The organism is Gammaproteobacteria bacterium, from assembly GCA_037388465.1.
Classification (GTDB): Bacteria; Pseudomonadota; Gammaproteobacteria; order SpSt-1174; family SpSt-1174; genus JARRKE01.
In genome coordinates this window covers 1-42,738 of sequence record JARRKE010000023.1, presented here as the reverse complement: position 1 = coordinate 42,738, position 42,738 = coordinate 1, and the positions used below count along the sequence as shown (strand labels likewise).

Genomic DNA, 42,738 nt, shown 5'->3' with positions numbered 1-42,738 from the left:
CCAGCGCCACCCGGGTGATGCTTCTCGGGGCCGGTGAACTCGGCAAAGAGGTCATCATCGCCCTGCAGCGGCTGGGCGCCGAGGTCGTCGCCGTCGACCGCTACGCCGACGCCCCGGGCCATCAGGTGGCCCACCGGGCCCACGTCATCGACATGGCCGATCCCGCCGCGCTGCGCGCCCTCATCGAGCAGGAGCGCCCGCAACTGATCGTGCCCGAGATCGAGGCCATCGCCACCGACGAGCTTGCCCGCATCGAGGCCGACGGACTGGCCGAGGTGATCCCCACCGCCAAGGCCACCCAGCTCACCATGAACCGCGAAGGCATCCGCCGTCTGGCGGCCGAGGAACTCGGCCTGCCGACCTCGCGATACGCCTTCGCCGACAGTCTCGAGCAGCTGCGCGCCGCCATCGACGACGGCATCGGCTACCCCTGCATCGTCAAGCCGGTGATGTCCTCCTCCGGCAAGGGCCAGTCCACCCTCCGGGGCCCGGATGACGTCGATACCGCCTGGGAGTACGCCAAAAGCGGTTCGCGGGTCGATCGCGGCCGCGTCATCGTCGAGGAGATGATCCGCTTCGATTTCGAGATCACCCTGCTCACCGTCCGCGCCCTGACCGCACGCGGCGAGGTGGACACCTGTTTCTGCGCCCCCATCGGCCACCGCCAGGAGCGCGGCGACTACGTGGAAAGCTGGCAACCCCAGCCGATGAGCGAAACCGCCCTGGAACGCGCCCGGGACATCGCCGCCGGCGTCACCGGCGCCCTGGGCGGCCGCGGCCTGTTCGGGGTGGAGCTGTTCGTGAAGGGTGATCAGGTGTGGTTCAGCGAGGTCAGCCCGCGTCCGCACGATACCGGCATGGTCACCATGGCCACCCAGTGGCAGAACGAATTCGAGCTGCACGCACGCGCCATTCTGGGCCTGCCGGTCTCGCCGGTACTGCGCAATGCCGGTGCGAGCGCGGTGATCTACGGCGGCCTGGAACAGGCCGGTATCGCCTACGAGAATCTCGAGCAGGCCCTGTCCGTACCCCAGACCGACCTGCGCCTGTTCGGCAAGCCGCAATCCTTCCAGCGGCGCCGCATGGGGGTGGCCCTCGCCTACGGCGGCGACATCGGGGACTGCCGCGAACGCGCCGCCAAGACCGCCGGGCTGGTCCGGCCGGTGTCCGGGGAATAACCCCTCAGGCGCCGGAAGAAACCCCGCCGGTCAATACCTCGTGCCGCTGCCAGGCGCTGGTATCCAGCGTTTCCTGGTAGGCGTGCCAGGTTGCGTGGCCGATCAGCGGCAACAGGACCGCCAGGCCGAGAAACGCCGTCGCGAAGCCCAGCAGTACCGCCCCCAGGATGATGACGGCCCACTCCAGCATCACCCACTTGTTGCGCAGCACGGCGTTCACGCTGCTCACCACCGCGGTCACCACGTCGGCCTTGCGGTCCATGATCATGGGCAGCGAGAGGGCGCTGGCGCAGAAGACGACGGCGGAAAAGATCGCCCCCACCAGGGTGCCGACGCCCAGAAATGGCACCAGGTCGGCCAGTTCCGGCCGCGCCTCCATGGGAAAAAACACGTGCACCATCGAGGCCGCCCGCGCCCATACCAGGAACACCACCAGCAGAATGACGGCGAACACCAGCTCGTTGCCCAGGTGCCGCCAGCCCTCGCGCAGGCAGTAGCCCAGCTCGGGCTCGCGACCCAGCTGAAGCTGTCGGCTGATTGAATACAACCCGATGGCCAGCACCGGGCCGAGGAAAATAAAGCCGGAGATCAGGCTCAACAAAAAGGCCAGGTCACCGAACCATACGGCCAGCAGGCTGATCGCGTAGCTCAGCGCGACCATCACCGCACCATAGGTGAGGCTTTGCCGCGGCGCGCGCCGCAGGTCCTGCCATCCCAGCCGCAGCCAGCGCCAGGGGGCCTCCCAAGTCAGGATCCGGCAGGGCGCGGCAAAAGGCAGCGCCGCGGGATCGACCGGACCTGTACGATGTTTCTCGTTCACCACGCCCTCCCTCACCCGCACCGGCCCATCTCGGCGCAGAGGTTTGAGTCGCAACTGATGAATTTAGCCCAGTGGCGCCGGTCTGCAAGCCGGCATCCTTCCTGCATATATTTTGCGGTAAAAAAATTTCGCCCAGGGTCTGGACAAGTGGCAATCGCTGACTAATATTTCGGCGCCTATGGGCACCTGAATATCAGGCGCTCCAGGCGCGGCATTCAACGTCAACATCCTCGGTGTCAGGCAACCCATGAGCAAAAGCAAAACCTGGTTCGGCCACCTCGATGCGGGCACAAAAAGCAGCCCCGTCGCGCTCGATGAGCGGCTTGCGACCGGCGACCCCAAAACCGTTTATCTCTTCAACTTGGCACGCCGGGAATTCGTGGAATACAACCGCGAGATCGTCGAATCCAAACTGCGGGAACTCGAGGACGGCGAATCCGCCGTGACCCCCGAACTCAAAGCCGCCTTCGAGCGCGCGCGCCGCCAGTTCACCCCGCGCGGCGGCAAGGCGGCGGGCATCCCCGAACGCACCACCGGCGGCAAGCCTGCACCCGACCCCGACGAGGAAAAGGACGAACTTGCCGAACTTATCGGGGGCGACGAGGACATCAGCGAGGACGATGACGAAGAGAACACCTGGTCCGACGAGGACGACGAAATCGACGAGGACTGAGGCGATTCGCCACGGCGGATCCGCAGGGCTTGCGCAGCATGATCTGCGTCAATGAACGGGCACGGACCCCGAGGGAGAATCATTCAGGTTCGACGACGAGGATCATCATGAGCGGTTGGGGCTGTCCACACGAACTGAACGGCCGCTGCCAGCGGGTGGCCAACCGGGCCTGCGAGCCCGGCATGAAGGGTTGCGTGCTGGCCGGCCGGTTCCTGTTCAGCGATCCGGCAAAGAATACCGCCCGCACACTGCGCACCAAGGCGCACTATCGCAAACCGCCCCGCCAACGCTGAGGACACCGCCAGCCACGTACGGATCGCATCGGCGCCGCCGTGCATCGCTTGGCATTCCCTCCGACCCCGACTATGATCAACTGCGTTGCAGTCGTTCTTGTCACCGATTTGGATACAGCCTGCCCGTTCCGTTCCCGCCCACATCCTGCGTCTCACAGGAGCCGCTGCACACCACCCGTCCCATATCGAGATCCGAGGTAATTGCCGTGCTGACAGGAACTGTGAAATGGTTTAACGAAACCAAAGGCTTCGGTTTCATCACCCCTGACGACGGTGGCAAGGATGTCTTCGTACATTTCTCGGCCATCTCAGCCAGTGGTTTCAAGACCCTGACGGAAGGACAAAAGGTTTCCTACGAAATCCAGGAGACACCCAAGGGGCTTGCGGCGGCGAACGTGATTCCGATCTGAGCGTTCCCCCTGAATGCAGAACCCCGCCGGTGGCGGGGTTCTTTATGGGTGGCATGCCGCGGTAACTCAGCGCCTGCCGCGCCGGCGTCCCTTACTGTCTTTGGGCTGTTCTTCGTTCACCCGCAGGGGGCGACCCTTGAAGTCCGAGCCGTCCAGGCCCGATATCGCCGCCCTGGCCTCATGGCCTTCCATGTCGACGAAACCGAAGCCACGGCACTGGCCGCTGAACACGTCCACGACCAGCTTCACCCCGCGCACGGTACCGTGCTGGGAAAACAGTTCCCGGATTTCGGCTTCTTTGGTATCGGGCGCTAGATTGCCCACGAACATTCTCTTCATACTACTCTCCTCCAAATTGGGACGCCCCACCACAACCACAGCAGCGCACGCGGAAAGACGGCGGCGCAGCTCACGCTCCCGAAGGGGGAACGGTGAAACCGACATGGGCAGGCCGGCGCTGGATTCTGGTCGATCTGTCCGAGACCTGACGCCGACGGGATACCGGGGGATGCCTGGGCTTAAGGACACGCCGCGATGGCTGTGGGGAATGGCCGCACCGGGCCGGATATTCAGGCGAAGCGTCAGGCACCTGTTTGGTGCACAAGGGGCGAATTGTAACACACACCCTCGCGGCATCCACCCGCAATGCTTGAAAACCGCTGCTGGCACCGACGATCGGGCCAGAACTTTTTTGCTCGCCGGGTAACCTAGTGAGTACACAGGAGGAGCACATGAAACAGATCGGATTCATCGGCCTGGGCGCCATGGGCGCACCTATGGCCTGGAACATCCACAAGGCCGGTTATGGCCTGACGGTCTACAACCGCAGCCCGGACGCCAGCCGGCCTTTCGCCGACGCAGGCATTACGGTGCAGACCAGCCCGGCCGCCGTGGCCCGGGACTCGGACACCGTCATCATCATGGTGAGCGACCCGGCAGCGCTGGACGCTGTGCTGCACGGTCCGGAGGGCGTGCTCGCCGGTCTGGGACAGAACAGCCTGGCGATCAACATGAGCACCGTCGATCACGCCGCCACCCTGCAGGCCGCCGAGGCGGTGACCGGCGCCGGGGGACGGTTCATCGACGCACCCGTGTCCGGCACCGTCAAACCCGCCGAGGACGGCACCCTGGTGGTGCTGGCGGGAGGCGAGGCCGCGGACATCGACGAGGCCACCCCCCTGTTGGAGGCGATGGGCAAGGCCGTGGTGCGCTGCGGCGCGGCCGGCCAGGGCACGCATATGAAGCTGGTGCTCAACCTGATGCTGGGCGGCATGATGGAGCTGCTGGCCGAAGGACTGATGCTGAGCCGGCGCTTCGGCCTGGATGCCGAACAGGTTCTTGGCGCGATTGCCGCCGGCCCGCTTGGTGCCCCGCTCTACCAGATGAAAGGCGAGATGATGGTGAAAGGCCGCTTTCCCAAGCAGTTTCCGATCGACCTGCTGTTCAAGGATATGAACCTCGTGCTGGGCGAGGCCGGCCGCAACGGCGTGCCGCTGCCGGCAATCGCGGCCGTGCGCGAACAGCTCAGTGCGGCGCGCGCACTCGGTCATGGCGACGAGGACATGGCCGCCATCATCCGGGTGCTGGAACACGCCAGCGGCGCGGCGGGCTAATCGGCGCTCGCCACCGGTCGGGGAACGGCCTTCTTGCGGGAGGCGGAACGTTTGGCGCGCTGGCCGGCACGCTTGGCGCGCGGCAGGTCGCTCATCACGAAATAGGTTTCCGTGATCTGCGCATGCAGCCTGCCCAAAGCCAGCTGCAGCCGGTCGACGTAACGATGCAGACCGGCATTGTCCAGGCGCGTCACCCGGCTCTTTTCCACCCGTGACACCAGCGCGGTGACGGATTCGAGCGGGACGGCATTGCGCGGCAGATTGCGGATCGAACCGGCGACCTCGCCGACGCTGTGCAAAAAAGCGCGCGGGAACTGCGGGTCCTTGAACAGGAACTCGAGCACCTCACGCCGGCGCACGGGCACCTGCATCTGCTGCCGGTAGGCCTGATAGGCGGACAGCGACTGCAGCAGGCTCATCCACTGGATGTTTTCGAACGGCGCGAATTCGGCGGCCGGCTCCTCGTTGAGCAGGTTGCCGGTGCGCACGTCAACGATGCGCGTGGTCATGTCCGCGCGTTCCAGGTTGCGCCCGATGCGCAGGAACTCATAGCCGAAATCGTGCAGCATGGTCCCGGCCAGCAGCCCGGTAATCTGCTGGGTGGATGAAATCACGCCCACGAGATTGTCGTAGCGCCGGCTGCGCGCCAGCCCCGAGGACAGCTCCGCCTTGGCGCTCAGACACAGGGCGTTGATCCGCTCCCAGCCCTCGCGCGGAATGACGTCGCGGATGGTGCGGGCGTTTTCGCGGGCATGTTGCAGCGAACTGAGCAGGGAAGCCGGATTTTTCGGCTCCGCCACCAGAAACCGCACCACGTTGCGTTCGGTGGGTTCGCTGTAGGTTTCCTGGAACTCCTCATCCGAGCCGGTGATCTCGATCAGCGGATACCAGCCCAGCGGAACGCGGCGCGGCAGGTCCAGCATCAAATGGGTATTCACGTTGACCAGGCGTGCGGTGTTTTCGGCACGCTCCAGATAGCGTCCCAGCCAGTAGATCCGTTCGGCGACGCGCGACAGCATGTCTACAACCCCGCCTCGTCCACGATCCAGGTGTCCTTGCTACCGCCGCCCTGGGAGGAATTCACCACCGTCGAGCCCTTGCGCAGCGCCACGCGCGTCAATCCGCCGGTGGTGACGTAGGTGGACTTGCCGGACAGGATGAAAGGGCGGAGGTCGAGATGGCGCGGCTCCGCATGATCGTCGACCAGGGTCGGTGCGGTGGACAGGGTCAGCATGGGCTGCGCCATGTAATTGCGCGGGTTCTTCTTGATCAGCTTGGCGAATTCCTCGCGCTCGGCGCGCGTCGACTGCGGACCGACCAGCATGCCGTAACCGCCGGACTCGTTGGCCGGCTTCACCACCAGTTTGTCGAGATGCGCCAGCACATGGTCGCGGTCCTGTTTATTCACGCACAGGTACGACGGCACGTTGGGCAGGATGGGATCCTGATCCAGATAGTAGCGGATGATCTCGGGAACGTAGGTGTAGATCACCTTGTCGTCCGCCACGCCGGAGCCCGGCGCATTGGCGAGCGCCACCTTGCCCTTTTTCCAGGCCCGCAGCAGGCCGGGCACCCCCAGCATGGAATCGGGGCGGAACGCCTCCGGGTCCATGAACAAATCGTCGATGCGCCGGTAGATCACATCCACCCGCACCAGGCCTTCGACGCTGCGCATGTAGACGCAGTGGTCGTCGCCCACCAGCAGGTCCGAACCCTCCACCAGTTCCGCGCCCATCTGCTGGGCCAGGTAGGCATGCTCGAAATAGGCGGAGTTGTAGATGCCGGGGGTCAGCACCACCACCTCGGGCCGGTCGCCCTTGCGCGGCGACAGCGAGGCCAGCATCTCGTACAGCTGGGAAGGATAGTCGTCGACCGGCTCGATGCTGTAGTCCTCAAACAGCTCGGGAAACACGCGCTTCATCACCTGGCGGTTTTCGAGCATGTAGGACACCCCGGACGGCACCCGCAGGTTGTCTTCCAGCACATACACCGTGCCGTCCTTGTCGCGCACCAGGTCACTGCCGCAGATATGCGCCCACACGCCGAACGGCGGGCTGACGCCCACGCATTGCGGCCGGAAATCACGCGAGTTGTTGATCAGTTCGGCGGGGACGATGCCGTCCTTGATAATGCGCTGATCGTGGTAGAGATCATCGATGAACAGGTTCAACGCCTGCACACGCTGCTTCAGACCCTGTTCGACCCGGTCCCATTCCTGTTTGGCGATGATGCGCGGGATGATATCGAAGGGCCAGGCACGGTCGATGGAGCCGCCCTCCTCCTCGGAATACACTGTAAAGGTGATCCCCATGGTGCGGATCGCGAGTTCGGCGGCGGCCTTGTGGTCGATGAGCTCCTGGTCGCTGAGACCGCGCAGGTAGGTGCACAGGGACGCAGCGGCATCGCGCGGCTTGCCGGCTGCGCGAATGAGCTCGTCATGCAAGCCTTTGACCGAATAGTTGCGCCAGTTGATCGTCATAACAATGCCCGTACACACTTAACCATACTTGCAATCGCTTGTCTTGCGTGCAAAATTCAGGCGCACTGTCTCCTAATGGCCATTAATTTCAAAAACCACGCACCAGATTCGCTGCCGGCGCACCGCATTGGTGCGCAAAACGGCCTCTCTATAATTCAACGCCCAAGCAACTTTTGCCTCCATGACCTACTGTCTCGCCATCAAGGTTGAATCCGGCCTGGTCTTCGCCTCCGACAGCCGCACCAATGCGGGCGTCGACCATTTCAGCACCTATAGCAAGACATATGCATTCGACATGCCAGGCGAACGCAGCTTCGTCCTGCTCAGCGCCGGCAACCTCGCCACCACCCAGGCTGTGGCCAACCGTATTCAAAGCGATCTGGAAAATCCCGAGGCGGCCGTCAGTCTTAAAACGGTGCGATATCTGTTCGACGCGGCGGAATACGTCGGCCGGCTGAACTGCGAGGCACAGGAGCAGCACTGCGCGCACCCGCCGAAGACGCACGTCAACCACGAGGCCACGTTCATCCTGGGCGGGCAGATCGGCAATCAGCCGCACGAGATGTTTTTGATCTATCCGGAAGGCAATTACATCGCGGCCTCGCCGGCCAAGCCGTACCTGCAGATCGGGGAAATCAAATATGGCAAGCCGATACTCGATCGTGTCGTGCGGCCGGATACCACCCTGGAAGACGCCGCGCGCTGCGCGCTGGTTTCGCTCGACTCGACCATGCGCAGCAACCTGTCGGTCGGCGCGCCCTTCGAAATCACGATCTACGACCGCGACAGTCTCAACACCGGGCGGCGCCTGTCGTTCGACGTGGACGATCCGTTTTTTATGGATTTGCAGGAAAGCTGGAACGAAGCGCTCAAGAACAGCTTCACGACGCTGCCCCGCTTCAACTGGGAAACGGATTAAACCGGCACCGCTTACCGGCCGGTGTCCCGGATGAGCCGGTGGACGAAGCCGACCTTCCTGGCCGCGACGCCGGTCAGCGAGAAGGGATAGGCATCCGGCAGGCCCATGCTGCGATTGAGATCGTTGAGCGCCGTCGTCAGATGACGCCAGTCATCGAGCAGCGCCTCCAGATCCGGCATCGGTTCGTTCCCGGCGATGCCGTTGGTCAGCGAGCGCAGGCTTTGGCCGTTCAACGCCAGTTGGTGATCGTGCGCCGTCTCCAGCGTATCGACCAGATGCAGGTAGTGCGCCCAGGTCTCCGCCCAGTCCTCCCAAGGGTGGGCGGCGGCATACGCGCTCACATAAGCGGCAGGCCAGTCTGCCGGCGCCCCGCCGCCGTAGTAGCGTGACAAGGCCTCATCGTAATCCTGCCGTTCATCGCCGAACAGGTCGCGAAACTCTGCCAACCGGTCGCTGTCGGATTCGACCAGTTTGTACCAGTAGTAATGCCCGCTCTCGTGCCGGAAATGTCCGAGCAGTGTCCGGTACAGCTCATTCATACGTTCACGAATATGCTCGCGTGCGCTCGGATCGGCCTCCGCCAGATTGATGGTGATGGTCCCGGCCCGATGCCCCGTCATCACCTGGCTGGACTCGCTGAAGGCATCCGTGAACTCGGAACTGGTATCAACGCTCTCCAGGAACTGGAAGGAAAGGCCGTGCTGGGGATCGACCTCCTTGCCTTCGATCGGCAACCCCAGGCCGTCCAGGGTGTACAACAGCCGGCGCTTGGCCGTCTCGATGTGATGCCACAAACGAAGGTTCCCGGGCTGGGACAGGTTGGGAATGATGTGACTCAGGCGGCAGGAACAACACAGCGGGTTGGGGTCGTCCTCCGGCACCATCCAGTTGCATACCTGCTGGGTGGTGTAGTTCGCGCACTTGCGGTAGCGCCTGTCCTCGAGCCCCTGCAGGGCGGATGTCCACAACTCGTCCCCCGCCGGCACCAGCGGGCTGTGCACACGCTGGTCGGGCAGGTAACCGAGCGTCTTGCCGCACACCAGACAGCGGGTATTCTCGAAGAACAGCTGGTTACCGCAGGTGCATCGAAAGGTCTTCATGTCGGGCGTTCAGCGGGGTCGGGTGTGGCGACGACAGCGAATTGGCGGCGCAGATACTCGGTTATCGGAACCGACATTGTACACACCCCCGTGACGACAACGCATGACTTGACCGGGCGGATATCGTGGTGTGACGTCGATATAAAAAAGGCGCCGACCGCGGATGCGATCGACGCCTTGCATGGCTGAACGGGCCGGCGTTCGCGCGGGCCCGCTCAATCCTGCCGCTTCGCTTACCGTGCCGCCGAAGCGGTGGAGCGGCGATTCCGCCATTTCTGCCCGCCGGGTTTGCCGCCGTTTCCGCCGCGACCACGGCCGCCGGCCGGCTTCCCGAAACGCGGACGGCCCTTGTTCGACGCCTTGCGCGGGGGCCGGCTGATGTCCCAGGCCTGCGCGGGTTCGAAACCGTCCATCACCGTGGCGGGAATATCCGACTTGAGCAGCTTCTGGATGGCATGAAACGGTTCATGCTCGTCGTGACAGACGAGCGAGATCGCCGTGCCCGTTTCGCCGCCGCGCCCGGTACGGCCAATGCGGTGCACATAGTCCTCCGGATTCTGCGGCAACTCGAAATTCACCACGTGCGGCAGGCTGTCGATATCCAGCCCACGCGCCGCGACGTCAGTGGCCACCAGGGCGCGCACCGACTGGCGCTTGAAGGATTTGAGCGCACGGGTGCGCGCACCCTGGCTCTTGTCGCCGTGGATCGCCGTGGCCTCGATACCGTCGGTCTGCAACTGCTTGGCCAGGCGGTCGGCACCGCGCTTGGTGCGGGTGAAGACGAGCACCTGGCGCAGGTTCTGCGAACCGATCAGATAGGACAACAGCTCGCGCTTGCGCCCGTGATCGACCATATAGGCCTGCTGGGTCACCGCATCGGAGGCGGCGTTGGTGCGCGCCACGTTGATGACCTGCGGATTGTGCAGCAGCGACTGCGCCAGCTTGCCGATCGGACCCGCGAAGGTGGCGGAGAACAGCAGGGTCTGGCGCTGCTTGGGCAGCAGGCCCAGGATCTTCTGGATCGCCGGCATGAAGCCCATGTCGAGCATGCGGTCGGCCTCGTCCAGCACCAGCATCTGTACGTTGGACAGGTCCACGCTCCGGCGCGTGACGTGATCCAGCAGACGCCCCGGGGTCGCGACCAGGATGTCCACGCCCTTTTCCAGGGCGCGGATCTGGGGATTGATGTTCATCCCGCCGTAGACCACCGTGCTGCGCAGGGCGAGGTACTTGCCGTAGGTGCGCACGCTTTCGGCCACCTGGTCAGCGAGTTCACGGGTGGGCGCCAATACCAGGGCACGCACGCGCCGGCGTCCGGGCTCACTGGTACGGCTCAGGTTCTGGAGCATGGGCAGGGTAAAGGCGGCGGTCTTGCCGGTGCCGGTCTGGGCGCCGGCCATCAGATCATGACCTTCCAGCGCAACCGGAATGGTCTGGGCCTGCACGGGCGTGGGATTGCTGTAGCCCTGTTCTTTGACGGCACGCAGCAGTTCGGCATCGAGGCCGAGAGAGGAAAATGACATATGGAAACAACTCCGTTAACAACTGCCAAGGCGGCACCGACCCCAAGGGGCCAGAGGATGATTTCGAGAATTGAGGAATGGCCTTGGCAGAAGGCAGACCACAACCGGTTTGCGTGTACCGGCGTAGTCACATAGACGGGTGTCTGGCTGGTACTTTCAACGCCCGCGAAAACAGGGCGGAATTAACAAACGCGCGAAGCATAACACACCACCACAGCGCGGCCTATCATTTTTTTCTGTCAGATCAGGTATCACCGGCCATATGCAGCCGGTTCTTGCCCTGGTCCTTGGCCTCGTACAACGCCTCGTCGGCATGCTTGAGCGCCAGATCCAGATCGCCTTCGAAGGGTGCCAGACCGATGCTCAGCGTCAGCGACAAGACCCCGGACGGGGTACGCACACGCAATGCGGTCACATGCCTGAGCAAGTCCTCGGCCAGGCAGCGGGCGCCCTGCATATCGGTATCCGGCGCCAGGATGCAAAACTCTTCGCCCCCCAGACGGGCGATCAAATCGTATTTGCGCAGACGGTCCCGACAGCACTCGCTCACCGCGCGCAGGGCGGCATCACCCGCCGCATGACCGTGCGTATCGTTGATGACTTTGAAGTCGTCGATATCCAGCATCAGCAGGGCGAAGCGGGCGCCGCTGCGTTGCGCACGCGACGCCTCCTTTTCCGCCTGAGCGATAAAGGCGCGCCGGTTCAAAAGGCCGGTCAGCTCGTCCGTATTGGCCTGTTCCTGCAGCTTTTCGTTCAGATCGTGCAGCGCCTGGGTGCGCTCCTGGATGAGGTCCTCCAGGGAATGATTGATTTCCCGCAGCTCGCGCTGCTGCGCCACCAGAACCAGCGCGGCGAAACCGATGCTGAATATGAACAGCATGGTCTGCGTCATGGAACCCCATTCCCCCTCGATGGCGAAAGGCCCCAGCCCGCGCAACGCCGCGATGGACAGTACCAGCGACATCACCAGCATGAACAACGAAGTGCCACGCAACCCCGTGCGCAGCGTAATCCAGACTGCCAGCGGCACGAGCAGGAACACCGACTCCTTGGCCTGAAACAAGGCGAGCACGAAAATGACGACTATGGCGATCGATATCCCGAGTATCTCGGAACGCGCCACACCCGTCGCGTCGGGGTGTCGCGGCACGGCCCAGGCCAGGGCCAGTGGCACCACGATGAATATGCCGTGCATATCCGCCAGTGAGATCGAGGCCCAGTCGACCAGGAACCCGTGCGACTCGCCAGCCGGCGATGCGGGCAGGAAGCCGCCGATCGCGTACAGCGTCACCAGCGCGAAGGCGCCGACCATCCCGGGCAGGGTGACGACAAACAGCATGAAGCGCACCACCGACTCGACGCTCGCCAACCCGCGGGAACCGATGAAATGCCGGTGTAGACGGTATGCGATCAACGCCTCCATGGTGTCGATCGTGGCCGCACCCAGCCCGAAAAACAGCGCCTTGAGCCACGCCAGGTGTCCGTGTTCGGGCAGCAGAAAGGGGGTGTTGGCAATCAGCGAACCCAGCAATACCGCCGGCCACAGCCGTTCGCCGAACAGAATCAGGGCCGCCACGGCCACGCCGGCCGGCAGCCACAGCAATGCCAGCGGCGTACCCTGAAATCCGGCCAGCGCGATGCCGAACCAGGCCAGCCCGACGTACAGACACAACACGCATGCGAAGATCAGCGGCTGCGGCATCGCCCGGCCGCGGGGCGGCAGAAGGGACGTATGCGGTTCCATGCTCACAGACATGGGTTAAATATATAGGAACCCTACGGTCTGTGGGAGTTCTGACCATTGTCCCCGAATCTTGCGTGTGATTTGATGCAGCCATGAGCGACAACGACCCTCTCGACCCGAACGCCATACCGCGCCCCGCACATCCGGAAAAACGCCAGGAACCCCTGCCCTGGCATGAACCCAAACCGGCGGCGGAGGACCCCGACGCGCCCTACCGCATCAAGGCCATCCTGGAAAGCCCCAGCTATCGTCAGGCGGATCAGGACGTCGATTTCCTTAACCGGGACGATACCCGCGGCCTGCGGCTGCAGGTGGACTACCTGAAGCCGGAGTTCCTGCTCGAACAGCACGGCATCGATCACACCATCGTGGTCTTCGGCAGCACCCGCATACCTGAACCGGCCTCGGCGCAACGCCGGCTGGCACGCGTGCGCAAGGCCCTGGACGCCGCCCCGGACGATGCGCATCTGCAACGCCAGCTACGCGTCGCACAACGCCTGGAGGCCAAGAGCCACTATTACGACACGGCGCGCGAATTCGGCCGGCTGGTCGGCAGCTCCGGACACGGCCCCGCGGACAGCCGCGTGGTGGTCATGACCGGCGGCGGCCCCGGCATGATGGAGGCTGCCAACCGCGGCGCCTTCGACGTCGGCGCGAAATCCGTCGGCCTGAACATCAACCTCCCGCATGAACAGTATCCCAACCCCTATATCACGCCCGACCTCTGCTTTCGCTTCCATTACTTCGCTCTGCGCAAGCTGCATTTCCTGCTGCGCGCCAAGGCGCTGGTCGCCTTTCCCGGCGGCTACGGCACCTTCGACGAACTGTTCGAAACCCTGACCCTGATCCAGACCCGCAAGATCAGACCGGTACCGGTCATTCTGGTCGGAAAAGACTACTGGCGCCGGGCCATCGACGTGGAGTTCCTGGTCGAGGAAGGCGTGATCGACTCCGAGGACCGGGAACTGTTCTGGTTCGCGGAGACCGCCGAGGACATCTGGGAGGGCATTCAGCGCTGGCACGAAGCCAATGGAGAACCGCTGTTCGAATAAACCGGGCACCACCGTGCCCGCGACAAAAACAAAAGGAGAATGACTTGAAGCTATCCTTCCATGGCGCCGACCGCGGCGTGACCGGTTCCTGCCATCTCGTCGAATGCGCGGGCAAACGCATACTCATCGACTGCGGCATGTATCAGGGCGGCCGCGAACTGGATCAGGAGAATGCCGAGCCCTTCGGGTTCGACGCCCGCGACATCGATTACGTCCTGCTTACCCACGCCCACCTCGATCACTGCGGGCGGCTGCCCCTGCTGGCAAGAAGGGGGTTCCATGGCGAGATCATTACCACCGCCGCCTCGCGCGAACTGGCGCGTCTGGTGATGATGGATTCCGCCAACCTGGCGGAGGAAGAGGCGCGCTACCAGGCCCGCAAGGCGGCACGCCACGGACGCAAACGCAGCGCACGCGCCAAGCCGCTGTACAACGTGCTGGACGCCTTGAACACCCTGGACTTCTTCGGCCGCACCGCACGCTACAACAAGCCGCTCGACATCGCTCCCGGCATCCGCGCCACCTTCCTCGACGCCGGCCACATCCTCGGCTCGGCCAACGTCCTGCTGGAACTGGACGAACTCGGCGACCGCCGCCGCATCCTGTTCTCGGGTGACCTGGGCAACAACGGCCGTGCCCTGCTGCGCGATCCCGCCACGCCGCCGCACGCGGACATCGTGGTCATGGAAACCACCTACGGCGACCGCCTGCACCGCGCCCTCGAACCTTCCGTTGACGAGCTGTATGACGCCATCAACAGCACCTTTCAGCGCGGCGGCAATGTCATCATTCCCACCTTCGCCCTGGAACGCGCGCAGGAAGTGCTCTACTACCTGCGCGAAGGGGTCGAACAGCACAAGCTGCCGCGCGCCATGCAGGTGTTTCTCGACTCGCCGATGGCCATCTCCGCCACCGAAATCTTCCGGCGCCATCCCGAGTGCTTCGACGAGGAAGCATTGGAACTGCTCCAGAATGGCGACGATCCCTTCGAGGTGCCGGGCCTGCATTTCACCCGCGAGACCGCCGAATCCATTGCGCTCAATCAGGTCGAGGCCGGCGCGGTCATCATGGCGGGCTCGGGCATGTGCACCGGCGGCCGCGTGCGCCACCACCTCAAGCACAACCTGTGGCGCAACGACTGCAGCGTCATCTTCGTCGGTTTCGCCGCGCGCGGCACGCTGGCCCGCCGGATCATCGACGGCGCCAAGACCGTGCGCATATTCGGCGAGGAGATCCCCGTACGGGCGAGCATTCACACCATCAACGGATTTTCGGCGCATGCCGACCAGGCCGAACTGCTTGCATGGCATGCCAAAACCAAAGCACCGCGCACCATCCTGGTCCATGGCGAGGAAGACACCATGGAAAAGTTCGCCGCACTGCTCAAGGACACCGAAGTCCTGATGCCGGATCTGAACGATGAACTGGAACTGTAACGCCCGCGGAACGCGGGTGAAGCGCCCGCTCAGGAACGCATGCCGATCGGCAGGCGCATGGTGATACACAAACCGCCTTCGGGGCGATTGGCGGCACTGATCGTTCCGCCTAGCGCCTCGATGGCCTTCTTGGCGATGGCCAGCCCCAGTCCGTAGCCCTGCAGGGCACCGGTCGCCTCGCCCCCCACCCGCACAAAGGGTTTGAACATCTCTTCGAGCTGGTCCGGCGCCACGCCGGTCCCGCCGTCGCAGACCGAAACCACACATTCGTCCGCCGCCGTGTCGGTGCGCATCACCACCTCAACCGGGCGGGCGTCGACAGTGTATTTCAAGGCATTGCGAATCACGTTCTCGAATGCCCCGCGCAGCCACTCGCTGCGCGCGGTCAGGGTGACGTCCGCGCCGATGGACAGTGTCACGCGCCGGCCGAGCGATTCGGCCTCGAAACGCGCATCGGCCACCACGTCTTCCAGCACTTCACCGACATCGACCGCCTCCATGGGCCAGCTTTGCATCCCGGATTCCAGGCGCGACAGGGTCAGCACGTGGCTGACCAGTTCGTCCAGACGCTGGCTTTCGCGCTCGATGCGCTCCAACGCCAGCTCCACCTTGTCCGGCTGTTGCCGGGCCAGCGCCACGGCCACCTGCAGCCGGGCCAACGGCGAACGCAGTTCATGCGAGACGGCGTGCAACAGGCGCTTTTGCGCTTCCAGCAGCAATTGCAGGCGCCCGGCCATATGGTCGAAATCGCGCCCCAGGTCGGCGATCTCGTCGCGCCGCCGGCCGATCGACGGCATCACGCGCGTATCGAGCGCACCCTCGGCCAGTTGTCCGGTGGCGCGCTGCAGGTGCCGCACCGGCTGGGTCAGATACCAGGCCATGCCGGCACTGAACAGCAGACTCGCCACCGAGATGACTATCAGCCCCAGCGGCATGGGGTCACGCCGCGGCGGGTGACGCCTGGGCTCGGCGGCCACCTCCGCCGGAATGAACAGCACATAACGGCTGCCGTCAGGGGCCTGGACCGACTGCACGCCCGGCACGTCGTGCCGCTCGTCCTGCAACTGGCGCACACGAGCCAGCGCCCCCTGCGGCACCAGACGCCCGAGCAGGTCCTGGCCCTGCGCATCCACGATCAGCACCGGCCGCGCCCGCATATGGGGAGGCTCTTCGTGGATCAGCGCCTTGATGGCCGGCTCGCCCCCGTATTGCAGGGCAATGGCGGCGGTCGAGACGCGGTAACCGGCGCGGGGCCCGACGGCGACTTCCTGCAGAGACGAGACCTCGCGCTGGAAGTGATAGTGGACCAGCCAGCCCACGCCCCCCGCCACCAGCATCAGGGTCAGCCAGAAGCCGAGAAAGATTTTCCAGAACAAACGTCCCATGCAGCGACTCCGACCGTCAGACCTCGATGTACTGATAACCGACGCCACGCACCGTTTGAATCGGCGAACGGCCGTCATCGAGCAGTCCCAGCTTGCGCCGCAGGTTGCTCACATGCATGTCGAGGCTGCGGTCGTAACGGGCCAGCGAACGCCCCAAAGCGCGCTCGGAAAGCTCCTGCTTGCTGACCACCTCACCCGCCTTGTGCATCATCACGCTCAGGACGTTGAATTCGGTGCTGGTCAGTTCGAGTGCTTGCCCGTCCCATTCGGCCACACGCTTGCCCGGATACAACACGGCCTTGCCGATTTTCAGCTCCCGATGGGCGTGATGTTCGCCCTCGTCCGAGTTGCCGGCGCGGCGCAGGATCGCGCGCAGCCGCGCCACCAGCTCGCGCGGATTGCAGGGTTTGGGCAGGTAGTCGTCGGCGCCCAGTTCCAGGCCGACGATGCGATCCACGTCGTCGCCTTTGGCGGTCAGCATCAGCACGGGAACGGACGCCTCCTGGCGAATCCTGCGCAACGCGTCCAGGCCGCTGAGTCGCGGCAGCATCACGTCCAGCACGACGACGTCGTAGCCGCCTTCCACGGCGCGCTGGGCACCGGTTTCGCCATCGTGTACCGCATCGACCTCGAAGTCCTCGGCCTCCAGGTACTCCGCCAGCATGGCGCACAGCTCCACATCGTCATCCACCAGCAATACACGACTCATCAATGAACGGACCTCAGAATGATTACGACGCGCGGCCTTATTCGTAACGCAGCGCTTCGATCGGATCGAGCCGCGCCGCTTTTTGTGCCGGGAAGTAACCGAACACGATACCGACGGCGGCGGAGAACAGGAAGGCGACCACCACGATCCCGGCATTGAAGATGAACGGGATATTCAACACTGAGGCAGCTCCCACGGAAGCCGCCAGCGCCAGGATGATGCCGAGCAGTCCGCCGAAGGAGGACAGCACCGCCGCCTCGACCAGAAACTGCAACAACACCTCCCGCTCCTGCGCCCCGATCGCCAGCCGGATTCCGATCTCGCGCGTCCGCTCGGTCACCGACACCAGCATGATGTTCATAATGCCGATGCCGCCGACCAGCAGGCTCACCGCCGCCACGGCGCCCAGCAAGGCGGTCAGCACCCGCGTGGTGCCGGCCAGGGTCTGCGCGATCTCGCGCATGTCCATGACAGAGAAATCATCGCTCTCCGAACCCTTGATGTGACGCCGTTCGCGCAGCAGATACTCGATATCCCGCTTCACCTTCTCGGTATCCGCGCCCTCCCTGGCCGACACCTGGATCAGGTTGACGTCGAGGTTGCCGGCGATCCGGCGCGCAAAGGTCCGAAACGGCATCACGATCAAGTCGTCCTGGTCCTGGCCCATGGCCGACTGTCCCTTGGCCTCCAGCAGCCCGATCACATCACAGGACATCTTGCCGATGCGGATCTTGCTGCCGATCGGATCCAGCGTGCCGTACAGTTCGCTGCGCACCGTCTCGCCGATGATGCAGACCGCGCGTCCCGTGCGCATTTCGCCCGCAGTGAACAGGCGGCCCTCGGCCAGGGTCCAGTTGCGTATCTTGAAGAACTGATCGTCGGTGCCGGTTACTCCCGTGGACCAGTTCTCGTTGCCGAGCACGGCCACCGCCGCCTGCGAGGAAGTCGGCGCCACGGCCGATACGGAACCGACCTCCCTACCGATCGCCTGCACGTCGGCCAGATCGAACGCCGGCGCCGCCGAGCGGATACCCGGCCCCAGGCGCTGTCCCGGGCGGGCGATGAGCAGATTGCTGCCGAGGCTGGAAATCTGCTCGGTGACCTGCGCGGTCGCGCCACCACCGATGGTCACCATGGTGATCACCGCGGCCACGCCGATGACGATGCCGAGGATGGTCAGAAACGAGCGCATCAGATTCCGGCGCATTTCACGCAGCGCGAGGATCAGGGTATTCCACAACATCAGCGCATCCCCTCCGTCGGGACGTCCTCGATGGCCCCGTCCCTGAAATGAATGACACGTCCGGCATACTCGGCCATCTCCGGTTCGTGGGTGACCATCGCGATGGTGATGCCGCGTTCCTTGTTGAAACTGGTGAGGAGCTCCATCACCTCGATACCGCGCGCGGTATCGAGATTGCCGGTCGGTTCGTCGGCGAGCAGGACGGACGGCTCGGTCACAATGGCGCGCGCGATCGCCACCCGCTGTTGCTGCCCGCCGGAAAGTTCGCCGGGCGTGTGCCGCTCCCACCCCCCCAGGCCGACCGCCGCCAGGGCCTGTCGCGCACGCGCATGACGATCCGCGGCGGATACCCCGCGATAGACCAATGGCAGCTCGACGTTTTCCAGCGCCGAGGTACGCGCCAGCAGATTGAATCCCTGAAAGACAAAACCGAGATAATTCCGCCGCAACAGGGCGCGCTGGCCGCGCGTCAGGGCGCCCACGTCCACGCCGCGAAAGCGGTAGTGACCCTCGGTCGGCACATCCAGACACCCCAGGATGTTCATGCAGGTGGACTTGCCCGAGCCGCTCGGTCCCATCAGGGCAACGAACTCGCCTTCACGGATACTGAGGTCGATGCCCCGCAGGGCCCGCATGGCGGCCTGCCCCTTGCCATAGACCTTGGTAACGCCGCTGAACTGAAGCAGCGATTCATCCACGGGTGCGTAATCGGCCATGGCGTGCATTACTGCTTGACGTTCGTGTAGTCCACCAGCAGGGGCATGTCCGGACTGATGTCGCCCTTTACGACCGCGGTCATCTTGCCGTCCGACGCGCCTACCGTCACCGGAATCGCCACCGGTTTGCCGTTCTTCAATGTCCAGACCCGTTTCTTGCCTTCACCCAGCGGTTGTTCCGGCTTCGCCGTATGCGACGCGGGGCGCGGGAAAAGCCGGCTGAAAATACTCCGCGACCCGCCGCTCGCCGTCTTGGTAACGGGCGGCGTAAAGCGCAATGCAGCATTGGGAATCAGCAGGGCGTTCTTCAACGACTCGACCGTGATGTCCACCGTGGCCGTCATGCCCGGCCGCAGGGAAAGATCGGCGTTGTTCACAGACAATATCGTGTCGTAAGTCACCACGCCGTCCACCGTCTGCGGCGCATATCGCACCTGGGTGACGAGCGCCGAATAGATTCGATCGGGGTAGGCGTCCACCGTAAAGGTCGCGTGCTGCCCTTCCTTGACCTGCCCCACATCCGCCTCGTCCACGGCCACGTCGAGCTCCATCTGCTTGAGATTCTCCGCCAGCGTGAACAGCACCGGCGTCTGCAGGGAAGCGGCCACGGTCTGGCCCGGTTCCACGCTGCGTTCGAGCACGATGCCGTTGATCGGCGACACGATCACGGCCTTGGAAAGCGTCGTGCGATCGGAATCCACCTGGGCCTGGGCCTGCTTGACCTGGGCACGCGTCACCTCGAGACCGGCCTGTGCCCGGCTATAGGCGGCCTGTGCGGTGTCCACATCGTCCTGCGAGGCCATCTCCCGCTTCACCAGGGTCTTCAGGCGATTGAGGCGGTTGCGGGTTTCCAGCAAGGTCGCCTGCGCCTCGAGCACCTTGGCCTTGGCGACGGTCAACTCGGCCTCGGACTGGCGCAGCTTCGCGCTGAGCTGATCGGTATTCAGCTTGGCCAGCAGCTGACCGACCTTCACGTGGTCGTTGTAATCCACCTCCACCGACTCCACCGTACCCGAAACCTCGGTGCCGACATCCACCTGGTTGACGGGCTCGATCGTCCCGGTCGCGGTCACCGTCACCGTCAGATCGCTGCGCTTGGCGAGGGATGTCTCGTAGCGGATACCGTTATCCTTGCCACCGCTGAAAACCATTACCAGCAGCAGTACGACCAGCAACAACCCGATACCGGCCAGCCAGCGCCAGATATGCCAGTGGTGCCGCGCATGCTGTTCCAGCCCGAGTACCCGGCTGACGTCCGTATCGCGGTTGGGATTCTGCTCAGACATGGACTTACACCTCGGATAAACGATCTCGCCTGACTGCAATATTGGCACAATGGCCGGGCCCCGCTGTATCGCTTGACCCTCCTTTACCTAGTTTTACCTCTACCTGCCCCAAGCTTGCACGTCCGCTGCGCATACTTCACTCCAAGGTCAGACCGAATAAGCGGCTGACCGTGCCACTATCCAGGAGTGAATCATGAAGCACGGAAAATTCATTCGAAACGGTATCTTCGCCGTCGCATTGACAACCCTCGCCGCAGGTACGGCTTACGCCTGGCCCGGGGGTGGCGGATTCGACGGCCACGGACCGCAGCACGCAAGCTGCAGGCATCACGGCGGAGGCATGCATCGGTTCATGGCCGGCCTCAACCTGACGGACAAACAGCGGGATGAAATCTTCAAGATCCGGTACGAGCAGAAACCGGTCGTGCGCGAAAAGATGAAGGCCCTGTTCGAAATCCGTCGCTCATTGCGCGATGCGACCCTCGCGGACCACTACGATGCGAAGCACGTCAAAACGCTGGCCGACAAACAGGCCAAGCTGAACGCCGAGTTGATCGTGATGCGCAGTGACACCATGCACCGCATCTACAGCGTGCTCAATCCGGCACAAAAGAAGCAGTTGGAAGAGATCCGTAAACAGCGCGCCGAACGGTTTGCCGAGCGCCACTCGGGAAAACCCGGCATGCCCGGCATCGGCGGTCCCGGTGGCGGTCCCGGCGGCTACATGAACCAGTGACCCGGTTGCGACGATCTCTTCAGATTGCGGCTCTCCCTCCTCAGCGCACATTCCCCTAGGTGCGCAAGGCTGACCGGAGCAGATCTCGTACCGTCTGCTCCGGTCCTTTTTACCTGATACCACTAAGCGCGCTTGCCGCGCCCAGTCCGATTACTCGCCCAGGTTGTATACCTGCAAATCCCCGGCCGTTGCGATCGAGCCCTGGTAGCCCTGGGCGCGGATCAGCTTTTTCACCTCGCCCAGTCTCGGCTGGGTCACCGGCGTAATGTGCGACAACACCAGCTCGCGCGGATCGGCCGCCCTGGCAACCTGCCCCATACGACTCGGCGTAGTGTGCAGTTTGAAGAACACGCCGTCGTGCGGCCCGTTCGGCAGCTTGTCCATGATCGCAGTGTCATAGATCAGCAGATCGGCCCCCTTGGCGAGCTTGATCATATTGCCGGTCTTGCTGCTGGTATCGCCCGAATAGACGATGCTCTTACCCTTGTATTCGATGCGGTAGGCCAATGCCGGTGCGGGGCCATGCACCACCCCAACGGCCTTGACCACCAGACCACGGTCATTCAGCACCGTTCGCACCGGCAGCTTCGGGTTGGGATCGATATCGTGCGCCGTATAGGCGAAAGTGCCGGCACTGATCGCCTTGGCGAAGATATGCAGATAACGCTCGATGCCGTCCGGCATGGCGTACAGTGCATTGACGTACTGCGTCGTCGAAGGGTATTGAGTCACCTTCGAACCGGGAAAGGTGATCCCGTTGGCACCCGGTCCGTAAATATTGATCGGCTCGCTACGCTTGACCCCTGCGCCCCGACTGTGGAAATAAATCGTCTTGATAATGGCCGACATGTCGGAGGTATGGTCGATATGCAGGTGGCTGAGCAGGACCAGACTCAGATCCTTGACGTTGGTGCCGCTCGCCGCCAGTCGTTCGAATGTCCCGCCACCGGCATCCATCAGGATGCGTGGTTTGCCATCCACGAAAATCAGATAGCCGGCGCTCGCGCGTCCGCTCGCCATCGCCACCGGGCCACCGGAACCCAACACCATGACGGAAAGACCGGGCTTGACCTGATTGACCGCCAGGTCGGCCGCCTGCCCCACTCCGCCCGATGCCAGCACCGCCAGGCAGAACAGTACGGCCAGATAGTTGCGAATCCTGATAGACATGTTTCCCTCCTCCGTGTGTTATGGCTAAAGGAGGGTTATATAGACAACCGTCCGGCATGCTGCCAGCCGTGCCCCGTGACAGGAGGATGAACAAGCGCGGCGATCCGTGTATCGACGACATCAAGCGCGCAACAGGCGAAGAGATGACGGTGTCGGGTACGCATCCCTGCCCAACATAGGTGCCGGCAACGGCGTACGCACGACATGTGCACCAATGACGATCAATCCGGCTCCCTGCGCTTGAGGCCGGTCACCATCGAGCGCGGCAGGTTCTCACGGTGCAATACGCTGCCGACCGCCACACCGACAAGATGTACCGCCACCAGAATCAGCGTGAGGTTGGCGAAGAATTCGTGCCCGCCCTCGAAGACCTCTTTCCAGAAATGGCTCACTCCCGCGAGCGAATCCGCAAGCGGACCGGCCCCTTCCTTGGCGGCGTACGCGGCCAGCCCCAGCATGGTCGTCGCCAGCAGCGAACCCAGCAAAGCGAGCACCATCGCCCCGCCCGCCGGGTTATGGCCCAGGTAGCGCTTGCCGCGCAGCCGAACCAGGTCCTTGAGATAGGCGATCACCGTTGCCGGCCGGTAGATGAAATCGCTGAAACGCGCGTAGCGCGTACCGATCACGCCCCAGGCCAAGCGAAAACCGATCAGCCCGAGCACCACGTAACCCGCCCATACATGGAGGGTCTGCAGTTCGTCGCCCGTCAGGTAGGCAATGCCGAACGCCAGCACCAGACTCCAGTGGAACAGGCGCACCGGCAGGTCCCAGACCCGGATCGTGTTACCAGCCATATTCGATCTCCCGTTTGATCCGCCTCCAACGTTAGCGCGGTGCGCTGAACCTCGGCTTAATCCTTCCACTCCTGCCGCATATCACCGGCATATCCAGTGCCGCCGATTAGCCGATCCACTGTCGGTCGATCCGGTTCCATCGTTCAGGAAAAATGCCGCGGCGAACGGTCACGAGAGGACCATACAATGCGCGATAATTGGCGCGGTTTTTGCTGCCATTTCACCGGATTTGGCTGCAAAGATTTTCGTGGTGTTTTGCCGACCAGGGTAGTAGACTGCCTCACAGCTGCAGTTCCGGCTTAGGTTAATTTTGGTGGTTCCCTTCGGCAATGCCCCATTCCCTCACGACCTGCAGTCAAAACCAACAATCATTTTTTTAATTAGTAACTAGGTAAAATCATTATGGCTACAGGTACCGTGAAGTGGTTCAACGAGTCCAAGGGTTTCGGCTTCATTGCCCCCGATGACGGCGGCGCTGACGTGTTCGTGCATTACAGCGCGATCCAGGGCAGCGGGTTCAAGACCCTGGCCGAAGGCCAGAAGGTCTCCTTCGATGCCCAGCAGGGCCAGAAGGGTCTGCAGGCTGCCAATGTTGTGCCCCAGTAAGACCGGCTGATCCAGCACTCGATAAAAAAGAACCCCGCCGAATGGCGGGGTTCTTTTTTTGCCCCCATGCCGCCTTGCGACGGCGGCGCGACATGCGTTACTTGCTCTGCGTCGCCTCCTGGCGAATCTTCATCAGTTCCGCGCGCTTCTGATCCAGTTGCTTGATCAGCCCCTGAGTCTTGGGATCATCCTTTTTCATGGCGGTGATGATCGCTGTCATCAGCTGGCCGCGCGCCTGCTGCACATCCTTGTCCTCCATGGCCTGCTCCTGCGCCTTCTCGAACGCCTGGCGCTTCTGCTGGAACTCCAGAGCCAGCTTGCGGCGCTTGTCATCCGGCGTGCTCTTGTCCTGTAGCTGTTTCACCAGACCACGCAGATCGGCCATCTCCTTGTCGGGCGAATGACCGTTCTTTTTCATCTTCGTCTTGAGCATGTCGGCGAATTGCTCCTGCTGTTTCTGCAATTCAGGATGCGCCTTCATGGTCTTGTCCTGAATCTGGCCCAGCTGACGCTGGATCTGCATCATTTCAACGCGCTTTTGCTGAAAGGCCTGAATCAGTTTCTGTTGTTCCGGACTCAGGGAGTGCGGAGCACCCTGCGGGGCCTGAGCGGGCTGCTCCGCCTGCACAGGCGCAGCGATCGTCAGACCGGCGGCAAAGACAACGGCCGTCAGGGCGCGCGCTATATTCTGTACGGTCTTCACGGAATCCCGTTGCTGTATATCGGACATGGTGGAAATGTACTCCTCGGTAGTAAATTGCTTTCCTGAAGGGAATGCGCCCGGCCGCAAACCGGAAATAGCTTGGATGGACGTCTGTTCAGAGTAACAGCATTCCCCCGGCCACTGTCAAACCGCTGGCAGCCGCGTGTTGGGCCTTCTAGACTCCTGGTTCTACATCCCGAGGGGAACCCGTGCGCGGTATCCGGGTCGATTGCATAGCGTGCCCGGCTATCACGTGCCGGCGCCTTACCGAGGAGAGACCATGCGAGACTACAACAACATGCCACGGCTTCCCCTGAGCGACGAAAAGCTCGTCACCAAGGCTCATCTGCAGATCCAGCGACTGGAACCGCTGATCCTGGAAATGCCGGCGGACATGGACATCAGCATCGACGGCAGCCAGTTCAACTGCCGTGAGATCCGTGCCAACGGCCTGGTGGCCGAGTGCGACGTCATCCCCGCGCTGACCCTGCTGGCCCAGCGCCACGAAATCCCGCAGCTCGAGGAGATCGGCAAGCTGGTCGACGAGTACGACATGACCATCGACATCGATCCCGAAGAACACCGGATCATCATCCATACCTGAGCGCCATATCGGATGCCGCTACGGGCCGGTGTCAATCACCGCCGGTCTTGAATCGGATGATCTGCCTTCTCGATTTCTTGTCGGGACGATGCGTGGGGTGCGGTGCCGCCATCCGGGCCAGCTTGCGCTGCTCGGCGGCCTGCTCCCGTGCCGCCTGGCTGGCCACGGTTTCCTCGTAGAGCGCTGCCGCCCGGCTTGCCGGACCACGCCGGTCCGACAGGTCGCGCACCACCACCGTCCACTCCTGCGGCCCTTTCCTGATACGCAGCTCGTCACCCACGCGCAGGGCGCGCGCGGGCTTGACCCGTTCGCCATTGAGATGCACGTGACCGCCGCTCACCGCCTCGGAGGCGAGACCGCGCGTCTTGAAAAACCGCGCCGCCCACAACCACTTGTCGAGACGCAGCGAAGACAGCTCACCAGTCATATCAATGTTCCCCGAATGGCCGCCCGGCCCCAGGGCCACATGCTCACGACCCAATATCTGGGGCGAGCCCCCCCACCAGCGCACAATGCGACAGGCCAACCGAGTTGCCAAGGCAAGAATCTACGCTAGAATGATTTGCGTACAGCATGGATTTGCATTAGTCACGCACTCACCATCATGGAAGATTACATTGAACACAATGCCTTCTACAGCCCGCAGCAAACGCCTGCGCGCTATTGTCGCATCAATCCTCATTACATACCCTGCGTTTGCCGCAGGCGGCGAGACTGCCGCCGCAAAAATAGAACACCTGATTGAAAGTGTCGCGCTGGCGAAGAACGTACCCATCACCAGTGCACGTGGTCTATCAGATGAGCCGACTGCACCGGCGAAAACCCAAGATGTTTTTAACGGCGCCGCCAAGGGGACGTACTTTCTCTGCTCAACCCAGCAATACAGCCTGGAGAACAACGCCTCATCCTACGTCATGGGAAACTATAGCGACTATGTTTACCCAGGCGCCCTAATACAAGGTGACTCGCTCGCCCCGGACAGTCAGGGATTACGGCCGATTACCGCGGCACGCGGCCCAGGCGAACTGGTACTGAATATCATCGGTGGCGGGGAAGGACATTACTCAACCCGCATCAAAAAAGTCACCAACGCCACCGTACTCAACGCCATCAATAATGACTTGCTAGGCAACTACAAAGGGGGCACGCCCGCAAGCATCTCCTACAAGATTGTCCAGATATACAGCCAGGATCAACTTGCGGTTGAAATGGGTGCAAACTACCCAGGCATCGATTTCAGCTCGCACCTTACGCTCAACCAGACATCCATTGGCTCATCATTCCTCATAGAATTGAACCAAGCATTCTTCACGATAAGTTTTACGCCACCAGATACACCCGCGGGGTTTTTCAAAGCGAAAAAGGTGAAGTTAGGTGTATTAAGACAGCAAATAGGGCCAGGCAACCCACCGCTCTATATCAGTTCGGTCACCTACGGACGAAGGTTTTACCTGCTCTTCCAGTCGAATCAGTTCATCAGCAACCAAGACTTCAAGAGCAGCTTCGATGATGACATCTCAGGATCCACGACAACACACGCCCATAATATCTTCTCAAAGACTACCGTTACCGGATATGCCGTAGGCGGTAGCGCATCAGCGGCGATGAGCGCTTTAATCTCCACAAAACCGCAACAGGGAAGCGACGCGATGAAAGCCCTGCGGGCTTACTTCGTCGAAGATGCGAGTTACTCCAAGGCCAACCCTCCCGTGCCCGTATCGTTCCAGCTGAACCTCGTAAAGGATAACTCCACCGTAGCCATGCGCTCGACCGCACAGTACACCCAAAGAAATTGCACTGTGACACCGAAGACCTGCGCTGCCTTCACCAACCGCCAGGGGAACGATTACATAACCGCTGAGTTCGACGTACCCGAGACCGCTGCCGGTAAAAGTGTGAGCTTCAAAAATGGGGAAATACATACCTATCATTTCCCGCGCTGTTATCGCGTGAAATGGGAGGACGTCAAGTACGCTTGCAAGGGCGTCGCGAACGACACAATGGGCACATGGCAGCGCGGAGTGAACTACCATGTAACCAAGGACGCCGCCTGCGGCGGGAAGCATTACCGCAACGATTACACCTACACGGTGGGAACCCAAAACTAATTACTCGGCACGTGTACCGGCCTTCAGGCCATCCACAGATCCAATCGCCGGTAGCATATCCTCTCAGAGATACCCCAACGGCAGCTCGGTGGTATCCACCACACGGCGCAGCACAAAGCTGGACACCACACCGCTCACGCCCTCGATGCGGGTGAGTTGGTTGAGCAGGAAGGACTGGTAATGGTCCATGTCCGGCACCACCACCTTGAGCTGGTAGTCCGCCTCCTGCCCCGTGATGAGGTAGCACTCCTGCACCTCGGGATAACCGCTCACCGCCTCCTCGAAAGCAGCAAACCGCTCCGGCGTGTGGCGATCCATGCTGATGTGCACCAGCACCGTAAGGCTCAGACCCAGCTTGCGCCGGTCCAGGAGGGTGACGCGGCGCTCGATGATGCCCGCCTCCTCCAATGCATGCACGCGGCGCGAGCAGGGTGAAGGCGACAGGCCGATGCGCTCGGCCAGTTCCTGATTGCTCAACCCGCCGTCGCGCTGCAGCTCTTCGAGGATGCGGCGGTCGTAGCGGTCCAATTTGGGGCTGTCGGCCATGAAACGACACCTTAAAGCAATAAATAACCAATATTATATTAAATAAAGCAATATTCCACCAATATCAACGACCGGAAAGACAAATACGCAAACAAATCTCGCCCCATGCCGCATAGACTTTATCCCGTGGCCGGCACCCCACCCCCGGCACCGGCCACGACAGGAGGCGATCCCTTCTGAACGGCCAACCGACACGAGACAGGTGGAACATGAGTTCATTCGATCATCGCAAGTACCGTCCCTTCCCGCCGGTTCAAAAATCCGACCGGCGCTGGCCCAACCGCACCATCGACCAGGCACCCCAGTGGTGCAGCGTGGACCTGCGCGACGGCAATCAGGCGCTGGTGCAACCCATGAGCGTTGAACAGAAGACGCGCATGTTCGACCTGCTCGTGCGGCTTGGCTTCAAGCAGATCGAGGTGGGATTCCCGGCCGCCTCGCAACCCGATTACGACTTCGTGCGCAGGATCATCGAGGAGGGCCGCATCCCCGGGGATGTCACCATCCAGGTGCTCACCCAGGCGCGCCCCGAACTGATCGAGCGTAGCTACACGGCCCTCAAGGGTGCGCGGCGCGCCATCGTGCACGTCTACAACTCCACCAACCCGCAGCAGCGCGAACAGGTGTTCCGGCTCGACCGCGAAGGCGTGAAGGCCATCGCCGTGCGCGGCGCGGAGGCCGTCAGGCAGGGCGCCGCCGCACATCCGGAAACCGAATGGGTGTTCCAGTACTCGCCCGAGAGCTTCAGCAACACCGAGCTGGAGTACGCGGTCGAGGTCTGCGACGCGGTCAACGCCGTATGGCGCCCGCAGGACGGACAGCAGGTCATCCTCAACCTGCCGTCTACCGTGGAATCGGCCACGCCCAACGTGTTCGCCGACCAGATCGAGTGGTTTTGCGACCACCTGCAGCAGCGCGAGCACGTCACCATCAGCGTGCACACCCACAACGACCGTGGCTGCGCCGTGGCGGCGGCCGAACTGGCCGTCATGGCCGGCGCGGACCGCGTCGAAGGCACGCTGTTCGGCAACGGCGAGCGCACCGGCAACATGGACATCGTCACCATGGCCATGAACCTTTACTCGCAGGGCGTGGACCCGCAGATCGATCTTTCCGACGCAGCCGGCATCGCCGCCTGCTACGAGAGCACCGGCATGCCCGTGCACCCGCGCCATCCCTGGATGGGCGAGCTGGTCTACACCGCCTTCTCCGGCAGCCATCAGGACGCGATCCGCAAGGGCACGGCGCATTACCACGAACGGGGCGGCGCCTGGGAGGTACCCTACCTGCCCATCGACCCGCGCGACCTCGGTCGACGCTACGAGGAGGTCGTGCGCATCAACAGCCAGTCCGGCAAGGGCGGCGTCGCCCACGTGCTGGAACGCGACCACGGGGTCAGCATCCCGCGCTGGCTGGCGCAGGAATTCAGCACCGTGGTGCAGGCCGAATCGGAGCGCACCGCTCAGGAAATCGCTTCCGAACGCATTTGGGCCCTGTTCAGCGAGTACTACTGCACCGTGCGTCCCGGCTGGGAGATGCAGAACTACGACATCAACCGCGCCAGTGAGCGGGTGACGGCCACAGTACAGGTCGGCGTCCAGGGGAACACGCTGCGCCTGCGCGGCGAAGGACACGGCGCCGTCGAGGCCCTGGTCGATGCGCTGGCGCGCAGCCGCGGCGTGAACGTCGTCATCGAACAGTTCGACGAACACGCCCTGTCCGGCGGCACCGAGGCCAACGCCATCGCCAGGCCTTCCAGGCCGTGCTGGCCGCGGTAGGTGCGGCGCTCGACGCGGATGTCATGCCCGCACAGGCCAACGCAAACGCCTGACGCCGGTCCATTAAGCCAAGCAAGCGAACGGGCGCACCGGTTGCCCGGTGCGCCCTGTTTTATCCGCCGTCCCGACGGGGCGACATCAGTGCAGCCAGCCGCCCACCGCCTGCAGCGGCATGGGGTCCGACCCGCCGACCACCCACGCCGCGACGGCCAAACGCTGCGCGGCCGACACCCGCGGCAGCGCCATACGCCAATGCAACCCCGCATCGGCGCGCCGGGAATCCGATACATGGTGGGCGAGTACGACAAAGTCCTCGTGCAGGGTACGGCCGCTATTCTCGCCGCGCCCGACGGGTGTCGCATAGCCCATGCCCAGCACGGCCAGATGGACACGGTAGGTTTGCGCCGGTGCCGGGTGCATCGGCTCGAATCCAAGCATCACCCGCTCGCCCTCGATCGTCAGCCGCAGCCTGCCCACCGGCGCAGACATGGCATCCGGCAAGGCCCGCCCCGTGTACCACGCACGCCAGGGACGTCCGTCCACGAGCACGGCCGGGGTATACACGGTGCGCAGATAACCGGCGGCCTGATAGGCCCGCTGCCGGGCGCTGTAGGCGGGACTCGAAAAGATGTCGCGCCAACCCAGGTCGTTCCAATAATCCACATGCCAGGCCAGCGGCACGAAGTCGCGCCACAGGCCGGGATGCCGCTGCAGGCCGCTCAGCCAGGCGTCCGCGGGCGGGCAGCTGCTGCAGCCCTGCGAGGTGAACAGCTCTACCAATTCCACCGGTTTATCGGAACTCACCAGCTCGACATCCGCCGCCTGCACAACGGGCGCGGCGCATACCGACACCAGCATCAATCCCAGTACGAATCGCAAACGCATCCTTCCCCTCCCGGCGCGGATTCATCGCAACAGCCGAACCGGCCGCGGAATCGCGCATCAAATACACGGTCAACCATGGCCGCACACAACCCGTTCGCCGAACACAAGGCAGGGTGTGTCGTACCCGGCCATCATTTATAGTTATCGAATCCCAAGCCGCTTTCCGATCATGCACAACAAACCCGAACTCAATCCCTATACGTTGGGTTACCGGGACCCGGACACGGAGCGCGCCTATCGCATCCAGTACGCCCGGTGGCTGCGCACCCAATCGCGGGTGGCGATCATCGTCGGGCTGATCATCTATGTCATCTACGGCCTGATCGACCTGCACCTGCCCGACCGCAACCTGCCGTTGATCTGGATATTGCGCGGCACCGCCATGGCCATCGCCGTGGCCACGTATGCCTACACCTACACGCCGACCTTCAACCGCATCAATCAGATACCCATGGCCCTGGCCGGCATCGCAGCCGCCGGCGGACTGATCGCCATCCAGCAGACCATGAGTTTCGAGTCCAGCATCCATTACTTCCCGGGCCTGATCCTGGCGATCTTCTGGACCTATATGTTCCTGGGCATACGTTTCATCAACGCCCTGGTGGCCTGCCTGATCATCCAGCTCGCCTACAACCTGTCACTGCTGCTGCACCACCAACCGCCGTTGTCGATTTACCTCGAAGACAACTTTCATCTGTTCGCCGCCAACCTGATCGGCGCCGCGTCCAGCTACATCCTCGAACACCAGCGGCGCGAGCTGTTTCACAAACAACGCCAACTCGACCGTGAACGCCGCATGCACGAGCAGCTGTCACTGCAGGACAACCTCACCGGCCTGCACAACCGGCGCCATCTCGAACGCGCCCTGGAGGAGATGCTGCTCTCCACACATCCGCCCGGCATGCTGTCGGCCGGACTGTTCATCGACATCGACAACTTCAAGCCCATCAACGACCGCCACGGACACGACACCGGCGACCGGGTGCTGCAGGCCATCTCCGGGCGCATCGCGCACACGGTGCGCGATACCGACCTCGTCGCCCGCCTCGGTGGGGACGAATTTTTCGTGGTGCTCAAATCCGTACCCGACCGGGAACAGGCCATCGGCATCACGCGCAAGCTCCTGACCAGCCTGCATGAAAGGCTCATGGTCGAAACCGCCAGCGGCAGAACGATATCCCTGCACGTCGCGGCGAGCGTCGGCATCGTCTTCTTCCCGTTCCCCACCGCAACGCCGGCCGAAATCCTGCGCCGCGCGGACATGGCCATGTATCGCGTCAAAAACGAAGGCCGCAACAACTGGCGCGTTTTCGACGCCGATCTCGATGACACCAGCCCCGGCCTGCGCACCCGGACCGTCGAGAGCTGAGATCAGGCCGGGCCGGTATGCTTCATCGCGTCCTCACCAGGTCAGCACCTTGCCGGCCGCCCCCAGCGAAGGTAGCGCCTGGCTGGGCGTGAGCAGCGGCAGTTCCATGGACAGGTCGTCCTTGGTCATGCCGTTCAGGTCCAGCGACTGCTGACAACCGATAACGGTCACCCCGTTATCCAGCGCCAGCTGCATGAACTCGGCCACGCTCTTGCCACCTTCCAGCGGATAGAGGTTCTCCGCCACGCCTTTCTTGAGCAGTTCGGTTGCGGGACCGGTGAAATACAAAATCACGTTCTGCTCGCTCGCCGCCGCCGTGGCGGAAAGGAAAAACGCCGACGGCAGCCGCTTGGGGTTTTCGGGACCGGTAATGACGATGATCACCAGATCCGGAGCTTGTTCATCAGCCATATCACACCTCCTGTTTCAGTGCATACGGCCCGGCGAATCACAGATATTCACCGAACCCATGTAACAGGTTCGACAAAGTATCTATACGGAGTTTCATCCCCACCGGATGCGGCCGGCTGAACCGGGTCAGAATTTCCCGCACAAACTGCGGTCTCAACAACACGCGGCGGCGGCACCCGCGCTGTCGCCGCCAATAACACCAAAAACTTCAGGAGGATGGCTATGAACCCCAGACAAACCACACTCAAGCTCTGTGCACTGTTGTTTTGCTGGCTGCTGAGCTCAACCGCACATGCCGCCATGCTCAAGGACACCGAGGCCCTGCAAGGTCTCAAGCAGGCCAAGGCGGTGTTCATGATCGACGTCAACAACCCGGGCCGCGTGGCGCACGTACTCAGGGTCATCGGAAAAACCGACAAAGGTCTGCGCGAACAGGGCGTCAAGCCGCACATCATCGTAGTGATCATCGGGCCCGCCGTGGCCTTTCTGACCAGGGACCGGCGCGGGATCAGTTACATGGACGAGCGCGCCGTTTCACAGGTGCAGGGGGAGATTCACAAATTCGCCACCATGGGTATCCGCACCGAGGCCTGCGGCGTGGCGATGAAGGGCATGGACGTGGCGCCCAAGGACCTGATCCCGGACGTCCACGCGGTCGGCAACGGTTTTATTTCGGCCATCGGCTACCAGGCGCACGGCTACGAGCTGGTGCCGGTGTACTGAAGGCCGCGGCGCGCCGGCGACCCCAAACCTGCCGGCGCGTCATCCCACACGCCAGTGATCAGATCAGCGCGGCCAGCCTGACGTCCGCGCCCAGCACGCCCACGATCCGCCCGCCGGTGTCACGAATCGGAGCGGCCACCGTGAAGCAGAACTGGCCGGTCGCGGCGGATCGGTAGACCGCGCTCACGTAGGTCTCGCCGTCCTCGCTGGCGTGCCTGAACCACTCGCGATCGGACCAGTCCTGTCCGTGCCCGGTGCCGCCGTAACCGGCGGTGAATCCCTCACCGGCGATGTTGTCGCTGACCTGCCGACCGCGTCCGTCGGTCACGTACAGCAGTTCGAAAAATTCGTGCCGCGTGAGCGCCTGGCGCAGGGCCGATTCCATCACCGTGCGCTGCATGCCCGCCACAGCCGATTCGGCGGCCAGCGCCTCCGTGGCCTCGCGCGCGCTGCGGTGTGCATCGAAACGAAACACGCCGATCGCCGTCAGCAGTTCGTCGGCCATGTCGTGCAGGCGCGTGCCGGTATCGCTCACCTCCACCGCCTTGTCGGTCATGGTCTGCGCAATCTCCGCCACCTGCTGCACGTCGCGGCTCACGCTCTGCGCCGTACAGCCCATCTCCTCGGTGGCGGTCGCAATGCTGCGAATGCTCTCGTCCAGCTGTCCCATTGCCGTGCTCGCCTCGCTGAGCCGGGTGCGGGTCGCCTGCGCCTGCTCACGTCCACTGGCCACCCGCTCGCTCACCTCGCCGACACCGCTGACCGTGGCGGCAATACCCGTCTGGATCTGCTCCACCACCGACTGCACGCGCTCCGTGGCTTCGGCGGTCTGATGCGCCAGGTCGCGCACCTCCCCGGCCACCACGGCAAAACCGCGTCCATGCTCGCCGGCCCGCGCGGCCTCAATGGCCGCATTCAGCGCCAGCAGATTGGTTTGATGCGCGATGCTGTCGATCAATCCGATAATTTCCCCGATGCGTTTCGCCTGCTTACTCAGGGTTTCGATTTCCTGCGCCAGCAGGGTCACGCGGTCATCCATCTCGACGATGTGTTCCTGCAATGCTCCGCCGGAACGATCACCCTCCGCCACCGCCTGGGTGACCCCGGAGGAAAACTCGGCGATCTCGTGCGTATTGCGGCTGAGCTCCTGCTCGATGGTCGTGGCCATCTCCTCAACGGCGCTGGCGATATTCACCGCCGCCGTCGACAACGCCCCACTGTCCTCGCGCGTTTCGCTCGCCAGTTTAGCCAGCTGCGGTGCGGCGGACGACACGGCAATGGAGGTACGGGCCGACTGCGAAATCTCTTTCGCCAAACGGTGCATGAAGCGGTTCAACGCCGCACTCAAATCGGCATCGAGCGACAACTCATCGAAATCGACCGTCAGATCCCAATCTCGTTCGGTCAATTTTTCGAGCGTTCTGACCAACTGTTTGCGGCTCGACGCCGCAGGCAGAATCATTTGCGCCAGACTCATGGAACATTCCTCTCTCAGCCAAGGCATAACATGAGTCATACCTTGCCGGGTGCTACAGGTGAATGGGGAATCATTTCCTGCGCGGTATCTGACCGACGCAAAGGGCATGACCGTCAAAGCAACATCAATGCCATCGGCCGCTTGTTGCGAAACATAAACGTGACCACCTCGTTTATTCACAAATGCACTATCGACGGGCAAAGATCGCCATTTTTTCCTGCTCATGCGCCAATGCTGTGCGACCGAAATACCGTGCGTCACTCACATGAACAAACTTTGCTCAGCGCAAAAAAACCGTTTGCCTGTCTCCAAACCCCGTTACCGACAAGGCCATTAATCCCTGCAACCATGGAGATTTTTTGCACAGAACCATTTACCTGAACCACAATCTCAATCCAGAGTGTTTCACATCGCGTGAGAGTGCCCATGCCGTATACCGAACAACGCGTCACCTCCATCAGGCAATGGTCGGAAAAGACCTTCAGCTTCACCACCACCCGCCCGGAAGACTTCCATTTCGAAAACGGGGAATTCGTCACCCTGGGCCTGAGACCCGAGGGCAAGCTCATCGCGCGCGCCTATTCCATCGTCTCGACCAACGACCATGATCACCTCGAGTTCCTGAGCATCCACGTGCCGGACGGCCCCCTGACCAGCCGCCTGGCCCGCATCGGCGAAGGCGACGGCATCTGGGTCAACAGCAAGGCGACGGGTTCGCTCACCCTGAATCACGTCCAGCCGGGTCGCAATCTCTATCTGCTCGCCACCGGCACCGGGCTGGCGCCGTTCATGAGCCTGATCCGCGACCCGAAGCTGTGCGACCACCACGAACGGATCGTGCTGGTGCACACCGTACGCACCGTTCCCGAACTGGCCTACCGGGTGGAAATCGAGGCGCTTGCCGGCGACCGCCTGTACTACGTGCCTACCGTTACCCGCGAACCCTTCGAAACGTCCCGCCGGGGCGCCGACCTGTTCCGCTCGGGCGAGCTGAGCGCCCGGCTCGGCCTGCCGCCGATCGATCCGGAACAGGACCGCGTCATGCTGTGCGGCAACCCGCACATGAACCAGGAGATGACCGATTTCCTGGAACAGCGCGGCTGGACCATGACCAACTACAAGGGCGTGGGCAACTTCACCGTCGAAACCGCCTTCGTGCTGCACAACGAGTAAGCCGGCCAGGCCGGATTGATCCACCTCAAAAGCACCGCGCCTGAATCAACCGCGTACTGGCGTTCCTGCAACGGGGTTCTATATTTCAGTTGTAGGGACCGGCACGATGGCTTGAGCCCCAACCTATTCGATTGCCGCTGACGGCCGAGCCGGGCTGTCGGTCCCCCGTTTGCCCAGGGGGGTGTCCCATGTCTCACGTTCACGTATTCAACCGGCTGTTCCCGCTCGGGTTCGGCCTGATCTTCTTTTCGGTATTGCTGGCCGGTACCACCCTGGCGGCGGAACCGACCTACCGCCAGGGTGAAAACATCTTCATCGAGACCGGCGTGGAGGCACCCGACCGCACCCCGACCTGGTATGCGCCCATGGCCGCCAAGCCCTATGCCCCGGTGTTCGAGATGCTCGCAACCCGCGGCACGCAGGGCCGCTACTATCCCTACACCTACACCGTCACCCTGAAGGACATGATCAAGTTCCACGGGCATGACTGCGAAGGCACCATCCATGCGGCCAACAACGCCCGCGTCGCATTCGACATCCTGTTCCCGGACGGCATCATCGACCGCAGCGTGCTGCGGGGCATCTCGGGCAACTCGCCCTGCTGGTCGGACGCCGTCGCCTTCCTGACCGGCGCGCGCGTGCAGTACGGCAACCTCGGCTTCTTCAAGGACAAGAAATACAGCCACGCCATCATCCTGTATCGGGAAGACACCCGGACCGCCGTGCTGGCCACCTGGAAAAAGGGCATCAACAACATCCCGGGCGAACCGGTGGTGCTGCCCGGCAAGATCAACTGGAAAACCGCGGTCGATACCGGCGAGGTGCTGAAACTGAAAAAGGACGTGAAGGCGGCGGGCGGTACACCGACGCCCTACCAGGTCGACCGCCTGCGCTACCTGCAGTGGAAGCACGTCAACGACATCCTGGAGCATCCGCTCAAGGACAGCTACCAGGCGAAGGTGATAGAGAACTTCCGCTGGGCGGACTGGATCGACCCGGCCAAAACCATGACCAAGACCCATCCGCGTTCCGACACGCGCCTGAAGAACTATCCGTACCGTCCCAAACCGATCTCGGGACCGGAATAGGCTTCTTGGCATCAGGCCCCTGCGTGGCGCGACCTTTCACTATTGCGGCTACCGCATCAGCTTCGACGACCTCGCCACCGTCATCCGCGAGACCACCGGCCAACCGGTGAAGGCGGTAAACGACCTCCCCCTTCGTCTATTGATCCGTCGGGGATCCCCGGTAGAGCGCGGCAAACGCCGCCTCGCCGGCCTCCAGCGCGCCTTCCAGATAGCCGCCGTTGAGCGGCACGGTCTCGCTGCCCGAAAACACCAGCCTGCCTTCCCACAGCGAGGCCAGGTCCTCGGGCAGGCCGTACTCCGGATGCTGGGTGAGCGGCATGAGATCGTCCTCGGTGGCCGTCAGCGGATCCTCGCTCCAGTCCTTGATGCGGTAACCGGTCGGCCGCGTGGCCCGGGAGCCGAACAGCCGGCCGAGCTGCGCCAGGGTGTGATGCAGCAGGCTTTCCTCGCCGAGCTGCCGGCGCACCTGCGCCGGCAGGCCGTAGAACCCGAACAGCGCGGCGGGACCGCCCTCCCGGGGCGAGGCGTCATAGACCTCCGTCAGCGGCCCCAGCCGGCTGAACACCTCGCCGGACAGGCCCTGCTGTTCCCATAGCGGCTCGTCGTAAAAAGCGACGAACTTGGCCTGCCCCGCCATCCAGGTCGGCGTGGCCACGAAGCTGTCGTACAGCAACGGCGGCAGCGCAGGCTCGAAGCGGATGCTGCGTGCCAGCAACCGCAGCGGCAGGGCGAACACCACCTGCCGTGCCCGGTACTGTGCCAGGCCGTCCACGCCTTCGGTTTCGAGCAGGACGGTGTCGCCTTCGTCCGTGACCCGGGTCACACGCTGATCGAACGACAGGCGTCCGTCCGGCACATGGCCGGCCAGGGCCTCGGCCAGCGACAGCGCGCCGCCCGCGATCCGGTAGGACTGGGCATGCGGCGACTCGCCCGCCATGCGCTGCGGCACCGGCGTCGAGGCGTCCTCGTACAACGCGGCGCCGTGCGTGGCCTGGGGGAAGATATCGATATCCAGCGTTTGCAGCAGACGCATCATCGTCGGCTGCAGCTCCGGCCAGATCCAGGCCGGGCCGAGATCGTAACGCGCGACGCCCTCATCGCCGAGCGCGCGCGTGGCGCAGTCGATGCGCCCGCCGATGCGCGGCCGCGCCTCCAGCACTCGGAAATCGGCATCCGTCGAGGCCAGCAGATAGGCGCTGTAAAGCCCGCTCAAACCGGCGCCGACGATGACGCAGTCATAAGTCATGGACAACAAATACGATGAACGAATCGGCAGCTTAACGCGATTCGCGTCGCCAGGCCGTCAGTCGCGCGGGCCGAACAACACCCAGAGAATGAAGCCGAGCACCGGCAACAACAGGATCAGCACGATCCAGAACACCTTGGCACCGGTGGTGGCCCGGCTTTGCACGACGCGGACCATGGCCCACACATTGAGGATCAACAGGATCAGGCCGAACAGGCCGCCGACTTCCACACGCATGGTCAACTCTCCGCAGATTGATTACAGGTGCGCCATGACGGCGTGGGAACAAATCCGGCGGGTGCGGCGTCATGCCTAGGTAGCGTGATCCACAACAACCCATCGATCCAAGGAGGATGACAACATGAAACGCTGCCTGATCCTTACCCTCTCCACCGCCGCCCTGCTCGCCACCGCCGTCCCCGGCTTCGCCGCCACCCACAAGACACCACCGTGGGGCAACGGGCCGTTCAAGGTGCTGCTGGAAGTGAATCAGAACAACCCGGGCGAATGGAAAACCACCATCAACAACCTGCGCACCATGGAAAAGGTCGTGGGCATGAGCACCGCCCACGCCGAGGTCATCGCCTGGGGGCCCGGCCTTAAGATGTTAATGAAGAACTCCCCCTACGCCAAGGACATCCAGAGCCTGTCCGTGTATGGCATCGAGTTCGCCGCCTGCCACCAGAGCATGAAGGCCATGCACGTCAGCAAGGCGGACCTGGCGCAGGGCGTCACCGTGGTGCCCGGTGCCATCGCCGAAATGGTCAAGCGCCACAATACGGGCTGGACCGAAATCAAGGAATAAGCAGCGCTGCAGCGGCGGTCCGGCTCTCCGGGCCGCCGCCTTCTTGCCAAGAGGTCTTGCTTCCTGCGCCGTTTTCCCGAACATAGGCGCCATGGCCGGACCGGAAGAAATCGTCATCTGCGGCCTCGACGGGGTACTGGCCCTGGTCGAGCACCGCCTGCATCACCTGCACAACGAGGAGGGCCGGCGCGACTGGGACGCCTTCAACGCCGCCTGCGTTGACGACATGCCCAACCTGCCGCTGATCCACCGCCTCAACCAGGCCCGCGAGGAAGGCGTGCCGGTGATCCTCGTCACCGGGCGCAGCTCGGACGTGCGCCGCCAGACCGAGCAATGGCTGCATCGATGGCAGATCGGCTACGACGGTCTGTGGATGCGCCCGCCCGGCAACCGCCTCGGCGCCGCCCGCTTCAAGGCAGAGATCATCGAACAGCACTACGCCGGCGTGAATATCCGCCGCGTTTACGAATCCGCCCATCATCTGGACGTGGCCCGCTGGTGCACCGACCACAACATCGCCTGCACCCTGTTCGGCCCCAACCAGGGCAACGGCGAGGACCGCGAACTGTTCGACCTCAAGACCGTCCGCCACGCCTGCGATCACGTCATGCTGTATCCGTTCTACGGCGACGACGATTACTCCTGGGAGGACCGCTGCGCTCAGCTCGCGCAAGGCGCCTGCCTGCTCTGCCAGGCGGACGAAGCCGCCGCCGAGCGCGAGCAAAAGGCGGTCGAGGCCAGGCTCGCCGCGCGCGAGCGCGGCCTGCCGCCGCTGGAAGGTTCTGACCGCCAGGTTGCCTGGGCGGAAGGCATCCGCCTCACCGCCTTCAGCGCCATCGACAAGGTCAACAAGTGGGTGAAGGAGAACAACGCCCAGGCCGAGCAGGAGGACCCCGACTACTGGCATAGCGTCAAACAGGGTATCGCCCGAGCCACCACCTATCTGGAAGAACAGGTCGAGGCCAAATGGTGGATCGACCACCGTCACGGGATCATGAACAGTCTCGACGGCGGGCGTTCTCTGCTCTCCGCCGTGGCGGAACAGCAGGGCTATTTCTAACCGCCGGCACCCGTGCTACGAACGGGCCTTTTCCAGCGCCTCCTGCAACGCCGCCACCTGCTCCGTCAGCGCCTTGACCTTCTTCATCAGGTTCGGCAGCTGCGTCACCGCGGCATACTCGCGCTTGGCCTTGGACATGGGACGGGCCGGGAACCCCCACACGTACTCGCCGTCGGGCACGTCGCGGGTCACCGGGGTCGCGGCGGCGACCACCGCCCCTTCCCCGATCGATATATGATCGATGACGCCGGCCTTGCCGCCGAACATGGCCCGGTTGCCCACCTTCACGCTGCCGGCAAGACCGACCTGCCCCGCCATGACCACGTGCTCGCCGATGTCGTCGTTGTGTGCGATATGCACCTGGTTGTCGAGCTTGGTGCCTTTACCGATGCGCGTATGACCCAGAGTCGCGCGGTCGATGCAGACATTGCAGCCGATTTCGACGTCATCCTCTATACGCACCGTGCCGAGCTGCGGCACCTTCAGATATCGGTCCCCCGCCCACACGTAGCCGAAACCGTCGCCGCCGATTACCGAGTTCGCCTGAATACTCACGCGGTCGCCCAGAACCACGCCATGACGCAGCACCACGTTGGGTCCGATCCGGCAGTCCTCGCCGATCGTCACCTTCGGACCGATGTGCGCACCGGCTTCGATGATCGTGCCACGCCCGATGTCCGCGCCCGTCTTGATCACCGCATGGGCGCCGACGCAAACGCCTTCGCCGAGCGTCGCCTCCGCATCGATGACCGCGGTGGAATGTACACCGGGCTCAGCCGGCCCATCGTCGTCGAACAGCATCATGATGCGCGTGAAAGCCAGGCGCGGCGCGGCGATGCGCAGCAGGTTCTTGCCTGGCAATTCGGGGAAATCCTCGCTCACCACCACACTCTTCGCCCGGCTCTGCCCCGCCTGTTCCCGATAGCTCGCCTTTTCCGCGTAGACGATATCGCCCACCCCGGCATCCTCGAGCGAGCCGACGCCCGTGACGACGGCGGACAGGTCGCCGCTGACCTCACCGCCGATGTGTTGCTGGATTTCCCGCAAGGTCAGTTCCATAAGCCCTCCTTGTGATCATGTAATCGACTTGGCACTGGAATCCTCGACTGATTATGCTGCATTATCACATGAGAGTCATACAGCCGTCTGAACAATTTTTAATCACCGGACCACATCCGTTAAACATAGGAAACTTCCGGCCCCAGCGCCTCTAAATATGCCCCGGCGATTCAGCAATCTGAACGGCAGTCCGCGCATCCCGGCCCTGACAACTGTCCTGAAGTGGAAGCTGGGCTGGCACGCCGAACAGCGGCCGCAAACACCGGCCACCGGCGTCGAGGTACCGGTCGTCGCCAACGACGGCCGGGCTCTGCGGGGCGCGCCCGCCGACACCCTGACCTGGATTGGCCACGCGACCTTCCTGATCCAGCTCGGCGGCAAAACCGCGCTGACCGATCCCGTGATGTCGGACCATATCGTGACCGTGCCGCGCAACGTCCCGCCGGGGCTCGGCTGGGCGGCATTGCCGAAGCCGGACGTGGTGCTGATCACCCACAACCACCGCGACCACATGGATGCGCCCACCCTCAAGCGCCTCGGCCCCGATCCGATCTACGTGGTCCCGCAGGGGCTGGGCCGGTGGTTCAAACGCGCCGGCCTGCCGCGCGTCGTCGAAATGGCCTGGTGGCAGCGGGAAGAGATCGAAGGCCTCGACATCACCTTCGTGCCCGCCCAGCACTGGAGCCGGCGCGGCCTGTTCGACCTCAACGTCAGCTGGTGGGGCGGCTACGTCCTCGAACACGACGGCCTGCGCGTTTATCACTCGGGCGACACCGGCTGGTTCGACGGCTTCGCACAAATCGCCGAACGCTGCGGCGAAATCCACGCCGCCATGTTGCCTATCGGGGCCTACGCGCCGCGCTGGTTCATGCACAACCAGCACATCGATCCGGAAGAGGCGGTGCGCGCCTTTGCCACGCTGGGCGCAACGCGGTTCGTGGCCATGCACTGGGGCACGTTCAAGCTGTCGGACGAAGACCTGCTCGAACCGCCGCGGTTGCTGCGCACGGCATGGGAATATGCCGGCCTGCCGGACGAGCGCCTGAACATCCCGGCTATCGGAGAAACCCTGCTGCTGGACAACTAGACACGCATGACTCCGCTCGAATCCAAGCATGCCGGCACCTGGTACGCCGGCGTGGACGGCTGCCATGACGGCTGGATCGCGGTGCTGCTGCACTTCGCAGGCGACACCCTGACCTCGGTCCGGCACCGCCTTTGCACCGGTTTCGCTCAAATCATCGAACTGCCGGAACGACCCGCGCGAACGGCGGTGGATATCCCCATCGGTTTACTGGATCGCGCCCGGCATGGCGGGCGCGACTGCGACAAGGCTGCGCGCCGTTTGCTGGTTGCCAGAAGAAACAGCGTGTTCTCGCCGCCGGTGCGCACCGTGCTGTCGGCCCGCGACTATTCCGAGGCGCTGGCCCGCAACCGCGCGAGCAGCGAAGCGCACATCGGGATTAGCCGCCAGACCTGGGGCATCACGCCCAAGATCCGCGAAGTGGATGGCTGCATGACGCCCGATTTGCAGGAACGCATCGTCGAAGCCCACCCCGAACTCGCTTTTCTGGCCCTGGCCGGACGGCCCATGCAGCACAACAAAAAACACACGGCCGGTTATGCCGAACGCTGCAACGTGCTTCGGGAACACTACGGCTCGCTGCTGCCAGATATTCACGAGCTGCGTAAGCAATACGGTGCGCGCCGGCTGGCATACGACGACATACTCGATGCCTGCGCACTGGCGCTCACCGCGCGCCGCGTTCATTTGGGAAAAGCGCAACGATTGCCCGATAACGCACCGCCCATCGATGC

General features: G+C 63.2%; 44 protein-coding genes and 1 pseudogene. 22 read left to right on the top strand and 23 right to left on the bottom strand.

The window, feature by feature from the left end; translation table 11 throughout:
- On the top strand, positions 1 to 1,178 hold a 1,178-nt coding region (gene purT, locus P8Y64_06895; protein MEJ2060199.1), incomplete at its 5' end, for a formate-dependent phosphoribosylglycinamide formyltransferase.
- A gap of 4 nt (positions 1,179 to 1,182) precedes the next feature.
- Here purT and P8Y64_06890 read toward each other — a convergent pair.
- Positions 1,183 to 1,998: a DUF2189 domain-containing protein gene (locus tag P8Y64_06890; protein MEJ2060198.1), complete on the bottom strand. Its 816-nt coding sequence runs from the start codon at positions 1,996 to 1,998 to the stop codon at positions 1,183 to 1,185.
- Between the two features lie 247 nt (positions 1,999 to 2,245).
- Between P8Y64_06890 and P8Y64_06885 the strand changes: the two genes are divergently transcribed.
- The 3 genes from P8Y64_06885 to P8Y64_06875 all read left to right on the top strand — a co-directional run bounded on the left by P8Y64_06885 (position 2,246) and on the right by P8Y64_06875 (position 3,374).
- A complete protein-coding gene (locus tag P8Y64_06885; protein ID MEJ2060197.1) occupies positions 2,246 to 2,671 on the top strand; it encodes a hypothetical protein in 426 nt (141 codons plus the stop codon).
- Positions 2,672 to 2,778: 107 nt separating this feature from the next.
- On the top strand, positions 2,779 to 2,964 hold the full coding sequence (locus tag P8Y64_06880; GenBank protein MEJ2060196.1) for a hypothetical protein: 186 nt from the start codon (positions 2,779 to 2,781) through the stop codon (positions 2,962 to 2,964).
- Positions 2,965 to 3,170: 206 nt separating this feature from the next.
- Positions 3,171 to 3,374, top strand: a complete 204-nt coding sequence (locus P8Y64_06875; protein ID MEJ2060195.1) for a cold-shock protein — start codon at positions 3,171 to 3,173, stop codon at positions 3,372 to 3,374.
- 66 nt (positions 3,375 to 3,440) lie between these two features.
- Here P8Y64_06875 and P8Y64_06870 read toward each other — a convergent pair whose 3' ends face one another.
- The gene (locus P8Y64_06870; GenBank protein ID MEJ2060194.1) at positions 3,441 to 3,713 is read right to left on the bottom strand and encodes an RNA-binding protein; all 273 of its coding nucleotides are present in this window, start codon (positions 3,711 to 3,713) and stop codon (positions 3,441 to 3,443) included.
- Positions 3,714 to 4,105: 392 nt separating this feature from the next.
- Between P8Y64_06870 and P8Y64_06865 the strand changes: the two genes are divergently transcribed.
- The gene (locus tag P8Y64_06865) at positions 4,106 to 4,987 is read left to right on the top strand and encodes an NAD(P)-dependent oxidoreductase (protein MEJ2060193.1); all 882 of its coding nucleotides are present in this window, start codon (positions 4,106 to 4,108) and stop codon (positions 4,985 to 4,987) included.
- Here P8Y64_06865 and P8Y64_06860 read toward each other — a convergent pair.
- Entirely contained in the window at positions 4,984 to 6,006 is a 1,023-nt protein-coding gene (locus tag P8Y64_06860) for an alpha-E domain-containing protein (protein MEJ2060192.1), read from the bottom strand. The genes P8Y64_06865 and P8Y64_06860 overlap by 4 nt on opposite strands.
- Positions 6,007 to 6,008: 2 nt before the next feature.
- A complete protein-coding gene (locus P8Y64_06855; protein MEJ2060191.1) occupies positions 6,009 to 7,466 on the bottom strand; it encodes a circularly permuted type 2 ATP-grasp protein in 1,458 nt (485 codons plus the stop codon).
- A gap of 181 nt (positions 7,467 to 7,647) precedes the next feature.
- Here P8Y64_06855 and P8Y64_06850 point away from each other — a divergent pair, with 181 nt between their 5' ends.
- Complete coding sequence (locus P8Y64_06850) at positions 7,648 to 8,385, top strand: peptidase (protein MEJ2060190.1); 738 nt, start codon at positions 7,648 to 7,650, stop codon at positions 8,383 to 8,385.
- An 11-nt stretch (positions 8,386 to 8,396) separates the two neighbouring features.
- On the opposite strand, the gene P8Y64_06845 is transcribed toward P8Y64_06850, so the two are convergent.
- The 3 genes from P8Y64_06845 to P8Y64_06835 form a co-directional block, all read right to left on the bottom strand.
- Positions 8,397 to 9,485, bottom strand: a complete 1,089-nt coding sequence (locus tag P8Y64_06845) for a putative zinc-binding metallopeptidase (GenBank protein ID MEJ2060189.1) — start codon at positions 9,483 to 9,485, stop codon at positions 8,397 to 8,399.
- Positions 9,486 to 9,718: 233 nt separating this feature from the next.
- Positions 9,719 to 11,008, bottom strand: a complete 1,290-nt coding sequence (locus P8Y64_06840; GenBank protein ID MEJ2060188.1) for a DEAD/DEAH box helicase — start codon at positions 11,006 to 11,008, stop codon at positions 9,719 to 9,721.
- A 244-nt stretch (positions 11,009 to 11,252) separates the two neighbouring features.
- Positions 11,253 to 12,752 (bottom strand): diguanylate cyclase, encoded by a 1,500-nt coding sequence (locus P8Y64_06835; protein MEJ2060187.1) that lies wholly within the window; start codon positions 12,750 to 12,752, stop codon positions 11,253 to 11,255.
- Positions 12,753 to 12,844: 92 nt separating this feature from the next.
- Between P8Y64_06835 and P8Y64_06830 the strand changes: the two genes are divergently transcribed.
- Positions 12,845 to 13,804 (top strand): TIGR00730 family Rossman fold protein, encoded by a 960-nt coding sequence (locus P8Y64_06830; protein MEJ2060186.1) that lies wholly within the window; start codon positions 12,845 to 12,847, stop codon positions 13,802 to 13,804.
- Positions 13,805 to 13,848: 44 nt separating this feature from the next.
- Complete coding sequence (locus P8Y64_06825) at positions 13,849 to 15,240, top strand: MBL fold metallo-hydrolase (GenBank protein MEJ2060185.1); 1,392 nt, start codon at positions 13,849 to 13,851, stop codon at positions 15,238 to 15,240.
- A gap of 29 nt (positions 15,241 to 15,269) precedes the next feature.
- Here P8Y64_06825 and P8Y64_06820 read toward each other — a convergent pair whose 3' ends face one another.
- From P8Y64_06820 to P8Y64_06800, 5 genes are read right to left on the bottom strand one after another with little or no spacing between them, the layout of a single operon-like run.
- Positions 15,270 to 16,625, bottom strand: coding sequence for an ATP-binding protein (locus P8Y64_06820; protein ID MEJ2060184.1), 1,356 nt, complete (start codon positions 16,623 to 16,625; stop codon positions 15,270 to 15,272).
- Between the two features lie 16 nt (positions 16,626 to 16,641).
- Positions 16,642 to 17,334 (bottom strand): response regulator transcription factor, encoded by a 693-nt coding sequence (locus P8Y64_06815; GenBank protein ID MEJ2060183.1) that lies wholly within the window; start codon positions 17,332 to 17,334, stop codon positions 16,642 to 16,644.
- Positions 17,335 to 17,371: 37 nt separating this feature from the next.
- A complete protein-coding gene (locus P8Y64_06810) occupies positions 17,372 to 18,577 on the bottom strand; it encodes an ABC transporter permease (protein MEJ2060182.1) in 1,206 nt (401 codons plus the stop codon).
- Positions 18,577 to 19,293 carry an ABC transporter ATP-binding protein gene (locus tag P8Y64_06805; protein MEJ2060181.1) on the bottom strand — a complete coding sequence of 239 codons (717 nt, stop codon included), beginning with the start codon at positions 19,291 to 19,293 and terminating at the stop codon, positions 18,577 to 18,579. Before P8Y64_06805 ends, P8Y64_06810 begins: the two co-directional genes overlap by 1 nt.
- 8 nt (positions 19,294 to 19,301) lie before the next feature.
- Complete coding sequence (locus tag P8Y64_06800; protein ID MEJ2060180.1) at positions 19,302 to 20,579, bottom strand: efflux RND transporter periplasmic adaptor subunit; 1,278 nt, start codon at positions 20,577 to 20,579, stop codon at positions 19,302 to 19,304.
- 193 nt (positions 20,580 to 20,772) lie between these two features.
- Between P8Y64_06800 and P8Y64_06795 the strand changes: the two genes are divergently transcribed.
- On the top strand, positions 20,773 to 21,315 hold the full coding sequence (locus P8Y64_06795) for a Spy/CpxP family protein refolding chaperone (protein ID MEJ2060179.1): 543 nt from the start codon (positions 20,773 to 20,775) through the stop codon (positions 21,313 to 21,315).
- Between the two features lie 150 nt (positions 21,316 to 21,465).
- Here P8Y64_06795 and P8Y64_06790 read toward each other — a convergent pair whose 3' ends face one another.
- Both P8Y64_06790 and P8Y64_06785 read right to left on the bottom strand, forming a co-directional pair.
- Positions 21,466 to 22,485 (bottom strand): MBL fold metallo-hydrolase, encoded by a 1,020-nt coding sequence (locus tag P8Y64_06790; protein ID MEJ2060178.1) that lies wholly within the window; start codon positions 22,483 to 22,485, stop codon positions 21,466 to 21,468.
- Between the two features lie 221 nt (positions 22,486 to 22,706).
- Complete coding sequence (locus P8Y64_06785) at positions 22,707 to 23,279, bottom strand: cytochrome b/b6 domain-containing protein (protein ID MEJ2060177.1); 573 nt, start codon at positions 23,277 to 23,279, stop codon at positions 22,707 to 22,709.
- Between the two features lie 402 nt (positions 23,280 to 23,681).
- Between P8Y64_06785 and P8Y64_06780 the strand changes: the two genes are divergently transcribed.
- The gene (locus P8Y64_06780) at positions 23,682 to 23,885 is read left to right on the top strand and encodes a cold-shock protein (GenBank protein ID MEJ2060176.1); all 204 of its coding nucleotides are present in this window, start codon (positions 23,682 to 23,684) and stop codon (positions 23,883 to 23,885) included.
- 97 nt (positions 23,886 to 23,982) lie between these two features.
- On the opposite strand, the gene P8Y64_06775 is transcribed toward P8Y64_06780, so the two are convergent.
- Positions 23,983 to 24,615, bottom strand: coding sequence for a hypothetical protein (locus P8Y64_06775; protein MEJ2060175.1), 633 nt, complete (start codon positions 24,613 to 24,615; stop codon positions 23,983 to 23,985).
- Positions 24,616 to 24,868: 253 nt separating this feature from the next.
- Here P8Y64_06775 and P8Y64_06770 point away from each other — a divergent pair, with 253 nt between their 5' ends.
- On the top strand, positions 24,869 to 25,192 hold the full coding sequence (locus tag P8Y64_06770) for a hypothetical protein (GenBank protein ID MEJ2060174.1): 324 nt from the start codon (positions 24,869 to 24,871) through the stop codon (positions 25,190 to 25,192).
- 31 nt (positions 25,193 to 25,223) lie between these two features.
- Here the strand turns inward: P8Y64_06770 and P8Y64_06765 are convergent, their stop codons facing one another.
- Positions 25,224 to 25,619, bottom strand: a complete 396-nt coding sequence (locus P8Y64_06765) for a S4 domain-containing protein (protein ID MEJ2060173.1) — start codon at positions 25,617 to 25,619, stop codon at positions 25,224 to 25,226.
- Positions 25,620 to 25,704: 85 nt separating this feature from the next.
- Between P8Y64_06765 and P8Y64_06760 the strand changes: the two genes are divergently transcribed.
- Positions 25,705 to 27,300, top strand: coding sequence for a thiol-activated cytolysin family protein (locus P8Y64_06760; protein ID MEJ2060172.1), 1,596 nt, complete (start codon positions 25,705 to 25,707; stop codon positions 27,298 to 27,300).
- A gap of 63 nt (positions 27,301 to 27,363) precedes the next feature.
- Here the strand turns inward: P8Y64_06760 and P8Y64_06755 are convergent, their stop codons facing one another.
- Positions 27,364 to 27,846: an Lrp/AsnC family transcriptional regulator gene (locus P8Y64_06755; GenBank protein MEJ2060171.1), complete on the bottom strand. Its 483-nt coding sequence runs from the start codon at positions 27,844 to 27,846 to the stop codon at positions 27,364 to 27,366.
- Positions 27,847 to 28,055: 209 nt separating this feature from the next.
- On the opposite strand from P8Y64_06755, the pseudogene P8Y64_06750 reads away from it, so the two are divergent.
- Positions 28,056 to 29,594: pseudogene (locus P8Y64_06750) on the top strand (2-isopropylmalate synthase).
- A 168-nt stretch (positions 29,595 to 29,762) separates the two neighbouring features.
- On the opposite strand, the gene P8Y64_06745 reads toward P8Y64_06750, so the two are convergent.
- Positions 29,763 to 30,509 carry a DUF1223 domain-containing protein gene (locus P8Y64_06745; GenBank protein MEJ2060170.1) on the bottom strand — a complete coding sequence of 249 codons (747 nt, stop codon included), beginning with the start codon at positions 30,507 to 30,509 and terminating at the stop codon, positions 29,763 to 29,765.
- 169 nt (positions 30,510 to 30,678) lie between these two features.
- Between P8Y64_06745 and P8Y64_06740 the strand changes: the two genes are divergently transcribed.
- Entirely contained in the window at positions 30,679 to 31,878 is a 1,200-nt protein-coding gene (locus P8Y64_06740; GenBank protein MEJ2060169.1) for a GGDEF domain-containing protein, read from the top strand.
- Between the two features lie 33 nt (positions 31,879 to 31,911).
- On the opposite strand, the gene P8Y64_06735 is transcribed toward P8Y64_06740, so the two are convergent.
- On the bottom strand, positions 31,912 to 32,289 hold the full coding sequence (locus P8Y64_06735; protein MEJ2060168.1) for a DsrE family protein: 378 nt from the start codon (positions 32,287 to 32,289) through the stop codon (positions 31,912 to 31,914).
- 222 nt (positions 32,290 to 32,511) lie between these two features.
- Between P8Y64_06735 and P8Y64_06730 the strand changes: the two genes are divergently transcribed.
- A complete protein-coding gene (locus P8Y64_06730; protein ID MEJ2060167.1) occupies positions 32,512 to 33,012 on the top strand; it encodes a DsrE family protein in 501 nt (166 codons plus the stop codon).
- A gap of 58 nt (positions 33,013 to 33,070) precedes the next feature.
- On the opposite strand, the gene P8Y64_06725 is transcribed toward P8Y64_06730, so the two are convergent.
- Positions 33,071 to 34,489, bottom strand: coding sequence for a methyl-accepting chemotaxis protein (locus tag P8Y64_06725; GenBank protein MEJ2060166.1), 1,419 nt, complete (start codon positions 34,487 to 34,489; stop codon positions 33,071 to 33,073).
- Positions 34,490 to 34,519: 30 nt separating this feature from the next.
- Between P8Y64_06725 and P8Y64_06720 the strand changes: the two genes are divergently transcribed.
- The 3 genes from P8Y64_06720 (at position 34,520) to P8Y64_06710 (ending at position 36,750) form a co-directional block, all read left to right on the top strand.
- On the top strand, positions 34,520 to 34,870 hold the full coding sequence (locus P8Y64_06720; GenBank protein ID MEJ2060165.1) for a hypothetical protein: 351 nt from the start codon (positions 34,520 to 34,522) through the stop codon (positions 34,868 to 34,870).
- Positions 34,871 to 34,915: 45 nt separating this feature from the next.
- Positions 34,916 to 35,662, top strand: coding sequence for a ferredoxin--NADP reductase (locus P8Y64_06715; protein MEJ2060164.1), 747 nt, complete (start codon positions 34,916 to 34,918; stop codon positions 35,660 to 35,662).
- A gap of 188 nt (positions 35,663 to 35,850) precedes the next feature.
- Positions 35,851 to 36,750, top strand: coding sequence for an FmdE family protein (locus P8Y64_06710; GenBank protein MEJ2060163.1), 900 nt, complete (start codon positions 35,851 to 35,853; stop codon positions 36,748 to 36,750).
- A 136-nt stretch (positions 36,751 to 36,886) separates the two neighbouring features.
- On the opposite strand, the gene P8Y64_06705 is transcribed toward P8Y64_06710, so the two are convergent.
- Both P8Y64_06705 and P8Y64_06700 read right to left on the bottom strand, forming a co-directional pair.
- Positions 36,887 to 37,996 carry an FAD-dependent oxidoreductase gene (locus tag P8Y64_06705; GenBank protein MEJ2060162.1) on the bottom strand — a complete coding sequence of 370 codons (1,110 nt, stop codon included), beginning with the start codon at positions 37,994 to 37,996 and terminating at the stop codon, positions 36,887 to 36,889.
- Positions 37,997 to 38,053: 57 nt separating this feature from the next.
- On the bottom strand, positions 38,054 to 38,233 hold the full coding sequence (locus tag P8Y64_06700) for a PLDc N-terminal domain-containing protein (protein MEJ2060161.1): 180 nt from the start codon (positions 38,231 to 38,233) through the stop codon (positions 38,054 to 38,056).
- 124 nt (positions 38,234 to 38,357) lie between these two features.
- On the opposite strand from P8Y64_06700, the gene P8Y64_06695 reads away from it, so the two are divergent.
- Both P8Y64_06695 and P8Y64_06690 read left to right on the top strand, forming a co-directional pair.
- Positions 38,358 to 38,801: a DsrE family protein gene (locus P8Y64_06695; protein MEJ2060160.1), complete on the top strand. Its 444-nt coding sequence runs from the start codon at positions 38,358 to 38,360 to the stop codon at positions 38,799 to 38,801.
- Between the two features lie 91 nt (positions 38,802 to 38,892).
- On the top strand, positions 38,893 to 39,861 hold the full coding sequence (locus tag P8Y64_06690) for a hypothetical protein (GenBank protein ID MEJ2060159.1): 969 nt from the start codon (positions 38,893 to 38,895) through the stop codon (positions 39,859 to 39,861).
- Positions 39,862 to 39,876: 15 nt separating this feature from the next.
- Here the strand turns inward: P8Y64_06690 and lpxD are convergent, their stop codons facing one another.
- The gene (lpxD, locus tag P8Y64_06685) at positions 39,877 to 40,920 is read right to left on the bottom strand and encodes a UDP-3-O-(3-hydroxymyristoyl)glucosamine N-acyltransferase (protein ID MEJ2060158.1); all 1,044 of its coding nucleotides are present in this window, start codon (positions 40,918 to 40,920) and stop codon (positions 39,877 to 39,879) included.
- 157 nt (positions 40,921 to 41,077) lie between these two features.
- Here lpxD and P8Y64_06680 point away from each other — a divergent pair, with 157 nt between their 5' ends.
- Positions 41,078 to 42,007, top strand: a complete 930-nt coding sequence (locus P8Y64_06680; protein MEJ2060157.1) for an MBL fold metallo-hydrolase — start codon at positions 41,078 to 41,080, stop codon at positions 42,005 to 42,007.
- A gap of 6 nt (positions 42,008 to 42,013) precedes the next feature.
- Positions 42,014 to 42,738, top strand: a 725-nt coding sequence (locus P8Y64_06675) for a DUF429 domain-containing protein (GenBank protein MEJ2060156.1), incomplete at its 3' end; no start/stop codon positions are given.

Bases quoted from the DNA above. Each gene is read 5' to 3' on its own strand.
- P8Y64_06885 (MEJ2060197.1), top strand. From the start codon at position 2,246: ATGAGCAAAAGCAAAACCTGGTTCGGCCACCTCGATGCGGGCACAAAA.
- P8Y64_06880 (MEJ2060196.1), top strand. From the start codon at position 2,779: ATGAGCGGTTGGGGCTGTCCACACGAACTGAACGGCCGCTGCCAGCGG.
- P8Y64_06870 (MEJ2060194.1), bottom strand. From the start codon at position 3,713: ATGAAGAGAATGTTCGTGGGCAATCTAGCGCCCGATACCAAAGAAGCC.
- P8Y64_06865 (MEJ2060193.1), top strand. From the start codon at position 4,106: ATGAAACAGATCGGATTCATCGGCCTGGGCGCCATGGGCGCACCTATG.
- P8Y64_06860 (MEJ2060192.1), bottom strand. From the start codon at position 6,006: ATGCTGTCGCGCGTCGCCGAACGGATCTACTGGCTGGGACGCTATCTG.
- P8Y64_06855 (MEJ2060191.1), bottom strand. From the start codon at position 7,466: ATGACGATCAACTGGCGCAACTATTCGGTCAAAGGCTTGCATGACGAG.
- P8Y64_06850 (MEJ2060190.1), top strand. From the start codon at position 7,648: ATGACCTACTGTCTCGCCATCAAGGTTGAATCCGGCCTGGTCTTCGCC.
- P8Y64_06845 (MEJ2060189.1), bottom strand. From the start codon at position 9,485: ATGAAGACCTTTCGATGCACCTGCGGTAACCAGCTGTTCTTCGAGAAT.
- P8Y64_06840 (MEJ2060188.1), bottom strand. From the start codon at position 11,008: ATGTCATTTTCCTCTCTCGGCCTCGATGCCGAACTGCTGCGTGCCGTC.
- P8Y64_06835 (MEJ2060187.1), bottom strand. From the start codon at position 12,752: ATGGAACCGCATACGTCCCTTCTGCCGCCCCGCGGCCGGGCGATGCCG.
- P8Y64_06830 (MEJ2060186.1), top strand. From the start codon at position 12,845: ATGAGCGACAACGACCCTCTCGACCCGAACGCCATACCGCGCCCCGCA.
- P8Y64_06820 (MEJ2060184.1), bottom strand. From the start codon at position 16,625: ATGGGACGTTTGTTCTGGAAAATCTTTCTCGGCTTCTGGCTGACCCTG.
- P8Y64_06815 (MEJ2060183.1), bottom strand. From the start codon at position 17,334: ATGAGTCGTGTATTGCTGGTGGATGACGATGTGGAGCTGTGCGCCATG.
- P8Y64_06810 (MEJ2060182.1), bottom strand. From the start codon at position 18,577: ATGTTGTGGAATACCCTGATCCTCGCGCTGCGTGAAATGCGCCGGAAT.
- P8Y64_06805 (MEJ2060181.1), bottom strand. From the start codon at position 19,293: ATGGCCGATTACGCACCCGTGGATGAATCGCTGCTTCAGTTCAGCGGC.
- P8Y64_06800 (MEJ2060180.1), bottom strand. From the start codon at position 20,579: ATGTCTGAGCAGAATCCCAACCGCGATACGGACGTCAGCCGGGTACTC.
- P8Y64_06795 (MEJ2060179.1), top strand. From the start codon at position 20,773: ATGAAGCACGGAAAATTCATTCGAAACGGTATCTTCGCCGTCGCATTG.
- P8Y64_06790 (MEJ2060178.1), bottom strand. From the start codon at position 22,485: ATGTCTATCAGGATTCGCAACTATCTGGCCGTACTGTTCTGCCTGGCG.
- P8Y64_06785 (MEJ2060177.1), bottom strand. From the start codon at position 23,279: ATGGCTGGTAACACGATCCGGGTCTGGGACCTGCCGGTGCGCCTGTTC.
- P8Y64_06780 (MEJ2060176.1), top strand. From the start codon at position 23,682: ATGGCTACAGGTACCGTGAAGTGGTTCAACGAGTCCAAGGGTTTCGGC.
- P8Y64_06775 (MEJ2060175.1), bottom strand. From the start codon at position 24,615: ATGTCCGATATACAGCAACGGGATTCCGTGAAGACCGTACAGAATATA.
- P8Y64_06770 (MEJ2060174.1), top strand. From the start codon at position 24,869: ATGCGAGACTACAACAACATGCCACGGCTTCCCCTGAGCGACGAAAAG.
- P8Y64_06765 (MEJ2060173.1), bottom strand. From the start codon at position 25,619: ATGACTGGTGAGCTGTCTTCGCTGCGTCTCGACAAGTGGTTGTGGGCG.
- P8Y64_06760 (MEJ2060172.1), top strand. From the start codon at position 25,705: ATGCGACAGGCCAACCGAGTTGCCAAGGCAAGAATCTACGCTAGAATG.
- P8Y64_06755 (MEJ2060171.1), bottom strand. From the start codon at position 27,846: ATGGCCGACAGCCCCAAATTGGACCGCTACGACCGCCGCATCCTCGAA.
- P8Y64_06745 (MEJ2060170.1), bottom strand. From the start codon at position 30,509: ATGCGTTTGCGATTCGTACTGGGATTGATGCTGGTGTCGGTATGCGCC.
- P8Y64_06740 (MEJ2060169.1), top strand. From the start codon at position 30,679: ATGCACAACAAACCCGAACTCAATCCCTATACGTTGGGTTACCGGGAC.
- P8Y64_06735 (MEJ2060168.1), bottom strand. From the start codon at position 32,289: ATGGCTGATGAACAAGCTCCGGATCTGGTGATCATCGTCATTACCGGT.
- P8Y64_06730 (MEJ2060167.1), top strand. From the start codon at position 32,512: ATGAACCCCAGACAAACCACACTCAAGCTCTGTGCACTGTTGTTTTGC.
- P8Y64_06725 (MEJ2060166.1), bottom strand. From the start codon at position 34,489: ATGAGTCTGGCGCAAATGATTCTGCCTGCGGCGTCGAGCCGCAAACAG.
- P8Y64_06720 (MEJ2060165.1), top strand. From the start codon at position 34,520: ATGAGTCATACCTTGCCGGGTGCTACAGGTGAATGGGGAATCATTTCC.
- P8Y64_06715 (MEJ2060164.1), top strand. From the start codon at position 34,916: ATGCCGTATACCGAACAACGCGTCACCTCCATCAGGCAATGGTCGGAA.
- P8Y64_06710 (MEJ2060163.1), top strand. From the start codon at position 35,851: ATGTCTCACGTTCACGTATTCAACCGGCTGTTCCCGCTCGGGTTCGGC.
- P8Y64_06705 (MEJ2060162.1), bottom strand. From the start codon at position 37,996: ATGACTTATGACTGCGTCATCGTCGGCGCCGGTTTGAGCGGGCTTTAC.
- P8Y64_06700 (MEJ2060161.1), bottom strand. From the start codon at position 38,233: ATGCGTGTGGAAGTCGGCGGCCTGTTCGGCCTGATCCTGTTGATCCTC.
- P8Y64_06695 (MEJ2060160.1), top strand. From the start codon at position 38,358: ATGAAACGCTGCCTGATCCTTACCCTCTCCACCGCCGCCCTGCTCGCC.
- P8Y64_06690 (MEJ2060159.1), top strand. From the start codon at position 38,893: ATGGCCGGACCGGAAGAAATCGTCATCTGCGGCCTCGACGGGGTACTG.
- lpxD (MEJ2060158.1), bottom strand. From the start codon at position 40,920: ATGGAACTGACCTTGCGGGAAATCCAGCAACACATCGGCGGTGAGGTC.
- P8Y64_06680 (MEJ2060157.1), top strand. From the start codon at position 41,078: ATGCCCCGGCGATTCAGCAATCTGAACGGCAGTCCGCGCATCCCGGCC.